This window comes from Actinomadura sp. 9N407, assembly GCF_044326315.1.
In the GTDB taxonomy this organism is placed as follows: Bacteria; Actinomycetota; Actinomycetes; order Streptosporangiales; family Streptosporangiaceae; genus Spirillospora.
The window spans coordinates 1-56549 of record NZ_JBIRAW010000018.1; the positions used below are offsets into that span (position 1 = coordinate 1).

At 70.0% G+C, this 56549-nt stretch carries 54 protein-coding genes and 3 pseudogenes (1 of these 57 running past the window's edge); 42 read left to right on the forward strand and 15 right to left on the reverse strand.

Features of this window, described 5'->3' with window-relative positions; genetic code table 11:
• Positions 1-125: pseudogene (locus ACH34Q_RS26190) on the forward strand (IS630 family transposase); the annotation flags it as partial.
• Between the two features lie 217 nt (positions 126-342).
• Here the strand turns inward: ACH34Q_RS26190 and ACH34Q_RS26195 are convergent.
• Complete coding sequence (locus ACH34Q_RS26195; RefSeq protein WP_395985711.1) at positions 343-945, reverse strand: DUF3515 domain-containing protein; 603 nt, start codon at positions 943-945, stop codon at positions 343-345.
• Here ACH34Q_RS26195 and ACH34Q_RS26200 point away from each other — a divergent pair.
• A pseudogene (locus ACH34Q_RS26200) lies at positions 905-1000 on the forward strand (hypothetical protein); the annotation flags it as partial. The gene ACH34Q_RS26195 and the pseudogene ACH34Q_RS26200 sit on opposite strands and share 41 nt — an antisense overlap.
• A 75-nt stretch (positions 1001-1075) precedes the next feature.
• Here ACH34Q_RS26200 and ACH34Q_RS26205 read toward each other — a convergent pair.
• Complete coding sequence (locus ACH34Q_RS26205; RefSeq protein ID WP_395985877.1) at positions 1076-1309, reverse strand: Lrp/AsnC family transcriptional regulator; 234 nt, start codon at positions 1307-1309, stop codon at positions 1076-1078.
• A gap of 195 nt (positions 1310-1504) precedes the next feature.
• Between ACH34Q_RS26205 and ACH34Q_RS26210 the strand changes: the two genes are divergently transcribed.
• The 3 genes from ACH34Q_RS26210 (at position 1505) to thiD (ending at position 4057) form a co-directional block, all read left to right on the forward strand.
• Positions 1505-2425, forward strand: a complete 921-nt coding sequence (locus ACH34Q_RS26210) for a thiamine-phosphate kinase (RefSeq protein ID WP_395985878.1) — start codon at positions 1505-1507, stop codon at positions 2423-2425.
• Between the two features lie 101 nt (positions 2426-2526).
• Positions 2527-3129: a cellulose binding domain-containing protein gene (locus tag ACH34Q_RS26215; RefSeq protein WP_395985712.1), complete on the forward strand. Its 603-nt coding sequence runs from the start codon at positions 2527-2529 to the stop codon at positions 3127-3129.
• 118 nt (positions 3130-3247) lie between these two features.
• Positions 3248-4057 carry a bifunctional hydroxymethylpyrimidine kinase/phosphomethylpyrimidine kinase gene (gene thiD, locus ACH34Q_RS26220; protein ID WP_395985713.1) on the forward strand — a complete coding sequence of 270 codons (810 nt, stop codon included), beginning with the start codon at positions 3248-3250 and terminating at the stop codon, positions 4055-4057.
• A gap of 173 nt (positions 4058-4230) precedes the next feature.
• Here thiD and rpmB read toward each other — a convergent pair whose 3' ends face one another.
• Positions 4231-4425, reverse strand: a complete 195-nt coding sequence (gene rpmB, locus ACH34Q_RS26225; protein WP_395985714.1) for a 50S ribosomal protein L28 — start codon at positions 4423-4425, stop codon at positions 4231-4233.
• Positions 4426-4764: 339 nt separating this feature from the next.
• Here rpmB and ACH34Q_RS26230 point away from each other — a divergent pair, with 339 nt between their 5' ends.
• The 3 genes from ACH34Q_RS26230 to ACH34Q_RS26240 all read left to right on the forward strand — a co-directional run bounded on the left by ACH34Q_RS26230 (position 4765) and on the right by ACH34Q_RS26240 (position 10823).
• Entirely contained in the window at positions 4765-6393 is a 1629-nt protein-coding gene (locus tag ACH34Q_RS26230) for a DAK2 domain-containing protein (RefSeq protein ID WP_395985715.1), read from the forward strand.
• Between the two features lie 160 nt (positions 6394-6553).
• On the forward strand, positions 6554-8767 hold the full coding sequence (recG, locus tag ACH34Q_RS26235; protein WP_395985716.1) for an ATP-dependent DNA helicase RecG: 2214 nt from the start codon (positions 6554-6556) through the stop codon (positions 8765-8767).
• A 229-nt stretch (positions 8768-8996) separates the two neighbouring features.
• Positions 8997-10823 carry a protein kinase gene (locus ACH34Q_RS26240; RefSeq protein WP_395985717.1) on the forward strand — a complete coding sequence of 609 codons (1827 nt, stop codon included), beginning with the start codon at positions 8997-8999 and terminating at the stop codon, positions 10821-10823.
• Positions 10824-11096: 273 nt separating this feature from the next.
• Here the strand turns inward: ACH34Q_RS26240 and ACH34Q_RS26245 are convergent, their stop codons facing one another.
• Positions 11097-12089 carry a hypothetical protein gene (locus ACH34Q_RS26245; protein WP_395985718.1) on the reverse strand — a complete coding sequence of 331 codons (993 nt, stop codon included), beginning with the start codon at positions 12087-12089 and terminating at the stop codon, positions 11097-11099.
• 329 nt (positions 12090-12418) lie between these two features.
• On the opposite strand from ACH34Q_RS26245, the gene rsmD reads away from it, so the two are divergent.
• From rsmD to smc, 9 genes are all read left to right on the forward strand, one after another.
• Positions 12419-12985, forward strand: a complete 567-nt coding sequence (gene rsmD / locus ACH34Q_RS26250) for a 16S rRNA (guanine(966)-N(2))-methyltransferase RsmD (protein WP_395985719.1) — start codon at positions 12419-12421, stop codon at positions 12983-12985.
• A gap of 217 nt (positions 12986-13202) precedes the next feature.
• Entirely contained in the window at positions 13203-13682 is a 480-nt protein-coding gene (coaD, locus tag ACH34Q_RS26255; RefSeq protein ID WP_395985720.1) for a pantetheine-phosphate adenylyltransferase, read from the forward strand.
• 208 nt (positions 13683-13890) lie between these two features.
• On the forward strand, positions 13891-14505 hold the full coding sequence (locus tag ACH34Q_RS26260; RefSeq protein WP_395985721.1) for a YceD family protein: 615 nt from the start codon (positions 13891-13893) through the stop codon (positions 14503-14505).
• Between the two features lies 1 nt (position 14506).
• Positions 14507-14686, forward strand: coding sequence for a 50S ribosomal protein L32 (gene rpmF, locus ACH34Q_RS26265; RefSeq protein WP_395985722.1), 180 nt, complete (start codon positions 14507-14509; stop codon positions 14684-14686).
• 344 nt (positions 14687-15030) lie between these two features.
• Positions 15031-15801 carry a ribonuclease III gene (gene rnc, locus ACH34Q_RS26270; RefSeq protein WP_395985723.1) on the forward strand — a complete coding sequence of 257 codons (771 nt, stop codon included), beginning with the start codon at positions 15031-15033 and terminating at the stop codon, positions 15799-15801.
• Positions 15802-15804: 3 nt separating this feature from the next.
• Positions 15805-16680: a bifunctional DNA-formamidopyrimidine glycosylase/DNA-(apurinic or apyrimidinic site) lyase gene (gene mutM / locus ACH34Q_RS26275; RefSeq protein WP_395985724.1), complete on the forward strand. Its 876-nt coding sequence runs from the start codon at positions 15805-15807 to the stop codon at positions 16678-16680.
• A 77-nt stretch (positions 16681-16757) separates the two neighbouring features.
• Positions 16758-17072, forward strand: coding sequence for an acylphosphatase (locus tag ACH34Q_RS26280; protein ID WP_395985879.1), 315 nt, complete (start codon positions 16758-16760; stop codon positions 17070-17072).
• A gap of 177 nt (positions 17073-17249) precedes the next feature.
• Positions 17250-17447 (forward strand): hypothetical protein, encoded by a 198-nt coding sequence (locus ACH34Q_RS26285; protein WP_395985725.1) that lies wholly within the window; start codon positions 17250-17252, stop codon positions 17445-17447.
• Positions 17448-17915: 468 nt separating this feature from the next.
• A complete protein-coding gene (gene smc, locus ACH34Q_RS26290; RefSeq protein ID WP_395985726.1) occupies positions 17916-21623 on the forward strand; it encodes a chromosome segregation protein SMC in 3708 nt (1235 codons plus the stop codon).
• Between the two features lie 7 nt (positions 21624-21630).
• Here smc and ACH34Q_RS26295 read toward each other — a convergent pair whose 3' ends face one another.
• From ACH34Q_RS26295 to ACH34Q_RS26305, 3 genes are read right to left on the reverse strand one after another with little or no spacing between them, the layout of a single operon-like run.
• Positions 21631-22377, reverse strand: coding sequence for a DNA-binding response regulator (locus ACH34Q_RS26295; protein WP_395985727.1), 747 nt, complete (start codon positions 22375-22377; stop codon positions 21631-21633).
• A 14-nt stretch (positions 22378-22391) separates the two neighbouring features.
• The gene (locus ACH34Q_RS26300; protein WP_395985728.1) at positions 22392-23597 is read right to left on the reverse strand and encodes a hypothetical protein; all 1206 of its coding nucleotides are present in this window, start codon (positions 23595-23597) and stop codon (positions 22392-22394) included.
• Positions 23590-24681, reverse strand: a complete 1092-nt coding sequence (locus ACH34Q_RS26305) for a sensor histidine kinase (protein WP_395985729.1) — start codon at positions 24679-24681, stop codon at positions 23590-23592. Before ACH34Q_RS26305 ends, ACH34Q_RS26300 begins: the two co-directional genes overlap by 8 nt.
• A 497-nt stretch (positions 24682-25178) precedes the next feature.
• On the opposite strand from ACH34Q_RS26305, the gene ACH34Q_RS26310 reads away from it, so the two are divergent.
• The 5 genes from ACH34Q_RS26310 (at position 25179) to ACH34Q_RS26330 (ending at position 31819) form a co-directional block, all read left to right on the forward strand.
• The gene (locus ACH34Q_RS26310; protein WP_395985730.1) at positions 25179-25922 is read left to right on the forward strand and encodes a LuxR C-terminal-related transcriptional regulator; all 744 of its coding nucleotides are present in this window, start codon (positions 25179-25181) and stop codon (positions 25920-25922) included.
• 139 nt (positions 25923-26061) lie between these two features.
• Positions 26062-27222: a signal recognition particle-docking protein FtsY gene (ftsY, locus tag ACH34Q_RS26315; protein WP_395985731.1), complete on the forward strand. Its 1161-nt coding sequence runs from the start codon at positions 26062-26064 to the stop codon at positions 27220-27222.
• A gap of 369 nt (positions 27223-27591) precedes the next feature.
• Positions 27592-28971 (forward strand): ammonium transporter, encoded by a 1380-nt coding sequence (locus tag ACH34Q_RS26320; RefSeq protein WP_395985732.1) that lies wholly within the window; start codon positions 27592-27594, stop codon positions 28969-28971.
• Complete coding sequence (locus ACH34Q_RS26325; RefSeq protein WP_395985733.1) at positions 28968-29306, forward strand: P-II family nitrogen regulator; 339 nt, start codon at positions 28968-28970, stop codon at positions 29304-29306. The genes ACH34Q_RS26320 and ACH34Q_RS26325 overlap by 4 nt, the downstream gene beginning before the upstream one ends.
• A gap of 11 nt (positions 29307-29317) precedes the next feature.
• Positions 29318-31819, forward strand: a complete 2502-nt coding sequence (locus tag ACH34Q_RS26330; protein ID WP_395985734.1) for a [protein-PII] uridylyltransferase — start codon at positions 29318-29320, stop codon at positions 31817-31819.
• 50 nt (positions 31820-31869) lie between these two features.
• Here the strand turns inward: ACH34Q_RS26330 and ACH34Q_RS26335 are convergent, their stop codons facing one another.
• Both ACH34Q_RS26335 and ACH34Q_RS26340 read right to left on the reverse strand, forming a co-directional pair.
• Positions 31870-32757: a hypothetical protein gene (locus ACH34Q_RS26335; protein WP_395985735.1), complete on the reverse strand. Its 888-nt coding sequence runs from the start codon at positions 32755-32757 to the stop codon at positions 31870-31872.
• A gap of 62 nt (positions 32758-32819) precedes the next feature.
• Positions 32820-33542, reverse strand: coding sequence for an RNA polymerase sigma factor (locus ACH34Q_RS26340; protein WP_395985736.1), 723 nt, complete (start codon positions 33540-33542; stop codon positions 32820-32822).
• A 242-nt stretch (positions 33543-33784) separates the two neighbouring features.
• Here ACH34Q_RS26340 and ffh point away from each other — a divergent pair, with 242 nt between their 5' ends.
• The 10 genes from ffh to ACH34Q_RS26390 all read left to right on the forward strand — a co-directional run bounded on the left by ffh (position 33785) and on the right by ACH34Q_RS26390 (position 40906).
• Complete coding sequence (ffh, locus tag ACH34Q_RS26345) at positions 33785-35353, forward strand: signal recognition particle protein (protein ID WP_395985737.1); 1569 nt, start codon at positions 33785-33787, stop codon at positions 35351-35353.
• Positions 35354-35754: 401 nt separating this feature from the next.
• Entirely contained in the window at positions 35755-36291 is a 537-nt protein-coding gene (rpsP, locus tag ACH34Q_RS26350) for a 30S ribosomal protein S16 (protein ID WP_395985738.1), read from the forward strand.
• A gap of 1 nt (position 36292) precedes the next feature.
• Positions 36293-36535: an RNA-binding protein gene (locus ACH34Q_RS26355; RefSeq protein ID WP_151568089.1), complete on the forward strand. Its 243-nt coding sequence runs from the start codon at positions 36293-36295 to the stop codon at positions 36533-36535.
• Between the two features lie 2 nt (positions 36536-36537).
• On the forward strand, positions 36538-37062 hold the full coding sequence (gene rimM, locus ACH34Q_RS26360; protein WP_395985739.1) for a ribosome maturation factor RimM: 525 nt from the start codon (positions 36538-36540) through the stop codon (positions 37060-37062).
• On the forward strand, positions 37059-37211 hold the full coding sequence (locus ACH34Q_RS26365; protein WP_395985740.1) for a hypothetical protein: 153 nt from the start codon (positions 37059-37061) through the stop codon (positions 37209-37211). Before rimM ends, ACH34Q_RS26365 begins: the two co-directional genes overlap by 4 nt.
• A 10-nt stretch (positions 37212-37221) precedes the next feature.
• Positions 37222-38010, forward strand: coding sequence for a tRNA (guanosine(37)-N1)-methyltransferase TrmD (gene trmD, locus ACH34Q_RS26370; protein WP_395985741.1), 789 nt, complete (start codon positions 37222-37224; stop codon positions 38008-38010).
• A gap of 155 nt (positions 38011-38165) precedes the next feature.
• The gene (gene rplS / locus ACH34Q_RS26375; protein WP_395985742.1) at positions 38166-38516 is read left to right on the forward strand and encodes a 50S ribosomal protein L19; all 351 of its coding nucleotides are present in this window, start codon (positions 38166-38168) and stop codon (positions 38514-38516) included.
• A 167-nt stretch (positions 38517-38683) separates the two neighbouring features.
• Positions 38684-39583 (forward strand): signal peptidase I, encoded by a 900-nt coding sequence (lepB, locus tag ACH34Q_RS26380; RefSeq protein ID WP_395985743.1) that lies wholly within the window; start codon positions 38684-38686, stop codon positions 39581-39583.
• Positions 39584-39866: 283 nt separating this feature from the next.
• Entirely contained in the window at positions 39867-40598 is a 732-nt protein-coding gene (locus ACH34Q_RS26385; RefSeq protein WP_395985744.1) for a ribonuclease HII, read from the forward strand.
• Positions 40595-40906, forward strand: coding sequence for a DUF2469 domain-containing protein (locus ACH34Q_RS26390; RefSeq protein WP_395985745.1), 312 nt, complete (start codon positions 40595-40597; stop codon positions 40904-40906). The genes ACH34Q_RS26385 and ACH34Q_RS26390 overlap by 4 nt, the downstream gene beginning before the upstream one ends.
• Before the next feature lie 189 nt (positions 40907-41095).
• On the opposite strand, the gene dprA is transcribed toward ACH34Q_RS26390, so the two are convergent.
• Both dprA and ACH34Q_RS26400 read right to left on the reverse strand, forming a co-directional pair.
• Positions 41096-42367: a DNA-processing protein DprA gene (gene dprA / locus ACH34Q_RS26395; protein WP_395985746.1), complete on the reverse strand. Its 1272-nt coding sequence runs from the start codon at positions 42365-42367 to the stop codon at positions 41096-41098.
• The gene (locus tag ACH34Q_RS26400) at positions 42364-43032 is read right to left on the reverse strand and encodes an ATP-binding protein (RefSeq protein WP_395985747.1); all 669 of its coding nucleotides are present in this window, start codon (positions 43030-43032) and stop codon (positions 42364-42366) included. The genes dprA and ACH34Q_RS26400 overlap by 4 nt, the downstream gene beginning before the upstream one ends.
• A gap of 514 nt (positions 43033-43546) precedes the next feature.
• Between ACH34Q_RS26400 and ACH34Q_RS26405 the strand changes: the two genes are divergently transcribed.
• From ACH34Q_RS26405 to ACH34Q_RS26425, 5 genes are all read left to right on the forward strand, one after another.
• Positions 43547-44101, forward strand: a complete 555-nt coding sequence (locus ACH34Q_RS26405) for a DUF6879 family protein (protein ID WP_395985748.1) — start codon at positions 43547-43549, stop codon at positions 44099-44101.
• Positions 44101-44931: a helix-turn-helix domain-containing protein gene (locus tag ACH34Q_RS26410; RefSeq protein ID WP_395985749.1), complete on the forward strand. Its 831-nt coding sequence runs from the start codon at positions 44101-44103 to the stop codon at positions 44929-44931. The genes ACH34Q_RS26405 and ACH34Q_RS26410 overlap by 1 nt, the downstream gene beginning before the upstream one ends.
• A gap of 63 nt (positions 44932-44994) precedes the next feature.
• On the forward strand, positions 44995-45294 hold the full coding sequence (locus ACH34Q_RS26415; protein WP_395985750.1) for a hypothetical protein: 300 nt from the start codon (positions 44995-44997) through the stop codon (positions 45292-45294).
• 219 nt (positions 45295-45513) lie between these two features.
• A complete protein-coding gene (locus ACH34Q_RS26420; protein WP_395985751.1) occupies positions 45514-45756 on the forward strand; it encodes a DUF397 domain-containing protein in 243 nt (80 codons plus the stop codon).
• Between the two features lie 10 nt (positions 45757-45766).
• Positions 45767-46063 (forward strand): hypothetical protein, encoded by a 297-nt coding sequence (locus ACH34Q_RS26425; protein ID WP_395985752.1) that lies wholly within the window; start codon positions 45767-45769, stop codon positions 46061-46063.
• Positions 46064-47172: 1109 nt separating this feature from the next.
• On the opposite strand, the gene ACH34Q_RS26430 is transcribed toward ACH34Q_RS26425, so the two are convergent.
• From ACH34Q_RS26430 to ACH34Q_RS26440, 3 genes and pseudogenes are all read right to left on the reverse strand, one after another.
• Complete coding sequence (locus ACH34Q_RS26430; protein WP_395985753.1) at positions 47173-48975, reverse strand: recombinase family protein; 1803 nt, start codon at positions 48973-48975, stop codon at positions 47173-47175.
• Between the two features lie 68 nt (positions 48976-49043).
• Positions 49044-50012, reverse strand: a pseudogene (locus tag ACH34Q_RS26435) (ATP-binding protein); the annotation flags it as partial.
• Between the two features lie 132 nt (positions 50013-50144).
• The gene (locus ACH34Q_RS26440) at positions 50145-50498 is read right to left on the reverse strand and encodes a YraN family protein (RefSeq protein WP_395985754.1); all 354 of its coding nucleotides are present in this window, start codon (positions 50496-50498) and stop codon (positions 50145-50147) included.
• Positions 50499-50756: 258 nt separating this feature from the next.
• On the opposite strand from ACH34Q_RS26440, the gene ACH34Q_RS26445 reads away from it, so the two are divergent.
• Positions 50757-51674: a tyrosine recombinase XerC gene (locus ACH34Q_RS26445; protein ID WP_395985755.1), complete on the forward strand. Its 918-nt coding sequence runs from the start codon at positions 50757-50759 to the stop codon at positions 51672-51674.
• 39 nt (positions 51675-51713) lie between these two features.
• Here the strand turns inward: ACH34Q_RS26445 and ACH34Q_RS26450 are convergent, their stop codons facing one another.
• On the reverse strand, positions 51714-52445 hold the full coding sequence (locus tag ACH34Q_RS26450; protein ID WP_395985756.1) for a M23 family metallopeptidase: 732 nt from the start codon (positions 52443-52445) through the stop codon (positions 51714-51716).
• 400 nt (positions 52446-52845) lie between these two features.
• Between ACH34Q_RS26450 and rpsB the strand changes: the two genes are divergently transcribed.
• The 4 genes from rpsB to frr all read left to right on the forward strand — a co-directional run.
• Positions 52846-53907 (forward strand): 30S ribosomal protein S2, encoded by a 1062-nt coding sequence (gene rpsB / locus ACH34Q_RS26455; protein WP_395985757.1) that lies wholly within the window; start codon positions 52846-52848, stop codon positions 53905-53907.
• 97 nt (positions 53908-54004) lie between these two features.
• Complete coding sequence (tsf, locus tag ACH34Q_RS26460; protein ID WP_395985758.1) at positions 54005-54841, forward strand: translation elongation factor Ts; 837 nt, start codon at positions 54005-54007, stop codon at positions 54839-54841.
• Between the two features lie 349 nt (positions 54842-55190).
• Positions 55191-55958, forward strand: coding sequence for a UMP kinase (gene pyrH / locus ACH34Q_RS26465; protein WP_395985759.1), 768 nt, complete (start codon positions 55191-55193; stop codon positions 55956-55958).
• 64 nt (positions 55959-56022) lie between these two features.
• Positions 56023-56549: the 5' portion of a ribosome recycling factor gene (frr, locus tag ACH34Q_RS26470; RefSeq protein WP_395985880.1), read on the forward strand. 31 nt of this gene lie beyond the right edge of the window; only the first 527 of its 558 coding nucleotides appear in the window; its start codon is at positions 56023-56025; the stop codon falls past the right edge of the window.

The following is a 56549-nucleotide window of genomic DNA, read 5'->3' on the forward strand; positions in this document are numbered from 1 at the left end:
ACGTCCGTGTCTGGATCAACGAGTGGAACGCCGACCCCAAGCCGTTCGTGTGGACAAAACACGCCGACGACATCCTCGAAACCCTCGCCACATACTGCCAACTAATTAACGACTCGGGACACTAGGGACACCGCATCTCTAGGGACACCGCATCTCTAGGGACACCGCATCTCTAGGGACACCGCATCTCTAGGGACACCGCGCCTCTAGGGACACCGCGCCTCTAGGGACACCGCATCTCTAGGGACACCGCGCCTCTAGGGACACCGCGCCTCTAGGGACACTGCATCTCTAGGGACACCGCGCCTCTAGGGACACTGCCTGGACGCCCGGGGGCCGGACTCAGATCTGGCCCTCGGGCTTCTTGGGGATCGTGGCCGCGATGGCCTGGCCCAGCTCGATCAATACGTCACCGGGTGGGCTGTACTTGGCAGGGACCGTGACCTCGACGTACGCCTGCCGCGCCACGGCGGTCCACGTCACCGGGCGGTCGGCCGGATGCCCGAACCAGTCGACGCCGTTCACCGTCATCAGCTGCGACGTCGGCTGCAGTGCCGAGGGACGCGGTACGCCGCAGCGCAGCGCGATCGCGGGCGAGCCCCAGGCGGCGGTGAGCGGCGATTCGGGGGAGGTGTCACGGCGGGACTCGCCGTGCACCTTCTCCGGCAGCCGCAGCCCTGAGCACAGCCGCTGGCTCGCCGCGTCCACCGTGGGCACGGGCACCTGCACCGCGCCCACGCCGCACCCGGCCAGCACCACGGCGGCCGGGACGAGGAACGCCAGGCGTGCGGCCCGGCTCCATGATGGGGTACGGCTGCGTGGCGCTGTATGGCTGCGCGGCGCTGTACGGTCCCGCGCCCGCAACCGCGGCCGTGCCGCGTCGGATCCGGCGTGGCTTCGGTACTTGTGGAACGCGAGCGAGTGGAACGCTGGCGAGTCGAACACGGGCCAACTGAACACGGGCGAGTCGAACGCGGGCCTGCTGAACACGGGCCGACTGAACACGGGCCGACTGAACACGGGCCGACTGAACAGAGGCCTGCTGAACACGGGCGAGCTCGGTGGCCTGATGCCGTCAGATGTGGACGATCGGGCAGGTGAGCGTGCGGGTGATCCCTTCGACCGCCTGGATCTGCGCGACGACGAGCTTGCCGAGCTCGTCGACATTGCGCGCCTCCGCTCGGACGATCACGTCGTAGGGACCCGTCACGTCCTCCGCCAGGGCGACACCGGGGATGCCGGCGATCTCGCCGGCGACCTCGGCCGCCTTGCCCACTTCTGTCTGGATGAGGATGTAGGCCTGCACCATCACGTCCTCCCCGGGCGGAGAAAATGCCGTCGGACGGTCACCGTATCGTGTTACGGGCCGCGGCGGGCGCCCGGGGCGGCCGGGAACGTTCCGGCCGGGACCGGAACGCTGAGGCCCGGCGGCGATGCCGGCGGAGATGTCGGAGATGCCGGAGATGGCGGCGGCGATGGGCGGCGGGGACGAGATCGGGGGCCGATGAGCACCATCGGGGAGCTGGGCGAGTTCGGGCTGATCACGAGGCTGACCGACCGGTTGCCGCAAGGGCCGGCGGTGGAGCTCGGCCCGGGTGACGACGCCGCGGTGGTGCGCGGGCCCGACGGCCGGACGGTGGCCACCACCGACCTGCTGGTGGAGGGCCGGCACTTCCGCCGCGACTGGTCCGGGCCGTACGAGATCGGCTGCAAGGCCGCCGCGCAGAACCTCGCCGACGTCATCGCGATGGGGGCCCGGCCCACCGCGCTGCTGGTCGGGCTGGCCGTCCCGGCCGCGACATCGGTGGAGTGGGCCGAGCAACTGTACGCGGGGCTGGCCGAGGAGTGCGCGCTGGCGGGCGCCTCGGTCGCCGGCGGCGATGTCGTGGCGGCACCGCAGATCACGCTGGCGGTCACCGCGCTCGGCGACCTCGGCGGGCTGCCGCCGCTGACCCGCTCGGGCGCCAGGCCCGGCGACCTGGTGGTGGTACGGGGCACGCTCGGCCTCGCCTCGGCCGGCCTGGAGTTGCTGAAGGCCGGCCGGCGGGGTCCTGCCGAGCTGATCGAGGCGCATCGCCGCCCGCGCCCTCCGTACACCGCCGGCGACGAGGCCCGCGCGATGGGCGCCACCGCCCTGCTGGACGTGAGTGACGGGCTGCTGCAGGACCTCGGCCACATCGCCAAGGCGAGCGGGGTGCGGATCGAGGTCGATTCGGCGTGGGTCCCCATCCCGCCCGTGCTCGGCGCGGGTGGGCTTCGCCACGTGCTCACCGGCGGGGAAGACCACGCTTTCGCCGCGACGGTCGGTCCGGACACCCTCCTGTCCGCCTCCTGGAGGCGGGTCGGGACGGTTGCGGAGGGTGCCGGAGTGCTGGTCGACGGGGGTTCGTACGGCGGCGGTGGCTGGGACCACTTCCGCGACTGAGACCTCGTGAGAGCATGTGGAGCGGGGTACGCCCCTTTGCTCGTCTGGTAGGCATGTTTGGGACGGGTTTGGTATACATCCTGTGATCGAAGAGGAATGGGATGGGACGACACACCAGGCTCGGACAACCCGAAGACGAGGTCCCGCCGGACGAGGCGGAACCTCCCTCCGGCCGCCCTCGGCCCAAGATGCTCTCGATGGTCCCGGTACCGCTGCTGCCGATCGTGGCGCTGGTGCTGGCCGTCGGCGTCGTCTCATACGCCATGAGCACTCAGCAGATCTCCCTCAACTTCGCGGGCGGCGCCCCGCAGCAGCCGCAGACCAGCGCCAAGGAGAACCAGGTCTCCCAGCGAGGCCCGGGTGACCGCGCCAGCCGGGACGCGCGGCGCGCGGACGGCCTGGTCGTCGGCTTCCGCATGGTGAAGCGCTCCTCCACCGGCTTCCGCTTCACCGCCACGGTCGCCAACCGGGGCCAGCGCGCGGTGCCCGAGTGGGCCCTCGCGTTCAAGATCCCCAACGCGTCGATCGTGTCGGTCAGCGGCGCCACCGTCGTCCGTACCGGCGAGGTCGGCTGGGTGCGCAGCCCGGCCGGTGCCCCCGCGCTCACCCCGGGCCAGTCGGTCAAGATCGTTTTCGCCGCCACGGGCGCCGCCGGCGGCCCCACCACCTGCAAGATGAACAGCCTGCCCTGCGCCCGCGTGTAGCGCTCACCAGTGGTGGCCATACAGCGGCCCAAACGGCGGATGGCCGAACAGCGGGCGGCCCTGCGGCGGCGGCCTTGCAGTGGGCGGCCATGAGGCGGGCGGCCTTACAGTGGGCGGCATGACGCAGAACCCCGTTCAGGCCCCGCCCCTCGTGCTCACCGTCGCCGGCTCCGACTCCGGCGGTGGTGCCGGCATCCAGGCCGACCTGAAGACGATGCTCGCGCTCGGCGTGCACGGGATGAGCGTCATCGCGGCGGTGACCGCGCAGAACTCCCTCGGCGTCCAGGGGTACTGGGAACTGCCGCCCGAGGCGGTACGGGCCCAGCTCGACTCGGTCCTGTCCGACATCGGCGTCCACGCGATCAAGACCGGGATGCTCGCGTCCACAGCCCTGGTGGAGACCGTCGCGGCCGTCCTGGCCGAGGCCACCGCGCCCGTCGTGGTCGACCCCGTGGGCGTCTCCAAGCACGGTGACGCGCTGCTCGCCACCGACGCCGTCGACGCGGTCCGTACGGTGCTGCTCCCGGTCGCGACCGTGGTCACCCCCAACCTGTGGGAGGTCGAGCAGCTCACCGGCGTGAAGGTGGTCGACGAGTCAGGGCTGCGCGAGGCCGCCGAGGCGGTCAAGGAGCTCGGCCCGGAATGGGTCCTGATCAAGGGCGGCCATCTGCCCGGCGAGCCGTCCGACCTGCTCTTCGACGGTGAGCACGAGTACCGCTTCACCGCGTCCCGCCATGACAACCGGCACACCCACGGCACCGGCTGCACGCTCGCGTCCGCGATCGCCTCGTACCTCGCCCTGGGCGAGACCGTGCCCGCGGCGGTGGAGCAGGCCAAGGAGTACGTCACCGGCGCCATCGCCGCCGGCTTCCCGCTCGGGTCGGGCATCGGCCCGGTCGACCACGGCTGGCGCCACCGCACCGCCTGAGCCGGGGGACGTCCGCCAGTTCAACGCCCGCCTTGTTCGACGACAGGGCCGGGGCGGCGAACACCTTCAGGCGGCGAACACCTTCGAGCAGTGAACACCTTCGAGCGGCGCAAGTTCGGCAACGAAAAAGCCGGCCCACCGGGATCCGGTGAGCCGACTGAAGATCGGGCGGATCAGACCGTCGGCTTGACGATCTTGCCGGCCTTGATGCAGGACGTGCAGGCGTTGACCCGCTTGGTGCTGCCGTTCACGACGGCGCGCACACGCTGGATGTTGGGGTTCCAGCGGCGCGGGGTGCGGCGGTGCGAGTGGGAGACGCGCATGCCGAAACCGGGTCCCTTGCCGCAGACGTCGCAAACGGAAGCCACGGGAAACTCCAAGTTGGTGTCGGTGCTTGAAAAGAATTTCGCACACAGTGTTTCTCACACAGAGCGCGACCCGCGGTGCCGTGCCGGACGATGCCGTGCCGGACACTGTGGGGGCGCTCAGGAAGCGCCCCGGACGAGGCGCACGAATCAGATTAGCTCACCGCCGGACCCCTAAGCGAATCGGCCCGGCCGCGCAACCCTTGATCGTGCCTGCTCGCGGCCCCAGGGGGTTGCCGGGGCCGGTTCCGGCGGATTCCCTTAGGAGCGGATTCCCTTGGGAACGGTCCGCACGATATGAGGTAACCCACGATGTGGGGTAACCGTGGTGGTGGTCGGCAGGTGACCGTGGCGGTCGGCGAAGGGGAGCTGAGGGTGGGCGAAGTCCTCGACGGGACGGCGGTACGGCAGTGGAGCAGGCTCGCGGCGGAGGCGCTCGGCCGGACCCGGGGGGAGATCGACGCGCTCAACGTGTTCCCCGTACCCGACGGGGACACCGGGACGAACCTGCACCTCACCGTGCTGGCTGCGGCGGACGCGGTGGCCGAGCTGCCGGACGGCGCCGGGATCGCCGAGGCCTGGCGGGCGCTGTCGCGCGGCGCGCTGCTGGGCGCGCGGGGCAACTCCGGGGTGATCCTCAGCCAGGTGTTCCGGGGACTGGCCGAGATCGTCGGGCGGCCGGAGACGGCCGGGGACGGCGCGGCGTTCGCCGAGGCGCTGGGGTACGCGTCGGTGCTGGCGCGTGGCGCGGTCGAGCATCCCGTCGACGGCACGATCCTCAGCGTCCTGGAGTCGGCGGCGGCGGCGACGCTGGAGATCCGGCGGCCGGGGCTGGCCGGGGTCGCGCGGGCGGCGGCGTCCGGGGCACGGCACGCGCTGCGCCGTACGACGGGGCAGTTGGACGTGCTGGCGCGCAGCGGCGTGGTGGACGCGGGCGGCGCGGGGCTGTGCGTGGTGCTGGACGCGCTGGCGGCCGTGATCACCGAGGAGTACCCGGAGCGGTACGAGGTGCCCGCCAGGACGGCCGGGACGGCCACCGTACGGGAGGCGCGCACGGAGCCCGCCGGGCCCGGTTACGAGGTCATGTACCTGCTGGACGCCCCGGACGAGTCGGTGTCCGGCCTCCGCGAGGACCTCGACGGCCTGGGTGACTCGCTCGTCGTGGTCGGCGGGGATGGGCTGTGGAACGTCCATGTGCATGTGGACGACGCCGGCGCGGCCATCGAGGCAGGACTGTCGGCGGGCCGCCCGTACCGGATCCGGGTGACGTACCTGCACACCGGCGACGAGGGGCAGCAGCAGGCACCCTGCGTCGGGCGGGCCGTTGTCGCGGTCACGGCCGCCGACGGCTTGGCCGCTCTGTTCGAGAGCACGGGTGCCCAAGTCGTACGGCGCGAGCCCGGCGCGATGCCGGCGCTGGCGGTGCTGGCCGAGGCGATCCTGGCCGCCGGCGACGAGGTGGCGGTGCTGCCGAACGAGCCCGAGGTGCTGGCGCTGGCCGAGGCCGCCGCCGAGCGAGCCCGTGAAAGCGGCGCTCGGATCGCCGTCGTACCGACGAAGGCCTCGGTGCAGGGACTGGCCGCGCTGGCCGTCCACGACCCGCTGCGCCGGTTCGGCGAGGACGTGATCGCCATGACGCGGGCCGCCGGGGCGACCCGGTTCGGGAACCTGGAGGTCGCCGAGGAGGAGGCGTTCACCAGCGTGGGGCTCTGCCAGCCCGGCGACGTCCTCGGCCTGATCGAGGGTGACGTGGCCATGATCGGCGACGGCCTCGACGAGGTGGCGCGCCAGGTCCTGGACCGGATGCTGTCGGGCGGTGGCGAGTTGGTGACGCTCATCGCGGGCACGTACGCGCCGGAGGGCCTGACCGACGGGCTCGAGGAACATCTGCGCGACCTCCATCCCGACGTGGAGGTCGGCGTCTACGCCGGTGGCCAGGTGCGCCACCCCCTGCTCATAGGCGTGGAGTAGATCGGCGTGGAGTAGACAGCGTGGAGTAAGCCGGTGTGGAGTAAGTCGGCGTGGAGTAGATCGGCGTGGAGTGGACGGCGTGGAGTAGATCGCTGTGGAGTGGACGGCGTGCCGGGCGACTCGGACGTGAGCGTCAGCGGGGCGCGGTAGAAAGGGCATCGTGGCGAAACTCGACGAGCCGTTGCACAAGGTCCTTGGGGACAAGACCGCCAAGGTGCTGGCCAAGGGGCTCGACCTGCACTCGGTCGGCGACCTGCTGCATCACTACCCGCGCCGGTACGCGCACCGCGGCGAGCTGACACCGCTGAACGAGCTGGCCGACGGCGAGCACGTCACGGTGATGGCCGAGGTGGTGAAGGTGCAGGGCCGCAGCCTCACCCGCAGTCCCGGCTACGTCCTGGAGATCACCGTCACCGACGGCACCGGCGAGCTCAAGCTGAGCTTCTTCGGCCGCCGTGGCTCGTACAAGCCGGAGCGGGAGCTGTCGCCGGGCACCCGGGGCCTGTTCGCGGGCAAGATCAGTACGTACCGGCCGCGGTCGGGACGCGACCAGCGGCAGCTGTCCCACCCGCAGTACAAGGTGATCGCCGCGCGGGCGGGCGAGCAGGCGGCCCAGGAGTGGGCGGACGAGATCATCCCGATTTACCCGTCCACCAAGGGCCTGGACATCGAGACGATCGGGATGTCGATCGGGATGGTCCTGGACAATCTCGACCTCGGTTCCGACCCGATGCCTGAGCTGACCCTGAAGCGGCATCACTACGTGGGTCTGAAGGCGGCGTACGAGGGCATCCACCGTCCCAAGGACTGGAAGGAGCTCGGCCGCGCCAAGAACCGCCTCAAGTGGGACGAGGCGTTCGTCCTGCAGATCGCGCTGGCGCAGCGCCGGATGGCCGCGAGCGCGCTGCCCGCCAAGGCCCGGCCCGCGATCGAGGGCGGGCTGCTCGACGCGTTCGATGCCCGCCTTCCGTTCGAGCTGACCGAGGGCCAGCAAGAGGTGGGCCGGGAGATCGCCGAAGACCTGTCCCTGGAGCACCCGATGCACCGCCTCCTCCAGGGCGACGTCGGTTCCGGGAAAACGGTGGTCGCGTTGCGGGCGATGTTGCAGGCGGTGGACGGGGGCGGGCAGGCGGCGCTGCTGGCACCGACCGAGGTGCTCGCACAGCAGCACTACCGCTCGATCAGCGCGATGCTCGGCGACCTGGGGCAGGCGGGGCAGATCGGCGGGGCCGAGACCGCGACGCGGGTGGCGCTGCTGACCGGATCGATGGGGGCCAAGGCGCGCAAGGCGACGCTGCTCGACATCGCTTCGGGCGCGGCCGGGATCGTGGTCGGCACGCACGCGCTGCTGGAGGAGCACGTGCAGTTCGCCGATCTCGGGCTGGTCGTGGTGGACGAGCAGCACCGGTTCGGGGTCGAGCAGCGCGACGCGCTCCGCGAGAAGGTGGCGGGCGGGCGGCCGCACGTCCTGGTCATGACGGCCACGCCCATTCCCCGTACGGTCGCGATGACGGTGTTCGGCGACCTGGAGACCTCGGTGCTGGGGCAGTTGCCGGCCGGCCGCGCGCAGATCCAGACGCATGTGGTGCCGCCGGAGAAGCCGGCCTTCCTCGCCCGTACCTGGGAACGGATCAGGGAAGAGGCGTCGGGCGGCCGGCAGGTCTACATCGTCTGCCCGCGGATCGGCGAGAAGGAGGGGGACGAGGGCGACGCCCGTCCCGTCCCGCCGCCGGACGAGGATAGCGCTGAGGGCACCGAACGGCGGTCTCCGCTCGGCATCATGGAGATCCTGCCGCGCCTCGAGGAGCTGCTGTCGGGGGTACGGATCGGTGTCCTGCACGGCAAGCTGCACCCGGACGAGAAGGACGCGGTGATGCGCCGCTTCAACGCCGGGGAGCTGGACGTGCTGCTGGCCACGACGGTGATCGAGGTCGGGGTGGACGTCCCCAACGCGACCCTGATGATCATCATGGACGCGGACCGGTTCGGGGTGTCCCAGCTGCACCAGCTGCGCGGCCGGGTCGGCCGCGGCACGCTGCCGGGCCTGTGCCTGCTGGTCACCGACGCCGAGGCGGGCGGCAAGGCACGGGAGCGGCTGGACGCGGTGGCCTCGACGACCGACGGCTTCCGGCTGTCGCGGCTCGACCTGGAGCAGCGCCGGGAGGGCGACGTGCTCGGCGCCGCGCAGGCCGGACGTGCCTCCAGCCTGCGCCTGCTCACGCTGCAGAAGGACGAGGACGTGATCCTCAAGGCCCGGGACGAGGCCACGCTGCTGGTCGAGGCCGATCCGGACCTGGCCGAGCATCCCGCCCTGGCGGCGGAGCTGGCCGCGCTGCTGGACGAGGACCGTACCGACTACCTCGAGAAAGCCTGACCGTACGGAACGCCCGACCGTACGGAACGTCTGGCTGCACGGAACGCCGCCCCGTAGGGAACGTCTGGCTGCACGGAACGCCGCCGTCACCTCATGGTGATCATCTATCGTCGGTCACGGAGAACGTTCGATCGGTCACGGACGTCTAACGAGATCGAGGAGGATGGGCCATCCGGCTCGCCCGGGGGTAAAGGTTCCGTGGCGGGTCCGTACCTGACGGAGGAGTTCGATGACGGCCGTTCGCCCCCTGCTGCCCGGCGACCCCGCGCGGCTCGGCCCCTACGAGGTGCGCGGACGCCTGGGGGAGGGCGGCCAGAGCGTCGTCTTCCTGGGCCGCCGCGAGGACGGGCCCGAGGTGGCGATCAAGCTGCTGCGCGCCCAGCTCAGCCAGAACCCCGAATGGCGGGCCCGGTTCCAGCGCGAGCTCGAGCTGATCGGCCGGGTGGCCGGGTTCTGTACCGCGCAGGTCCTGGACTCCGACGTCGCCGGCGAGCTTCCGTACGTGGTCAGCGAGTACGTCCCGGGTCCCTCGCTCACCGAGGCGGTCACCGGCGCCGGGCCGCGGATCGGCACCGAGCTCGACCGGCTGGCGATCGGTACGGTCACCGCGCTGGCGGCGATCCACCGCGCCGGGATCCTGCACCGCGACTTCAAGCCGGCGAACGTGCTGATGGGTCCGGACGGCCCGCGCGTGATCGACTTCGGGATCGCGCGGGTGCTGGGAAGCGCGGCGGCCAAGGGCAGCGGGGTGGTGGGCACCCCCTCGTACATGGCTCCCGAGCAGGTCACCGACACCGAGCTCGGTACGCCCGTGGACATGTTCGCGTGGGCCGCGACGATCCTGTTCGCGGCGACCGGGCGGCATCCGTTCGGCAATGACACCATCTCGGCGGTCTTCCACCGGATCCTCAACTACCAGCCCGACCTGTCGCCGCTGCCCGACTCGCTGCGCCCGACCGTCACCGCGTGCCTGGACAAGGACCCCGCCCGCCGGCCGGAGGCACAGCAGGTGCTGCTCGACCTGCTCGGCCGGGAGGAGACGGTTCCGGACGGTACGGAGGGGGCCCTGACGACCGGCGCGTCGTTCGCGGGTATGGCCGTCCCGCCGACGGCCCCGCAGCCGGTCCCCGCCCCGCCCACCTCGTCACAACCGGGCCCGTCACAGCCGGCCTCGTCACAGCCCACTCCGGCGGGTCTGCCCGTACCGGCGCATCCGTCCACGCACCCGCCCGGGGCCACACTTCCGCCGCCCAAGCGCCGCCGCTACTGGCGGATCGCCGCGATCGTGGCGCCCGTGCTTCTGCTGGTCGGCGGCGGTACGGCGTGGGCCCTGATGGGGGACGGCGAACCGCCGCCGCCGCAGCCCCAGCCCGCCGCCGACACCGTGAGCCCGCCCGCCGAGGCGGTGGCGGTCCTGGGCGTCGCGTCGGAGTCGGTCAAGGCCGTCCTCAGCTACGACTACCGCCGGATCGACCAGGACGTGGCCACCGCGCACGCCCGTTCGACGCAGCGCTACCGGGCCGAGTACGACCGGCAGCTGACCGCCGAGAACTGGCGCGTCCGGCTGCGCGAGAACCAGAGCACGATCGCCACCGAGGTCGCGGAGACGGCCGTCGTGGCGTCCGCGCCGGGGACGGTGACCGTGCTGTCCCACGTCAAGCGGACGATCGGCTCCGCGAACGCCGAGCCGCAGCTGCGCCAGGAGCCGATGCGGGCGACGCTGGTCCGGCAGGGCGGCTCCTGGCTGCTGGACACCCTCTACGTCCTCAACGCCGTCTCCGTACCGGCCGCGACCCCGGCGGCCGGCGGCTGGCCGGGCGCCAAGGCGCGTGCCGTGACCGACGCGGTACGCGGCGCCAAGGAGGTGGCCGCGGGGACGCTGGTGGAGGCCGCGCTGCGCGCCGGTGGCTCGGCGCAGCAGATGAACGCGCTGGTCACCGTGGGCGAATGTACGAAGGGTGCCTGCAAGGCCGGCGACAAGGTCGCCGTCTACCGGATGGTCGTCCAGCAGCAGTCGGACGGCGCGTGGAAGGTGGGCAGGACCGAGCGCCTCTGAAGCGGAGCGCGGGAAGCACGGAGCGCGGGAAGCACGGAGCGCGGGAAGCACGGAGCGCGGGAAGCACGGAGCGCGGGAAGCTCAGAGCGCGGGAAGCTCAGAGCGCGGGAAGCTCAGAGCGCGGGAAGCGCAGGAGCGCGGGAAGCACACGGGAACGGGGCGCCCCTTTGAGGGAGCGCCCCGTTTCCGGTGGGTCGTTTCTGGTGGGCCGTTCCAGTGGGCCGTTCCAATGGGGGTTGTTTCCAGTAGGGGCTGTTTCCCGAGAGCGCTGCGTCAGCTCTCTTCGGGCGTGCGCCGACGGGTCGCCGCGACGGCGACTCCACCCACCACCATGGCGGTCAGTCCGAGGGCCGCGAGTGAGACGCTGTCGGCTCCCGTGAACGGCAGGTCGCCCTGCGGCGCCATCGAGGCCGCCGTCACGTCCGGGCCCGTGCCGGCCGCGGGGAGGTCGGGCAGCAGGGGCGAGGACGGCGGCAGATCGGGCAGGCCGGGCGAGGGGCTCGGCGATCCCGGCGGCGTCGGCCCCGGCGGGGACGGCGGCGTCGGGGCGGGCGGGCTCGGCGGCGTGGGAGCGTCCGCGCAGCCCGCGCCCGAGCACACGTTCAGCGAGCCGGAGGCGCTGACGCCCGCGGTGGTCGCCGACACGGCGCCACGCGTGGTGACGCCCAGCCCGGCGTCGCCGAGGCGGGTACCGAGCTTGAGACCGCCGTCGGCCTCCGGATCACCGATGGAGATGTCCTCCGCCGAGAGCCGGCCGTCGGCCTCCAGCTTGAGCCCGGCCGGGCCGAGCAGGGTGTTGAGCCCGGCGTCGACGACCAGGCTGCCCGCGACCGTCTTCTTCTTCAGGTCGAGCTCGGGTGAGAGGCCGATGCGCAGATGGCCGGGCTTCTGGTTTTTCTGCGCCCCGGCCTTGGCGGCCTTTGTACGGGCCTTGCCCTTAGTGCCGTTCGATTCGGTACTGGAGGCGGGATCAGAGGCAGGTTTCGTCGAGGTCGCCTTTTTGACGACCTTCGGTTTGGTGGGGGTACGTGAGGTCGAAGGAGCCTTTCTGGTCGGGGTCTGTTTCGTCCCGGCCGGGGCCTGGGTGCCGCCTCCCGTGAGGGAGCCGGTCAGGCCGTTGATCGTGTCGGTCAGGGAGGAGGTGAGGTCGGCCAGCGAAGGGCCGGTCCTGGGAGCTCCGGAGTCGGCGTGGCCCACGCCGCTCATCGCCACCAGGCCCAGCACCGTCGCGCCCGCCGTCACCGCCAGTCTTCCGCCGTGCTGCACGAGGTACTCCTGGGGGGTTTCGTGATTGCGACAACCTGCGTTCACACTGGCACGCCCGGTAGCGGTTGTGAACAGTGATCGACGATTTTGGACACAGATCCACAAGGCCCCCGGGCGACATTCGTGTATCCCCTGCCCGAGCACCGGGATGATCTTCCGAAACGGCGAGGCGGCGACCATCGCGGTCGGCGCGGGCCCGATAATCGACGGATGAGCAGGGTCGAAGGATGAGCAGGGACAACGGATGAGCAGGGACAACGGATGAGCAGGGACAACGGATGAGCAGGATCAACGGATGAGCAGGATCAACGGATGAGCAGGATCAACGGATGAGCAGGGTCATCGCGGGAATCGCAGGTGGGCGGCGGCTGGCCGTTCCGCCAGGCCGGGACACCCGCCCGACCAGCGACCGGGCGCGGGAGGGGTTGTTCTCCACGGTGCAGGCGCTGCTCGGCCCGCTGGACGGGCTGCGGGTCGCCGATCTGTACGCGGGGTCGGGGGCGGTCGGGCTGGAGGCGCTCTCGCGCGGGGCCGCGCACGCGCTGCTGGTCGAGTCGCACCCCCGCGCGCTCAAGATCGTCCGGCAGAACGCCGCGACCCTCGGCCTGCCCGGCGCCGTGCCGCGCGGCGACAAGGTGGAACGCCTCGTACGGCAGGACCCCGGCGAGCCGTACGACCTGGTCTTCGCCGACCCCCCGTACGCGCTGGACGACGCCGCTGTGACCGGGGTCCTGGAGTCCCTGCGCGACCACGGCTGGACCGCGCCCGACGCGCTGGTGGTGGTCGAGCGCGCCTCGCGCGGGCCGGCGCTGCGCTGGCCGGAGGGCTACGAGGCCGAACGCGACCGGCGCTACGGCGAGGCCGTGTTCTGGTACGGCCGCGCCCTGCCTTCCTGAAACCGCCGCCTTCCGGAAACCGCTGCCTTCCTGAAAGCCGGGCCTCCTTGAAACCCCCGCCTCCGTGAAAGCCGGGCCTCCCTGAAACCCTTGCATTCCTGAAACCCGGTGCCAAGTCCGTCTGGACCGATTTGGTACGGTCGCGCCGCAGGGCCCCACCTGCACGGGCAGGGCCCCACCTGCACGGAGAGTTCAGACGCAAGGATGGAGCCATCTCGTGCGACGTGTCGTTTGTCCCGGCTCGTTCGATCCCGTCACCAACGGCCACCTCGACATCATCAGCCGGGCCTCCCGCCTCTTCGACGAGGTCGTCGTCGCCGTGCTGATCAACAAGACCAAGCAGGGGCTCTTCAGCATCGAGGAGCGGATCGAGATGCTGGAGGAGGTCACCAAGGAGTACGGCAACGTCAAGATCGACAAGTGGCACGGGCTGCTGGTCGACTTCTGCCGGCAGAACGACATCCCGATGATCGTCAAGGGCCTGCGGGCGGTCAGCGACTACGAGTACGAGCTGCAGATGGCCCAGATGAACCACCGGATGGCCGGGGTCGAGACGATGTTCATGTCGACCAATCCCGAGTACTCCTACCTGTCCTCCAGCCTGATGAAGGAAGTCGTGAAGTACGGAGGCGACGTGACCGGCCTCATCCCGGACCTCGTGCACGGACGGCTCACCGAGCGCTTCAAGGAACTCTGACCCGACTTCTGGCCCCAGGCTGGTCCGGCCTGGCCCGGGTTCTGAACCGGGCTTTGAGTGAGCTCTGACCCCTTCGCGGGCGGTGCGAGTTGGGGCCGCGCCCTCGCGTTGGGTACGCTGGGACACCGGCCTGGACCGACGGCCGCGATTCCCCATGCCTCACGAAAGCAGGATTCCTCTGTCTGGCCTCGACCCCAATGCCCCGCTCGTGCTCGACACCCGAGCCCTCAGCCGGCAGCCCGGGTCGTCGCGCGAAGAGTCGTCCAGCGTTCCGGCACCGGAGAATCTCGGCGGCGAGATGGTGGGCGTACCCGAAGGCGCGAGCGTCGAGCTGGATCTGCGGCTCGAGTCCGTGCTGGAGGGTGTGCTGGTGACGGGCACGGCGCGGGTCCCCCTGGAGGGGGAGTGCTCGCGCTGCCTGGACCCGATCGCCTCGACCTTCGAGGCGGACTTCCAGGAGCTCTTCGTCTATCCTGACACCCGCTCCGGCGGGAACGCGGACGACGACGAGCTCCGTCTCGAGGACGATCTGATCGACCTCGAGCCGGTGCTCAGGGACGCGGTGGTGCTCGCGCTGCCGCTGTCCCCGCTCTGCCGGGACGACTGTCCCGGCCTGTGCCCGGAATGCGGCGTCCGCCTGGCGGACGCCGAGCCCGACCACGGCCATGCCGTGGCCGACCCCCGGTGGGCGGCACTGCAGGACCTGGCCGGTGACACCGCCGTTCACAACGGCGGCGCGTCGCAGGCCTCCCCCGACGGGGGAGATGAGGGGGACTCCCCTCATCGGGCATTCGACCAACGAGATGGAAAGCAGGAGGGCTGACGTGGCCGTCCCGAAGCGGAAGAAGTCGCGCAGCAACACGCGGCACCGGCGCTCGCAGTGGAAGGCCACCGCGCCGACCCTGGTCGAGTGCCCCACGTGCCGCGACAAGAAGCTGCCGCACACCGCGTGCGCGACATGCGGTACGTACGACCGGCGGCAGGTCACCACTCCGTCGGCTTGATCCCAGGCATTCCGGGGGGCGGTACCGCGTAGCCGCGGCCGCCCCTCGATGTGCTCTGGTCTCCTGACCACGGGGGACTCCTGACCACGGGGCTCCTGACCACAGGGGCACCTGACCACCCCGGCGGGTGACGCCGGCGTGGTGAACGGCGGAGGGGCTCGCGCCCGAGGCCGTGGTGCGTGCCGGGGATGATGATCGACCGGCCCGCACCTCGTCTTCGTGGACCCTTCCCTGCGCCGTGCGTCCGCGCCGTTGCGGGACCGTCCGGCCATCCGGCCGCGGCCCGAGGTCACGCGCCGCCTGCGGCACCGCCGGTGGCGGTGCCAGGCCTCCAAGGAGGGCCTGTGAGCGGCAAGAAGAGCGAATCCGGCCCCGACCGCGCGGAACTGTCCGCCGCGCTCGGCGTCGAGGTCACCCACGATCTGCTCGAACGTGCGCTGACGCACCGTTCGTACGCGTACGAGAACGGCGGCCTGCCCACCAACGAGCGCCTGGAGTTCCTGGGCGACTCGGTGCTGGGCCTGGTCGTCACCGACACCCTGTACCGCGGCCATCCCGACCTGCCCGAGGGACAGCTGGCCAAGCTGCGCGCCGCGGTCGTCAACATGCGCGCCCTGGCGGGCGTGGCCCGCGCGATGCGGGTGGGCGACCACATCCGGCTCGGCCGCGGCGAGGAGGGCACCGGCGGGCGCGACAAGGCCTCGATCCTCGCCGACACCCTGGAGGCGCTGATCGGCGCGGTCTACCTCGACCGCGGCCTGGACGAGGCCTCCGCGCTGGTGCACCGGCTCTTCGACGGCCTGATCGCCCGGTCCGCCGGGCTCGGCGCCGGGCTGGACTGGAAGACCTCGCTGCAGGAGCTCACCGCGGTCGAGGAGCTCGGCGTCCCCGAGTACCACGTCGCCGAGAGCGGCCCCGACCACCAGAAGACGTTCCGCGCGGCGGTACGGGTCGGCGGGACCACCTACGGGTCCGGCGAGGGCCGCAGCAAGAAGGAGGCCGAGCAGCACGCCGCCGAGGCCGCCTGGACCAGCATCCGCGAGCTGGTCGTCCAGCGGGAGGACGAGGCGGACGCCGGCTCCGGTGACGCCGCCCGGCACGGCCGGCGGTCCTGACCCGTGCCCGAGCTGCCCGAGGTCGAGGTCGTACGGCGCGGCCTCGACCGCTGGGTGACCGGCCGTACGGTCGCGTCCGCCGAGGTGCTGCATCCGCGCGCGGTGCGGCGGCACGCCGAGGGGCCCGGCGACTTCGCCGGGCGCCTGGCCGGACGCGTCATGGCCGCGCCGCAGCGGCGCGGCAAGTACATGTGGATCCCGCTCGACTCGGGCGAGGCCCTGCTGGCCCACCTGGGGATGAGCGGGCAGCTGCTGGTGGGGGAGCCTGCCAGGGAACGGGAGAAGCACCTTCGCGTGCGCGTCTCGTTCACCGACTTCGCCGAGGGTGGCGTGGACCTGCGGTTCGTCGACCAGCGCACGTTCGGGCACCTGCTGGTGGCGGAGATGACCGCCGCGCCGGGGATGCCCGTACCCGCGCCGATCGCCCACATCGCGGCCGACCCGCTGGAAGACGCCTTCGACGACGAGGCGTTCTTCGCCTCGCTCCGCCGCCGCCGTACGGGCGTCAAGCGCGCGCTGCTCGACCAGTCCCTCATCAGCGGCGTGGGCAACATCTACGCGGACGAGGCCCTCTGGCGCGCCAAGCTGCACTGGGCGCGCCCCACAGAGACGCTGACGCGTGCGGAGGCGACACGTGTCCTCGCGGGTGTCCGGGACGTGATGGAGGCCGCTCTGGCCGTTGGAGGGACGTCCTTCGACAGCCTCTACGTGAACGTCGACGGCGAGAGCGGCTACTTCGACCGTTCGCTGGACGCCTACGGGCGCCGGGACGAGCCGTGCGGCCGCTGCGGGACGCCCATCCGGCGCGACGTCTTCATGAACCGGTCGTCCTTCAGCTGCCCCACCTGCCAGCCCAAACCCCGCCGGGCGCGATACTGATCATGATGAACGGCACGGGGATGGATGCCATGGGGAAGGACGCCACGGGGAAGGACGCCACGGGGAAGGACGACGGCCTGGGCGACGGCGGCGACGGCGCGGGTGCCGGCGGCGGCGAGAAGGTCGTACGGCTGACCGCGTGGGCGCGAGGGCGCGTGCAGGGTGTGGGATTCCGCTGGTGGGTCCGGTCGCGCGCGCTGGAGCTCGGGCTGACGGGCAGTGCGACCAACCTGAACGACGGCCGTGTCGAGATCGTCGCCGAGGGCCCGCGCGCTTCCTGCGAGCGGCTGCTGGAGCTGCTGCGCGAGGGTGCGACCCCCGGCCGGCTCGCGGGCGTCGCCGAGCGCTGGAGCGAGCCCCGCGGGGAGGGCCCCGGTTTCCTGGAACGGTAGCCGGGTAGGGGATTCCGGTTGGTACCTGCTAAACTGGGGACGACAGGTTGTTACCGGCCTGTGATGTGTGTCTTGACCAGGAGACCGGCCGGTGCGACTCTAGACGATACGCGCACTTCCTGATTCGAATCTTGTGCGCGATCCCTGCTGGTTACTCAGCGTGGAGGACCCTTAGTCATGGCGAAGGCTCTACTCGGCCACGTCGGCGGTCCCGACCCCCGGATGGTCGCGGAGATGCGGCGCCTTCAGCAGCGCGTACGTGATCTGGAAGCCGAGCTTGTCCGGCTTCAGGCGGAGAACGACGAGCTCGCGACGGCGACCGACGACGACGTAATGTTGCTCGGAGTGAAGGACCGCGAACCGGCGCTGACCTGATCGGCGCCTTTATTTCGGGGAAACACACTAGGGACGCCGACCAAGGCGTCCCTTATGTTTTGCCCGCTCATGTGATCGGCCGGCGGCACCCTGCGTGATCGGGCCGCGTCGATCTTCGGCCTACCCGTTTCCAGGATCCCGTGTTTCCAGGACCCGACGCGGGCATCCGCTTTTTCCGGGTTGTACCGGCATGCCCACTCTGCCCACAGTCCACTCTGCGCGCAGCCCGCTCTGCCTGCAGCCCGCTCTGCCCACAGGCCACACTGCCCATAGCCCGCAGCCCACGCTGCCTGTTTCGGCCACCCGGCGGACTTGCGGGTCCCCCGTCGGCGGCGTATCGCGCGGCGCCGGGCGGGTGCCGGTATCGTTTCGACGCGTTCCCGGGTGGTGCCGGGTAGCCGTGGACGGTGTGGCCGTGCCCGGGGGAGGCGCTCCCCCGAGGGATCCCCGGAGGAGGACAGCGAGCGCGTGTATCTGAAGAGCCTGACGCTCCGCGGCTTCAAGTCCTTCGCGTCCTCCACCACCCTGAAGTTCGAGCCGGGCATCACCTGTGTCGTGGGCCCCAACGGGTCGGGCAAGTCCAACGTCGTCGACGCGCTCGCCTGGGTGATGGGGGAGCAGGGCGCCAAGTCGCTGCGCGGCGGCAAGATGGAGGACGTCATCTTCGCCGGCACCGCGAGCCGGCCGCCGCTGGGCCGGGCCGAGGTCGTGCTGACCATCGACAACGCCGACGGCGCCCTGCCGATCGACTACACCGAGGTGACGATCAGCCGGCTGATGTTCCGGTCCGGGCAGAGCGAGTATGCGATCAACGGCGACTCGGCCCGGCTGCTGGACATCCAGGAACTGCTGTCGGACTCGGGCATCGGCCGCGAGATGCACGTGATCATCGGCCAGGGCCAGCTCGACCGGGTGCTGCACTCGGGCGCCGAGGGCAGGCGGGCGGTGATCGAGGAGGCGGCCGGCGTCCTCAAGCACCGCAAGCGCAAGGAGAAGGCGCTGCGCAAGCTGGACGCGATGCAGGCCAACCTCACCCGCGTCCAGGACCTCACCGGCGAGCTGCGCCGCCAGCTCAAGCCGCTGGGCCGGCAGGCCGAGCTCGCGCGGCGGGCGGCGGTGATCCAGGCCGACCTGCGGGACGCGCGGCTGCGGCTGCTGGCCGACGACCTGCTCACCCTGCGGACCAGGCTCGACCAGGAGGCCGCCGACGAGGCCGCCGTACGCGAGCGCCGCACCGAGACCGAGCGCGCCCTCGCCGAGGCACAGGAGCGCGAGGCAGTCCTGGAGGCGGAGGAGGCCGAGCAGGCGCCGCGGCTGGCGCAGGTCCAGGACACCTGGTTCAAGCTCTCGGCGCTGAAGGAGCGGCTGCGCGGCGTCGCCGACCTGGCCGCCGAGCGGCACCGCAACGCGGCCGAGGCGCGCGACGACGACCGGCGCGGCCGCGATCCCGAGGACATGGAGCGCGAGGCCGCCGGGATCCGCGAGCAGGAGGAGATGCTGCGCGCCGCGCTGGAGGAGGCCCAGTACGGGCTGGCCACGGCGGTCGAGGAACGTTCCGCCGCCGAGGACGCCCTGGCCGGCGAGGAGCGCCGGCTGCAGGCCGCCGCCCGCGCCGCCGCCGATCGCCGCGAGGAGCTGGCCCGGCTGCGCGGCCGGGTCGAGGCGCTCCGCAGCAAGGTCCAGGCCGGAGGGTCGGAGATCGGCCGGCTCGGCGAGGCACGGACCGAGGCCGAGCAGCGGGTGCACGCGGCGCGCGCCGAGTACGAGGCGTTCGAGGCCGAGGTCGTCGAGGACCCGGAGCTGGTGGCCGAGCACGAGCTGGCCCAGGAGACCCTGGCCACCGCCAAGGAGGCCGTCGAGGCGGCCCGTACCGCCGTGGACGGCCCCAAGCAGCGGCTCAAGGACGCGCGGGCGGCGGTGGGCGCGGCGCGTTCGGCCGACCAGGCCGCGCAGAAGCGGGTCGCCGCGCTCCAGGCCCGTATCGAGGCGCTCAACCTGACCCTGGGCAGCGCTGCCGAGGGCGGGGAGGCGCTGCTGGCGGCGGGCGGCGACGGCGACCTGGACGGCGTGCTCGGTACGGTCGCCTCGCTGCTGACCGTACGGCCCGGGTACGAGACGGCGGTCGCGGCGGCGCTCGCCAGTGCCACCGAGGCCATCGCGGTCGGTTCGCTGGACGCCGCCGAGGCGGCCTTGGAACTGCTGCACACGCGGGACGCGGGCCGGGCGGGCATGCTGATCGGTTCCACCGGCACCGGCACCGGCACCGGCACCTCCACCGGCACAGGCACCGGGCCGGGCCGGGGCGACCGGCTCGCCGGGGTCGATTACGCCATCGACGCGGTCACCGTTCCCGATTCGCTGCGTCCGGCCATGACGCACCTTCTGCACGATGTGGCGGTCGTGGACGATGTGGCCGCGGCGGCCGCGCTCGTACGGCGGGAGCCGAGCCTCCGGGCCGTCACTCGCGAGGGCGACCTCGTCGGAGCGCACTGGGCCCAGGGCGGTGCGTCCGGTGGCGCGCAGGGCCTGCTGCAGATGCGCGCCACCCTCGACCAGGCCACCGAAGACCTCGCCACCGCCGAGGCCGAGGCCGAACGGAACGCGGAGGCGCTGACCGAGGCCACGGAGGCCGAGCAGGCCGGGCAGACCGCTCTCGACGCCGCCCAGGCCGCCGTCAACCAGGCGCAGGGCGGCGTCAACCAGGCGCAGTCCGACCTCGACCGGGTCCGGGCGAGGCTGCGCGAGCACGACGCGCACGCCGCCAAGGAGGCCCAGCGCGCCGCCCGCCTCGAAGCCGACGTCCGGGCCGCGCGCGGCGAGGTGGAGCGGCTCACCAAGGCCCTCGACGCCGCGAACGAGTCGCTGGAACGCGACGCGCTGGCCGCCGAGGAGCTGGCCGAACGGCTCGCCGAGTCGGAGGAGGCCGCCGAGGTGGCCGACGACGCCGGGCACGCCACCGAGGCCCGCGACGAGCTGAGCACCCGCTGCCAGGAGCTGCGCTCGGCCGAGATGGAGTCGCGGCTGACCGTCCGTACCGCCGAGGAGCGCGTCCAGGCCATCTCGGGCCGCGCCGACGCGCTGGAGCGCGGCGCGCAACGCGAGCGCGAGGAACGCGCCCGCGCCGCCCACCGCCGCGCCCGCCGCGAGCAGCAGGCCAGGGTCGCGGAAGCCGTGCACAAGGGCGCGCGCACGGCGCTGCGTTTTATCGAGGCGTCGCTGTCGACGGCGGTCGCCCAGCGCGAGGAGGCCGAGCGCGCCCGCGCCGCCCGCGAGGCCGAGCTGAAGGTCGTCCGATCCCAGGTACGGGAGCTGTCCGGCACCCTGGAGCGGCTGGTCAACGTGGTGCACGGCAGCGAGGTCGCCCGTGCCGAGCAGCGGCTGCGCCTGGAGCAGTACGAGGAGCGCGCCCTGGAGGAGTTCGGGCTCGAGGTCGAGGCGCTGGTGTCGGAGTACGGCCCCGAGCAGCTCATCCCGCCCGGCCCCGAAGCGGCCGAGGACGCCCAGCCCGCCCCGTATCAGCGCGCGGAGCAGGAGAAGCGCGCCAAGGCCGCCGAGCGCCAGCTCAACCAGCTCGGCAAGGTCAACCCGCTGGCCCTGGAGGAGTTCGCCGCGCTGGAGGAACGGCACGCGTTCCTCACCTCGCAGCTGGAGGACCTGAAGAAGACCCGCCGCGACCTGCTGACCGTCGTCAAGGAGGTCGACGACCGGGTCCAGCAGGTGTTCGCCGCCGCGTACGAGGACACCGCCCGCGAGTTCGAGCGGATCTTCGCCCGGCTGTTCCCCGGCGGCGAGGGCAGCCTGTCGCTCACCGAGCCCGACGACCTGCTCGTCACCGGCGTCGAGGTCGCCGCCCGCCCGCCGGGCAAGAAGGTCAAGCGGCTGTCGCTGCTGTCGGGCGGCGAGCGCTCGCTGGTCGCGATCGCGTTCCTGGTCGCGGTCTTCAAGGCCCGGCCCTCGCCGTTCTACGTCCTGGACGAGGTCGAGGCGGCCCTGGACGACACCAACACCCAGCGGCTGCTGCGCGTCTTCGAGGAACTGCGCGAGTCGTCCCAGCTCATCATCATCACCCACCAGAAGCGGACGATGGAGGGCGCCGACGCCCTCTACGGCGTCAGCATGCGCGGCGACGGCGTCACCCAAGTCGTCAGCCAACGCCTCGAACGCGAGCCCGTCTAGCGGGGTGTCAGTCGTCGACGATGCCGTCGCGGCGGGCCTCGCGGTAGAGGTCGACCCGGGTGGAGGCTTCGCGTCCCGCCTTGGCGTACTTCTCGCGGGCGCGCCCGAGGTACTGCTTCACGGTGTGCTCGCTGATGCCCAGCTGCCGCGCCACCCCCGCGCGTGTGAGGCCGCCCAGCCACAGCCGCATCGTGCGCAGTTCCTGCTCGGAGAAGCGCGGCCGGTGCTGTCCGGTGGCCGCGAGCATCGCGCCCGCCTGCGAGGGCGTCGTGTACGTCTCGCCGCCCGCGACCGTGAGCACGGCCTCGATCAGGTGCCGCCGCCCCTCGCCGGTCTCTTTGGTGATGTACGCGAGCGCGCCCGCCTGCTCGGCCCGCTGGACGATCTCGGGCTCGGCGTGCTGGGAGAACACCACGACCCGGCGGCCCGCGGCGGCCATCTCGGCGATCCGGTCGAACACCAGCTCGCCGGCGATGCGCAGATCGACGACCAGCACGTCGGCGGTCGCGGCGGGTCCCTCGGCCGGCCCGTCCAGATCGGTGGCGGTGTAGACGATCTCGACCCGCCGGCCCTCGCCCGCCTGGTCCTCGGCGATCCACGTCCGTACCCCGGACAGCACGACGTCCTGGTCGTCGATGACCGCGATCCGTACGGGCCGCGCGTCGCCGGTCGCGTCGCTTTCCGTCAGGGGCAGGGGCGTGGACTCGCTTGCGGTCATAGGCTCGCTCGTGGTCATGGGCTCGCTCGTCGTCATGGGCTTGACTGTGGTCATGGGCTCGTCCATCGGGCCTCCACCCAGAGCAGGTCGCCGTCCCGGTCGGCGGTCACGGTGACGCCGTCCGGCCCGGCGCGTCCGGTGTACGCTCCCGCGGCCTCTTCGCCAGCCAGTACCGAGGCGCCGGCCAGCACCGAGACGCTGGCCAGCACCGAGACGCCGGCCAATTCCGAGACGCCGGCCAGTTCAGAGGCGCCGGCCAGCACCGAGACGCTGACCTGGCCGGGCCCGGTCGAGACCACGGTGACGCGGGCGCGGGTCCGGGTGGCCGCCAGCACGGCGAGCGGGACGCCGGCCAGCGCGGCCCCGGCCTCCTCCGGCATCACCGGGATCCCGCCCACCCGGGCCACCTCGACGACCGCGCCGCGCCGTACCGCGTCGTCGATGCCCGGCTGCAGCGCCCGCAGCAGCGGATGCGGGACGTCCTCGCGCTCGGCCAGCAGCCGCCGCAGCATGGCCTCCGCCGAGGCGCACCGGTGCCGGACGGCCGGATCGGCGGGATCGACGGTCCCGTCGGCCAGGCCGCGCAGGATCGGCGCGACCAGCGTCCTGGCCTCCTGGTAGCGGGCCTGCCGGGCCGCGGCGACCTCGGCGATCACCGCCTCCCGGCTCGCGATCTCGCACTGCTCGGCCGCCGCCCCCGCGGCCATGCCGCCGTTGAACCGGAACACCCGGGCCGCGGTCATCATGGCCAGCTGGATGCTGGCCGAGGCGTACAGCAGTGTCACCAGGCCCGCCGCCCGATGCCGGTCGATCATGCTGGTGGCGACCAGCGCGAGCAGTACGATCCCCGCGTTCACCAGCAGCAGCGCCACCAGTTCGCGCATCGGCCGGTGCAATAGGAGCAGCACCCCGATCAGGCCGGCCGTGGTCCAGGTCCAATTGATCATCAGCTGCTCGTCGCCGGGGCAGTTGACCGCCATCGCCGCCCCGGTGCCGATGACGGCCGCGATCAGCGCCCAGGTGGTGGCCGTGCTGGTGATCCCGCGCAGCAGCAGGACCGAGCCGACCGCGATGATCAGCAGCTGGACGGCCCAGACCGCCAACGCCGCCGCGGCCGAGTGGTAGCGATCGAGGAAGACCAGCAGCGCCGGGCCCGCCGCGGCCACCTGCCAGCCGGTGACCGTGATGACCGTCGCCAGGTCGAACGCCCGGGTGAAGCGCGCGGCGAACAGGTCCGCCTCCGTCGCCTCAGCCACCGGGCCACCGCAGCACGACCCGCGTCCCCTCGCGTGGCCGGGACGCCACCGTCGCGGTACCGCCGGCCGCCGCCATCCGCTGCGTGATCGAACGGGCGATGCCGTGCCGCCCCGCCGGGACGTCGCCGGGATCGAAGCCGCGTCCCCGGTCGGCGATCTCGACGGTCACCGTCCCGCCGCCCGCCCCGGCCCGATGCGAGGCCCGGAGCGTGGCCCGGCCGGTGCCGGCATGGCGCGCCACGTTCCGCAGGGCCTCACCCGCTGCCCCGGTGATCGCCTCCGCCACCGGCTCCGGCACCATGATCGCCGCACGTACCCCCGACCGGGCCGGCCAGGACACCGCGATCTGCGCGGCCGTCTCCGTGACCAGCGTCAGCAGCCGTCCGGTGAGATCCACTTCGGGACCGTCCGGTGCCGGGGCGGCGAACGCCTCCATGACCTCCAGCGCCCGCCGCGCGCCCGGCCCGAGCCCCGGCGACCCGGGCCGCATGGCGCCCGAAGCCACCATCGTCAGCGTGGCGAGTACCGAGTCGTGCACCTGCGCCCGGTGATGGCGCTCGTCGGCCCGGCGGGCCGCCTCCACCCGCGCCCGGCGCCGCTCCCGGTCCCGTTCGGCCACGATCGCGTCGGCCCGGCGGCCGCCCCGGCGCAGCAACTCCATGATCGCGCTGACCGCCACCGTCTGCACGATCAGTACCCGGACCTGGCTGGTCACGACCGGGGCACCGATGACGTACGCGGTGATCACGGTCACCACCGGGAGCAGCGCGGCGAGCGGCCGCAGCGCGAGCAGCGCCACGTACACGGCGGTGCTGGCCAGCATGATCGCCCAGGTGGTCTCGTCGACGGCGGCCGCTGCCGGGATGAAGCGGGGCTGCGCCAGCAGGACCAGGGAGACCACCGCCGCGTCGCCCGCCACCAGCGGGAACGACAGCCCGCGCCGGAGCGCCGTCACGGTGAAGAACGCGGCCCAGACCGCCAGCGCGCCCAGCACCGACGCCTGCCAGCCACGCGAGACCCCCTCGTCCCCGGCGATCGCGGCGGCGATGGCCGCCGCCGCGACGCCCCCGCAGCGCAGCGCCACCGTGAAGCGCTGGACCGTACGGGCGAGAGCGTGATCGGAGGGACCCTGCCTATTGCGCGGAGGATTGCGCGGAGGAGCGGCGCCGCGTGCCTGAGCGGTGCTGTGTATACGAGCAGTGCTGTGTACGTGAGCGGTGCTGTGTTCATTGCGTGCGCGAGCGGCGTTCCTCGCCTGGCGGCTCGTCGCTTGTCGCGCTCGCGGCGAGCGCCGGCATCGCTTCGCGATCAGCAAGATCTCGCCTCCGGCATCGATCTTGGCTGGCCTTCGGAGGCGCTCGCAACGCCTGGGGCCGACACCGTCATGTACCGGCCGTATCCGGCCATCGCCTCCCTCCGACGGCCCTGCAGGCGGGCCCGCGTTTCCCCGGTCATGACCCCCGGACGGCGGTCATGACAGGCCTGACCCGGCACCGCAGACTGGAGGGCCACTCACCGATCATGGCTGCGGGAGCCGCACGGCTCCCCGGGGGGATCCGGCCTGCTGGAAACGGAGGCTCGATGTCCGAGACGGAGCGGTACCGGGTCATGGTGGTGGCGGCCGCTCCGATCCTGCGGACGGGACTCGCCCGTCTCCTGGCGGAGTGCCCCGATCTTGAGGTGGTCGCGAAGATCGGCGACGCCCGCCGCGCGCTGGAACCGGCCTGGACGCTCATGCCCGACGTGGTCCTGCTGGACGCCGAGCCCCCAGGTCTCGCGGGCGTCGCCGAGCTCAGCCGGATCAGCCGGGTGATCGTGCTGGCGCCCCGCGTCGATCCGGGCCTGGTCCTGGCGGCGATCCGGGACGGCGCCGTCGGCTATTTGCTGCATGGCACGCTCACCGCGGACGAACTGGCCACCGCCATCCGGGACACCCTGCGCCACAACGCTCACCCGCTGGCCCCTGCCGCCACCGCCGCCCTGGTCGCCGCAGCCCGCGCGTCCCGTCCCGAAGCCGGAACGGCGCAACCCCAGCAGGCACAGCTTCAGCAAGTACAGCCCCAGCAAGCACAGTTCCAGCAGGCGCGGGCCCGCGAACGGTTCGGGCTTTCGGGGCGCGAGACCGATGTCATGGACCTCATCGCCCAGGGCTGCACCAATTCCGATATCGCGGCCGAGCTCGTTCTCGCCGAGAAGAGCGTCAAGAACTACATCAACCGCATCTACGCGAAACTCGGTGCCCGCAATCGCGCCACGGCCATCATCACCTGGCTGGGCGCGCGCCCCGTACCGCCGGACTCCCGGGCGCGTGTCGGCGGCCGTTGAGGCTCCATCGCCCTGACCTTCTGCCCTGACCTTCGCCCGCGTGGGGCACTGGTCTCGTACGGTCTCGGGCGGCGGGCGGCTCGCCCGCCGAGGTACGGGGTTCGGCGCATCGGCGCCCGTCTGGAAAACTGGTCTCGCTATGGACTATCTGATCCTCATCGTAGGACTGGCCGTCGTCGCTCTGGTCGTGGGCGGCGCGTTGCTCCTGCGGCCCGGCCGCCGCAAGCCCCGACCGCCCGTCGAGCCCGCGGAGCGGCCCGCCGATCTCGCGCCCGGCGGTGCCACCACCGTCGAGGAGGCCGAGCGGGAATCCGCGACGGTCGAGCGGGCGCCGCCGGCCGAGGTCGTCCCGCCCAAGCCCGAGATCGAGGTGCCGCCGCCGTCCGCCGGGCGGCTGGTACGGCTGCGGGCCCGGCTGGCGCGCTCGCAGAGCGCGTTCGGCCAGACCCTGCTGGGCCTGCTGTCGCGCGAGACCCTTGACGACGACGCCTGGGAGGAGATCGAGGACACCCTGATCGGCGCCGACATCGGCGTCTCGGTGGCCCGGCAGATCACCGAGGACCTGCGGACCCGCGTCCAGGTGCTCGGCACCCGTTCCCCCGAGGAGGTACGGGCGCTGCTGAAGGAGGAGCTGGTCAAGCAGATCGGCGCCGACCTCGACCGGTCGCTGCACACCGAGCCGCACGGCACCAGGCCCGCGGTGCTGATGGTCGTGGGCGTGAACGGCACCGGCAAGACCACCACCTGCGGCAAGCTCGGCCGCGTCCTGGTCGGCGACGGCCGTACCGTGCTGCTCGGCGCGGCCGACACGTTCCGAGCCGCGGCGGCCGACCAGCTGGAGACCTGGGGCACCCGGGTCGGCGCGCAGGTCGTGCGCAAGGACGAGGGCACCGACCCTGCCAGCGTCGCGTTCGACGCCGTCAAGCAGGGCATCGCGGCCAAGGTCGACACCGTCATCATCGACACCGCCGGCCGGCTGCACACCAAGACCGGGTTGATGGACGAGCTCGGCAAGGTCAAGCGGGTGATCGAGAAGCAGGCCACGGTGGACGAGGTGCTGCTGGTCCTGGACGCCACCACCGGCCAGAACGGCCTGCAGCAGGCGCGCGTGTTCGCCGAGGTCGTCAACGTCACCGGCATCGCGCTGACCAAGCTGGACGGCACCGCCAAGGGCGGCATCGTCGTCCAGGTCCAGCGTGAGCTGGGCGTTCCGGTCAAGCTGGTCGGGCTGGGCGAGGGCCCGGACGACTTGGCCCCGTTCGAGCCCGAGGCGTTCGTGGACGCGATCCTCGGGGACTAGTCGGTGGGTCTGGGGGCGTCCCCCCAGAAGAGACAGGAAATTAGGCGGGGGTCTGCGGGGCGTCCCCCGGAAAAGACAGGGGATCAGGTCCGAGGTCCGGCCACTCTTTTCCCAGGGGCCCCTCGTGCATCGGTGAGATGCACGAGGGGCCCTCTGCATTTCTCGTCCCGGACGTCCCGGCGGAAGCGAAATGGCCGTGAACGGCGCCGTTCCGGCCCGATGGGACGGGCGGTGAGGTTTTCGAAACACCATCGAAACACTTGGCGAAGGGGTTTCACACCGTAGAAACACAAGGGCCCCTCAGGTGAAACGGCCGCGCAAGAGTCTCTGAGCAGTCCACGTTCCTGTCGAGGAGGGGCTCTCCCTGAGATGAACATCGATAGCGGTAATACCGCATGGATGCTGACGAGCACGGCGCTCGTCCTGCTCATGACCCCGGGCCTGGCCTTCTTCTACGGAGGGATGAGCCGGGCCAAGAGCGTGCTCAACATGATGATGATGAGTTTCGTCAGCATCGCCGTGGTGGGCATGGTCTGGGTCGTCTACGGCTACTCCCTGGCCTTCACCGATGCCGGCGGGCTCAGCTCGTTCATCGGCGGGTTCGGCGACTGGGGGCTGGTCGGCCTGGAGAAGGTCGCCACGGCCGACGACGGCTCGGGCATCCCGCAGCTGGTCTTCGTGGCCTTCCAGGCGACGTTCGCGATCATCACGGTCGCGCTCATCAGCGGCGCGGTCGCGGACCGTGCCAAGTTCGGGGCCTGGGTGCTCTTCACCCTGGTCTGGGTCACGCTGGTGTACCTGCCGATCGCGCACTGGGTGTGGTGGTCCGACGGCGAGGAGGGCGGCAAGGCCGGCTGGATCTTCGAGCTGGGCGCACTCGACTTCGCCGGCGGCACGGTCGTGCACATCAACGCCGGTGTCGCCGCGCTGGCGCTGGCCCTGGTCCTGGGCCGGCGCAAGGGCTGGCCGAAGGACCCGATGCGCCCGCACAACCTGCCGTTCGTCCTGCTCGGCGCCGCGCTGCTGTGGTTCGGCTGGTTCGGCTTCAACGCCGGCTCGGCGCTGGCGGCCGGCGAGACCGCGGCGGTGGCCTTCATCAACACGCTGGTCGCCACCTGCGCGGCGGCGTTCGCCTGGATCATCGTGGAGAAGCTGCGTGACGGCAGCTCCACGACCCTGGGCCTGGCCTCCGGCATCGTGGCCGGTCTGGTCGCGGTCACTCCGGCGGCCGCGTTCATCACCCCGCTCGGTGCCATCGCGCTCGGCCTGGTCGCCGGTGTGGTCTGCGCCTACGCGGTCGGCCTCAAGTACAAGCTCGGCTACGACGACTCGCTCGACGTGGTCGGCGTGCACATGGTCGGCGGCATCGTCGGCGCCCTGTCCATCGGCTTCATCGCCACCACCGCGGTCAACGACGCCGGCGCGGACGGCCTGCTGGCCGGCGGCGGGCTCGGGCTGCTCGGCAAGCAGGCGGTCGCGGTCGGGGCCACGATGGTCTACTCGTTCGTGGTCACGTTCATCATCGCCAAGCTCATCGACCTGGTGATGGGCTTCCGGATCGGTGAGGAGGCCGAGGTCTCCGGGATCGACAGCGGCGCCCACGCCGAGACCGCGTACGACTTCGGTAGCGTGCACGCCGGTGTCGGCGCGTCGCTACCCTCACCTGCCACCGCCACCGGCGGCACCCACAAGACCGGCGGCACCCACAAGAAAGTGGAGGCTGACAAGAAGGTGGAGGCTGAGGCATGAAGCTGATCACGGCGGTCATCAAGCCGTTCAAGCTGGACGAGGTCAAGGCGGCCCTGGAGGCCTTCGGGGTCAAGGGGCTCACCGTCAGCGAGGCCAGCGGGTACGGCCGGCAGAAGGGCCACACGGAGGTCTACCGGGGCGCCGAGTACAAGGTCGACCTGGTGCCCAAGCTGCGGGTCGAGGTCCTGGTCGAGAGCGAGGACGCCGACGACATCATCGACGTCATCGTCAAGGCGGCCCGGACCGACAAGATCGGTGACGGCAAGGTCTGGGCCGTTCCGGTCGAGACCGTGATCCGCGTCCGTACCGGCGAGACCGGTGCGGAGGCCCTGTAAGGACGCGCCCGGTGACGCTGGCTGAAGGCCACGGCACGGTCGGCGACGAGGCCCGCGCGGCCCGCTCCGCCCTCGCGGCGGCGCGGGCCGCGCGCGCCGACGAGATCGATCGCTGGCTCGCCGGCCTCCTCGGCGCCTCGCGCCCCGGCTCCGCCCCGCGCCCCGGCCCCGCCGCCTGCAACGGCCTGGCCGGGACCGGGGACGCGGGGACGAGAGACGCCGGGACGAGAGACGCCGGGACGAGGGACGCGGGGACGAGGGACGCCGGAGGGCACGACGCCGGGGGGCGCGACGCCGGCGGGGTCGCGCTGGCCGCGGTGGGCAGTCACGCACGCCGGGAGCTGACCCCTGGCGGCGATCTCGACCTCGTCCTCCTGCACCGTGGCGGGCCGGACGTGGCGGGGATCGCCGACCGGGTCTGGTACCCGATCTGGGATTCGAGCATCCGGCTCGACCACTCGGTCCGTACGGTGGCCGAGGCCCGGGAGGTGGCGCGTACCGACATGAAGGCGGCCCTGGGCCTGCTCTCGGCGCGCCGCATCGCCGGCGACCACGCGCTGGTGGACGAGTTGTGCGCCGCCGTGCTGGCCGACTGGCGCGCCGACGCCCGGCGGCGGCTGGCGGAGTTGAGCGAGATGTGCCGCCGGCGCTGGGAGTCCAAGGGGGAACTGGCGTTTCTCCTGGAGCCCGACCTCAAGGAGGCCCATGGCGGCCTGCGCGACGTCAACGCCATGAGGGCCGTCGCCGCCTCCTGGGTGGCCTCGGCCCCGGACGCCCGCGTCGGTGCCGCCCACGACCTTCTCCTGGATGTACGGCACGTACTGCACGAGGTCACCGGACGCTCCACCGACCGCCTCGTCCTGCAAGAGCACGAGGCCGTGGCAAGCGCGCTGGGCATGCTGGACGGGAACGTCCTGCTGCGTACGACCGCCGAGGCCGCCCGTACGGTGACGTACGCCGGTGACCACCTCTGGCGCCGTGTCGAGCGTTTCTGTGCTCCGCGCCGTACAACCGTGGCCCGTCCCGTAGGGCGCTCCACCGGTTCCCGTGGAGTCGAGCGCACGCCGGTCGGTGACGGTGCCGTGGAACAAGAGGGCGAAGTCGTCCTCGCACGGGACGCCGACCTGAACGACCCCGCACTCGTGCTTCGGGTCGCCGCCGCTGCGGCCCAGGCAGGCCTTCCCTTGGCGACCGCCACGGTCGACAGGCTGGCCGAGCATGCCGCGCTGCCGCCTGTACCGTGGCCTGCCGAGGCCAGGGACGCACTGGTGTCGCTCCTAGGCGCGGGTACGGCGGCCATCGGTGTGTGGGAGGCCCTGGACCAGGCCGGGCTGATCGTACGGCTGCTGCCCGACTGGGAACGCGTCCGTAACCGCCCCCAGCGCAACCCCGTCCATCGCTTCACCGTGGACCGTCACCTGGTGGAGGCCGCTGCCGGTGCCGCCGCCCTCACCCGCGACGTGTCACGCCCTGACCTGCTGCTCGTCGGCGCGCTCCTGCACGACATCGGCAAGGGCTGGCCGGGCGACCACTCCGTCGGCGGCGCCGTGGTGGCCCGCGACCTGGGCGTACGGCTGGGCTTCGACGCCGAGGACGTTCAGGTCCTGGAGACCCTCGTCCGGCACCATCTGCTGCTCCCGGAGACGGCGACCAGGCGCGACATCGACGATCCGAGGACGGTGCAGGCCGTCACCTCCGCCGTCGCCGCGGTCCCCGGCCGGGAACGCGAGATCATCGAACTGCTGGCCGCGGTGGCGATCGCCGACGGCCAGGCCACCGGCCCGGCCGCCTGGGGCACCTGGAAGGCCGGACTGATCGCCGAACTCGCCCGCAGGGCCGCCGCCGCCCTGGCCGGCGGTACCCCGCCCCCGCCGCCCTCCCTGGATGGGGCCCAGCTGGCCCTGGCTCGCCATGACGGCGGCGCGGTGCGCATCTCCGGGTCCCGCGTCACCATCGCCGCTCCGGACCGCCCAGGGCTGCTCTGGAAGGCCGCAGGAGTCCTGGCCTTGCACCGCCTCGTGGTCCGTTCGGCCCGTACGTCATCCCCGGCGTCGTCGGGGAACAGCCACCCGGTGACGGCCGTACTGGACTTCATCGCCGTTCCCGAATACGGAAACCCGCCCGATCCTGCCGCCTTGGAGGCCGACCTGCGGCGCATGCTGGCCGACCGCCTCGACGTCGCCGCACGGCTGGAACGCCGTGCCCGGAGCGTTCGCGTACGGCCCGCCATAGCCGTACCCCCGCCGCGGGTCACGATCGTCGACGACGCGTCCAGCACGGCCACCGTCGTAGAGGTACGGGCCCATGACCGCCCGGGACTGCTGTGGCGGATAGGGCAGGCCTTGGGCGAGTGCGGGTTGCAGGTACGCGCCGCCCAAGTGGACACGCTGGGCGCCGACGCCGTGGACGTCTTCTACGCCGTGGACGCCTCAGGAAAGGCCGTGACGGACTCGGCGAGGCTGTCCGACGTACGCCGGCACGTGCTGGACACCCTGCGCCAAGAACGCAGCTAGGGCGGGAGGCGGAGAGACGGCCACGGGGGCACGACCGCCTCCCCGCCGGTTCAAGGGGTGGTCCGTTGCTCGGGGCCGCTCATGCCGTGGCCCTCGTCCGGTGCCATGCCGCCGCTGGGCGGCCCGCCCTTGTCGTCGGGAACGGCGTCGTCGGGGGCGCCACCGCCGCCGTTGCCGGGCTTGGGGCTGTTGGGCGTCTGTGGCTTCCCCTTGTCCGGCCTCTGGCCGTTCCGGCCGTTCTGGCTGTCCGGGGGCCTCTTGACCACAGGTGGCTTCGTGGCGTTATCGCTCGTCTCGGGAGTGGCCCCTTCGGTGGGCTGCTGCGGCGGCATCAGGCGGGCGCAGTACGAGGGAACGTTCGACGTCCCTCCCGCGGCCCGGACCAGGCCGCGCAGGGCGGGCTTGCTGAGCTCGTTCGCGCGCTGGCCGGGCTCGACGGCCGTGTAGGTCTGGCACTGGCCCAGCAGGACCGCACGCGACGGCGAGGCGGAGGGGCCCTCCTCCTGTCCTGGCACCGCGTTCGGGCGGGCGGACGCGTGCGGGCTCCGGGGCGAGGCCTCGGGGGTGGGCGCGGGCGACAGCGGCCCGAGCGGAAGCCTGTCGAAATGGGCCGCGAGGGCGAGCCCGCCGGCCGCCGTGGCCGTCACCAGCGTCATTGCCGCGATCTTCAGGGGCAACAGCCGGACGAGGGGGAACCAGGCCCTCGCGGCCTTCTGAGGTGACTCGCCCTGAAGTGACTCAGCGCCCGGTGAGAGCGCGGCGGCGTGGAAGGCGGCCACGGCGGCCTCCTCACCGGCCAGCTCGGCCTCCGTGCCACGGGCGGAGGCGGCGGTGAGCAGGTCGGCGAGGGGCTGGGGGACGGCCCCGGGATCGCCCCGAACGCCGTCGAGCAGGCGCTCGGCGGCGGCGTGGTCCCATCCATGGCCGTCGGTGTTCATCTCACCCTTTTCAGCGCCGGGGCCCGCGAACGTGTCACACCCGTTCTCGCCACCCGTTTCCTTCATGCCGTGCCTCGCTGTGCCGCGTCCGGCGGAGTGCCATGCGCCCCGGTCGGCTGCCGGTCGCCGGCCTCCTGCTCGCTCCGCGGCCCGCCGCTCTCGCCACTCTCACTGTCTGCGCTATCCGCGCTGTCTGCGCCGCGCTCGCTTTCGTCCGGCCGGGCGGCCGGCGGCCCGTCCAGCCGTTCGGCCAGGCGCCGCAACCCGCGGTACGCGGCGGTCCGTACCGCGCCGGAACGCTTGCCCAGCACCCGGCCGGCCTCCTTGGCGTCCAGGCCCACCACCACCCGCAGCAGCACGGCCTCCGCCTGGTCGCGCGGGAGACCGCAGATCAGGGCGATGGCCGAGCCGGTGGACAGCCGTTCCAAGGCGTCCCGCTCGGTGTCGTCCGCGGCCACCAGGTCGGTGAGCTCGTCGATGTGCACGCTGGCGTCCGGCCGCCGGCCGGCCCGGCGCAGATGGTCCAGTGCCCGGTGCCGCGCGACGGTCGACGCCCAGCCGCGGAACCGGTCGTAGTCGCCGCTGAACGAGCCGAGGTCGCGGGCGATCTGCAGCCACGCGTCCGCGGCCACGTCCTCCGCCTCGGTGCCCACCAGGGCACGCAGGTAGCGCAGCAGGCGCGGCTGGAGATCCCGGTAGAGCGTCCTGAAGGCACCCTCGTCCCCGGCCTGGGCGTCAAGGAGGGCCGATTCGAGTTCCTCGTCGGAAGCGGCGCGATCCGTCATGCGCCGCCGTCGCGCGGCCACTTGTTCACGTGATGGTCCTTGGTGGGGTGGGGGGTTTCGTATCACTTCAGGGCCATGGCGTTCCGCCGCAAGGAACCCCTGGAGCGTTCAGCGTACGTACCGGCCCGGATGTCACACCCCGAAACGGCACAACTGCTCACCGTCGGACCGGGCGGGAGCCTCCCGGCGACCCGATACCCTGGGGCTGATCCCAGAAGCTTTCCAAGGACGGGTCCAGACACGTGTTCGAGACGCTCTCCGACCGGTTGACGACGGTCTTCTCGTCGCTCCGCAGCAAGGGCCGGCTCTCCGAGGCCGACATCAACGCGACGGCCCGCGAGATCCGTGTCGCGCTGCTCGAGGCCGACGTGGCACTGCCCGTCGTCAAGGACTTCATCGCGCAGATCAAGGAACGGGCGCGCAGCTCGGAGGTCTCGCAGGCGCTGAATCCGGCGCAGCAGGTCGTCAAGATCGTCAACGAGGAGCTCGTCAACATCCTCGGCGGCGAGACGCGCCGGATCCGGTTCGCCAAGAACCCGCCCACCGTGATCATGCTGGCGGGCCTGCAGGGCGCCGGTAAGACCACGCTGGCCGGCAAGCTGGCCCGCTGGCTGAAGTCCGACGGCCACGCCCCGCTCCTGGTGGCGGCCGACCTGCAGCGTCCCAACGCCGTACAGCAGCTCCAGGTGGTCGGCGAGCGCGCCACCGTGCCCGTCTTCGCCCCCGAGCCCGGCAGCGGTGTCGGCGACCCGATCGACGTGGCCCGCCGCTCCATCGACCAGGCCAAGCACGCCCAGCACGACGTCGTGATCATCGACACCGCGGGCCGGCTCGGCGTGGACGCCGAGATGATGCGGCAGGCCGCCGACATCCGCGACGCCGTCCAGCCGGACGAGATCCTGTTCGTGGTCGACGCCATGATCGGCCAGGACGCCGTCACCACCGCGCAGGCCTTCCTCGACGGCGTCGGCTTCGACGGGGTCGTGCTGACCAAGCTCGACGGCGACGCCCGCGGCGGCGCCGCGCTGTCGGTACGGCACATCACCGGCCGGCCGATCATGTTCGCCTCCACCGGCGAGAAGCTCGAGGACTTCAGCGTCTTCCATCCGGACCGGATGGCCGGCCGGATCCTCGACATGGGCGACATCCTCACCCTGATCGAGCAGGCCGAGCAGGCGTTCGACACGGCGCAGGCCGAGCGGATGACCACGAAGTTCGCCTCCGGTGAGGACTTCACCCTCGAGGACTTCCTCGAGCAGATGATGATGATCCGCAAGCTCGGCCCGATCGGCAACCTGCTCGGCATGATGCCCGGCATGGGGCAGGTCCGCGACCAGGTCAGCCAGGTCGACGACAAGGACCTCGACCGCGTCGCGGCCATCATCCGCTCGATGACCCCGCAGGAGCGCGGCAACCCCAAGATGATCAACGGCTCCCGGCGGGCCCGGATCGCCAAGGGCTCCGGGGTCAGCGTCGGCGAGGTCAACAGCCTGGTCACCCGGTTCTTCGACGCCCAGAAGATGGTCCGCCAGATGGCCGGCGGCATGGGCCTTCCCGGTACGCCGGGCCGGCGCAAGGCCAAGGCGATCAAGGCCAAGGCCAAGAAGGGCAAGCAGCGCAGCGGCGACCCGCGCAAGCGCGCCGGGCAGCCCGCCGGCGACCAGGAGCAGCAGCCCGCCGCCGACGCCACGCCCCAGGGCCTCCCGCCGGGCCTCGGCGGGCAGCTCCCTCCGGGCCTGGGCGGCGGCCAGCTGCCTCCCGGTTTCCAGATGCCCGACCTGAACAAGCTCCAGGGCCGCAAGAAGAAGTAGCCGCGAGGCCGCTTCGACAGGAAGCGGCCTCGCGGCCGCTTCAGGAAGAAGCGTCACGAGGTCGCTTCGAGCGTCCCTGGTAGGGGGCGGCCGTACCCAGCGAGCCGTCCCCGCCTGCGTGCCCGTGCGGCCGCACCGAACGAGAGCCGTTCAGCCGAGCGAGAAATCGCGCCGGTGATGTCGGGGTTTATGGGGAACGGCGGCGGGCGAGTGGCCGCGTGTCCTCGCGCGATTGCGCTTTTCGCGCGTTCGTCTGGCAGAATGGCAGGCTGGAAACCCCGGAGTCGCCAGGCGCCCTCTCTCGTTCTGCGCGGCCGGAGTCCATCGAGCGGCCCGACACCGGTGTCCCCACCTGGTAAGGCCCGCTCACCCTGTTAATCAGTCTGGAGAACACCACACCCGTGGCAGTCAAGATCAAGCTTAAGCGTCTGGGGAAGATCCGGAACCCGCAGTACCGGATCGTCGTCGCCGATGCCCGCACCAAGCGGGACGGCCGTGCCATCGAGGAGATCGGGCTCTACCACCCCAAGGAGGAGCCCTCCCTCATCCAGATCAACTCCGAGCGCGCCCTGTACTGGCTGGGCGTCGGCGCGCAGCCGACCCCGCCGGTGCTGAACCTGCTCAAGATCACCGGTGACTGGCAGAAGCACAAGGGCGAGCCCGGTGCCGAGGGCACGCTCAGGGTGGCCGAGCCGAAGACCGACAAGAAGGCCGTCTTCGAGTCCGCCGTCAAGGAGTCGATGGGCGACACCGAGGCCGCCGCCGCGGCGACCAAGGCCAAGAAGAAGGCCGAGCCGAAGAAGGCCGAGCCGAAGAAGGCCGAGCCGAAGCAGGCCAAGGGCGAGGACGACAGCGCCAAGGCCGAGCCGAAGAAGGCCAAGGGCGAGGACGAGGGCGCCAAGGCCGACGAGACGACCGAAGTCAAGAGCGAGGGCTGACGTGCTCGAAGAAGCGCTCGAGCACCTGGTACGCGGAATCGTCGAGCACCCGGACGACGTCCGGGTGCGGGCGCGCCGTATCAGGGGCGGCCGGGTTCTCGAGGTGCGCGTGCACCCCGAGGATCTCGGCAAGGTCATCGGCCGTAGCGGGCGTACCGCGAAGGCCCTGCGCACGGTCATCAGCGCCCTTTCCGGGGGCCGGTACGTGCGCGTCGACCTGCTCGACGTCAACGAGGTCCGCTGACCATGCGGCCCGGCGGGCCGGTCGATCGGCTGGTGATCGGCCGGGTCGGCCGGCCGCACGGGATTCGCGGTGAGCTCACCATCGATGTCCGTACCGACGATCCGGATCTCCGGTTCGCGGCGGGCACCGAGCTCGCCACCGATCCCGCGGCCACCGGACCGCTGATGGTCGAGCAGACCCGTTGGCATTCGGGTCGCCTGCTCGTGCGCTTCGCCGGGGTCGGCGACCGGGACGCCGCGGAGGAACTCCGCGGCGTCTGGCTGGTCGTCGACCCTGAGGACGTCCCCGTCCTCGACGATCCCGATGAGTTCCATGATCAGCAGCTGATCGGGCTCACCGTGGTCACCGTCGAGGGGGACGAGGTCGGCGCGGTCGCCGAGATCCGCCATCACGGCCAGGATCTACTGGTGATCCGCCGCGCCGACGGGGGCGAGACGCTGGTGCCGTTCGTCGCCGCGCTGGTCCCCGAGGTCGATGTCCCCGGCGGCCGGCTGGTGATCGACCCCCCGCCCGGTCTCGAGCTGTGAAGCCCGATCCGATCAAGCCCGATCTGACCATGCCCGGTCTGACCAAGCCGGGTTTGATCAAGCCAAGCCTGGCCAAGCCCGGTCTGGCTAAGCACGGCCTGACCAAGCCTGACCCCGGCACGCCCGGTCCCAGCAAGCCCACCCCATGAAGTTCGGCCTATGAAGCTCGACATCGTCACGATCTTCCCCGACTACTTCGCCCCGCTCGACGTCTCGCTGCTCGGCAAGGCGCGTCGTACGGGGCTGCTCGACGTACAGGTGCACGACCTGCGGGAATGGACGCACGACCGGCACCGCACGGTCGACGACACGCCGTACGGCGGCGGGCCCGGCATGGTCATGAAGCCGGAGCCGTGGGGTGAGGTCCTGGACACCATCGCGCCACCCGACGCCGGCCGTGCGCCGCGCCTGGTGGTGCCCACGCCGAGCGGCCGCCCGTTCACCCAGGCGCTGGCCGCCGAGCTGGCCGCCGAGGAGTGGCTGGTGTTCGCCTGCGGGCGGTACGAGGGGATCGACTCCCGGGTGGTCGAGGAGGCCAGGACCCGGATGCCGGTGGACGAGGTCAGCCTCGGCGACTTCGTGCTCGCCGGCGGGGAGGTCGCCGTCCTGGTCATCGTGGAGGCCGTCGGCCGGCTGCTGCCGGGCGTGCTGGGCAACGCCGACTCGGTGACCGACGACTCGTTCGCGCCCGGGGCGATGGAGTCCCTGCTCGAAGGGCCCGTCTACACCAAGCCCCCGGTCTGGCGTGAACGCTCCGTACCGGACATCCTGCTGTCGGGGAACCACGGCGCGATCGCCCGCTGGCGGCGGGACGAGGCACTGCGGCGTACCGCCGGGAACCGGCCCGAACTGCTGGCCAGGATGGACCCGGAGAAGCTCGACAAGCATGATCACCAGGTGCTGCGGGAGGCCGGTTTTCCGGTTGACGGCGAACCTATGGCACACTAGAGCGTCACCCGTTGTGCGTGGACGCATGCCGTCCCACGGCACGGTGTCCAGACTTTCGAAGAAGATCCACCAACTCGCGCGGCGCGATGCCCCCCTTTGCACGATGTCCTCGGGGCCTCTCGATGTCCGCGTTCGACCTGCGAGGAACCGCTGTCATGCACACCCTGATCCAGGAGATCGAGAAGGCCGCGATGCGCGCCGACGTTCCGGACTTCCGTCCGGGCGACACGCTCAAGGTGCACGTCCGCGTCACTGAGGGCACCCGGAGCCGGATCCAGGTGTTCCAGGGTGTGGTGATCCGGCGGCAGGGCGGCGCCTCCCGCGAGACCTTCACCGTCCGCAAGGTCAGCTACAGCGTCGGCGTCGAGCGCACCTTCCCGCTCAACAGCCCCTCGATCGAGAAGATCGAGGTCGTCACCCGCGGTGACGTCCGCCGCGCCAAGCTCTACTACCTGCGCAACCTGCGCGGCAAGGCCGCGCGCATCAAGGAGAAGCGCGACTTCTGAGCCGTGCTCGCCGACGCCCCGGGAACCCATCGCGGTGACCGGGGCGTTGCCCGTTTCAGGGGCTCGCCAGAGGGCTCGCCTCGGGCGACACGGCCAGGTACGCGGTGCCGTGGGCCCCGCGCCGATAGGCTTTCGGTCTGATGGATGACGAGGACGATCGGAGAGACGTGCGATCCGAAGCCGAGGGCGCGGTGCCCGAAGAGGAAGAGGCCGTGTCCTCAGATCAGGATTCTCCCGGCAAGGACGATTCTTCCGGCAAGCAGCCTCCCGGCAAGGACGAGCGCAAGAAGAAGCAGGGATCGTTCTGGAAGGAACTCCCGATCCTCGTCGGCGTCGCCCTGGTCCTCGCCCTGGTGATCAAGGCCTTCGCGGTGCAGGCGTTCTACATCCCCTCCGGGTCGATGGAGAACACCCTGCAGATCGGCGACCGGGTCCTGGTCAACAAGATCGTCTACCACACCCGCGACATCAAGCGCGGTGACATCGTCGTCTTCAACGGCCTCGACTCCTGGGACCCCGAGGTCCAGGTCGAGGAGCCGGGCAACCCCGTCTCCAAGGTCCTGCGCGCCATCGGCGGGGCGTTCGGCGTCGCCCCCAACGAGAAGGACTACATCAAGCGGGTCATCGGCATCCCCGGCGACAAGGTGAAGTGCTGCGACGCCAAGGGCCGCGTCACCGTCAACGGAACGCCCCTGGACGAGAAGTCCTACCTGTTCACCGACCCGGCGACCGGCGAGCCCAACAAGCCGTCCAACGACCCCTTCGAGGTCACGGTCAAGCCCGGCCAGCTCTGGGTGATGGGCGACCACCGCGAACTGTCGTACGACTCCCGCTCCCACCGCGGCGACCCGGGCGGCGGCGCCGTCCCGGTCAGCCGCGTGATCGGCCGTGCCTTCTTCGTCGTCTGGCCGCTGAACCGGATCGACAACCTCCCCATCCCCGACACCTACGAGCAGCCCGCCCTGAACGCTGCGGCCGCCGTACTGCCGGCCACTCCGATCGCCCTGGGCCTCGTGGGCGCCGTCCCGATCATTTACCTCCGCCGCCGTCTGCGCCGCCGCCCCTGACCGGCAGGACCGGCCGGCAGGACCTACCGGCGGGCAGGACCTACCGGCAGATGGGTGTGGCGCTGGTTACGCCAGAGTGTGGCTCCCGGGCGATGACACTGGGCAGGATGCGATTCCGGGCAATGCGGCTCTGGGCGATGCGGCTCCGGGCAATGCGGCTCTGGGTAAAAGGCATGGTCGGAAGCCCCTTCGGACGACGCGGTCGTGCGGCAGGGGAGTCAGGGCGGCGTTAACGGGGTATTCGCGGCACCTTGACGGCCGTCGGCGACGTACCCTGCGGAGCATGAAGGGACGTCCACTCCGCTACACGCCGCGACGCGACGCAGGGCTCTACGCCTACGAACGCGTCCTGGAGCACGCCGGACTCACGCCGGTGGCCGGCGTCGACGAGGCGGGGCGGGGAGCCTGCGCGGGACCGCTCGTGGTCGGAGCGGCGATCCTGCCGGACGGGCGGCGGGGACGGATCGCCGGGCTGGCCGACTCCAAGCTCCTCACGCCCGCGCGGCGGGAGGACCTGTACGCGGAGATCGTCGAGCGGGCGGAGGCCTGGAGCGCCATCGTCATCCCCTGCCACGACATCGACCGGATCGGCGTCCACCGGTGCAACATCGCCGGAATGCGGCGCGCGCTGGCGGCCCTGGAGCGGCGGCCCGCGTACGTGCTCACCGACGGGTTCAAGGTGCCGGGACTGGGCGTGCCGGCGCTGGCCATGATCAAGGGCGACCAGGTCGCCGCCTGCGTGGCGGCCGCGTCCATCGTGGCCAAGGTGACCCGGGACCGGATCATGGTGGGGCTGCACGAGCGGTACCCCGACTACGGGTTCGACGTGCACAAGGGCTACGTGACGCGCGATCACTCGGCGGCGCTGGCCGAGCACGGTCCCTGTCCCGAACATCGGTTCTCCTTCGTCAATGTGGGGCGGGCCTTGCGTAAGAATGGAGCGATGGCCTTGGGGGAGGCCGGAGACGATCTTCTGCTCCCCGGCGACGGCCGGACGGAAGGGGCACCAGCGTGAGCGCCGAGGATCTCGAGAAGTACGAGACCGAGATGGAGCTTCAGCTCTATCGCGAGTACCGGGATGTCGTCGGGCTGTTCACCTACGTGGTCGAGACCGAGCGGAGGTTCTACCTCACCAACTCGGTGGACCTGCAGGTGCGCGGCACCGACAACGGCGAGGTCTACTTCGAGGTCACCATGCAGGACGCCTGGGTCTGGGACATGTACCGCCCGGCGAGATTCGTGAAGAACGTCCGTGTCGTCACCTTCAAGGACGTCAACGTCGAAGAACTCGCCAAGAGCGACTTCGAACTCCCCGACCAGTGACTCCCTGACCAGTGACGCCCTGACCGGTGACTCCCCGCCCGGCAGGCCCGCCCGGCGCGGCGGGCCGCGATGACCGGCCCAGGATCGTGTCGGTCGGATCGATCCTTCCGCGCTCGCACCCGGACTCGCCGATCGTGCCGGCGGGTCCGGCCGGTTTGTGATCTGGACGTTGGACCGGTGAGCCGGGCGTCAGTGGGATCGTGATCTTGCTGCTCGGGTGAGGCGCCAGCCGCCCGCGTCTCGTTCGATGAAGCCCGCCGCGGACAGCAGGCCGAGCTTGCCGTTCACTGTGGGCAGGTCCATGCCTGCGGTCGCGGCGAGTTGTGCCGGGCCGGCCGTGCCACGGGACGGGAACGCCTCCAGTACGGCGCGGGTCGCCGGGTCGAGGCGGTCTCGGGGGAGCACCGGGCCGGAGGGCCTCGGGGCCAGGTCGGCGCCGATCTGGCCGACCATCTCGATCACCTCGTCGCAGCAGGTGATCAAGGTCGCGGCCGGGTCCTCGCGGAGCAGGCGCAGGCAGCCCTCGGACGTACGGGAGTGGACCGAGCCGGGTACCGCCATCAGGGCGCGGCCCAGCTTGCGGGCCCAGGCGGCGGTGTTGAGGGCTCCGCTGCGGCGCTCCGCCTCGACGATCAGCGTGCCTCGGGAGAGGGCGGCGATGACCCGGTTGCGGACGAGGAAGCGGAGCCGGTTGGGCGGGGCGCCCGGCGGGGACTCGCTGACCAGCAGGGAGCGCCGGGCCATCTCGGCGAAGAGCCCGTCGTTGGCGGCCGGGTAAGGGACGTCCACGCCGTTGGCGAACGCCGCCACGGTCGGGCCATCGGCGGCCAGGGCACCCCTGTGGGCGGCCGCGTCGATGCCCAGAGCACCTCCCGAGACCACCGTCCAGCCACGTTCGGCCAGCTGCGAGCTCAGGTCGGAGGCGACCCGCAGGCCGTAGGGGGAGGCGGCGCGGGAGCCGACCACGGCGACGGAGCGCAGGCAGCCATGGCGTAGGTCGTTCGGACCGCGCAGCCACAGCGCGTACGGGCGTGCCGGGCCGAGGTCGTCGAGAGTGGTGGGCCACTCCGGATCGCCCGGGCAGACCAGGCGGATGCCCATCTCGTCGCAGACGGCCAGGTCCTCGTCGGGAGATGCCGTACGGAGCCGGATCCGCCAGTGTTCGAGGCGCCGTACCTCGCCCTCGGTGGGGGCCAGTTCGGCGGGGAGCCGGCCGGACCGGATCGCGTCGAGGGCACCGGGCGCGCCGGTGTGGTCGATCATCCTGTTGATCAGGGTGTCGCCCGGCTCGGCGATCGCGCAGAGGGCTGCGCGGGCCGTCCTCTCGCCCGTGGTCATGTCGCCGATGGTCATGTTGCCGGTGGTCGTGCTGCCTTTGGACGTGTTGCCTGTGGTCGTGCTGCCGGTGCTGGTCATGTCGCCGGTGGTCGTGCCGTCAGGGGTCATATCGCCGGTGGTCATGATCTCCTCCCGGTCCAGAGGGCGAGGGCGCCGCCGATGTCGTCCTCGCCGGGGCGGTCATGGCCGGCCAGGTCGGCGATCGTCCAGGCCACCCGCAGGATCCGGTCGAGGCCGCGGGCGCTGAGCGAGCCGTTCTGCAGGGCCTCGTCGGCGGCCGGCATCGCCTCGGCCGGGGGCGCGAACCGGCGGCGGAGCTCGGGGCCGGGGATCTCGGAGTTGCACCGCCAGGGGGTGTCCGCGAGGCGCTTGAGCGTGCGGTCGCGTGCCGTCTGCACGCGTTCGGCGACGATCTGGCTGGCCTCGGCGAACTCCAGGTCGTAGCGGAGCTCGGCGCGGCTGGCGGGGGTGAGTTCGAGCTTGAGGTCGATCCGGTCGAGGAGCGGGCCGGAGATCCGGCTGAGATACCGGCGGCGGACGTTCGGGGCGCAGGAGCAGTTGATCTGCTTGGCGGCGGCGCAGGGGCAGGGGTTGGCCGCCAGGACGAGGGTGAACCGTGCCCGGAAGCTGGCCGTGCCCTCGGACCGCGAGATCCGTACCTCGCCCTCTTCCAGGGGCTGGCGCAGCGCGTCCAGGACGCCCCCTTGGAACTCGGGGGCCTCACCCAGGGAACCAAAGTTACACCGTGTCGGAACCCTACAAACGATCTGAGGGCCTACAGGCCCCATGCATAGCTATGCAGGCAGGCGTGAGAGCGCCTGAGAGAGCCTGAGAAGGCCCAGCGTGGAGCAGGTGTGAGCCTGCCAGGAGGGCAGGCGGCTAGAGCCTGACAGTCGTCCTAGAGAGCCAGCGGCACGCCTGGCCACAGCCGCAGGAGGACCGACCGCCTAGCGCCTGCCTCGCACACCCACCCTGGGGTAATGCCCCCCTCGCTTGCTCTGTGCCCCGCTCGGGGCAGGGCATTTTGACCGAGTACGGGTCCGGGGTTTTTGGTAGATCGGGACTCCCTCCCAGTTATTCCGAAGCGGGAATATTCCTGCAAGGTGTTGACGGCTTCGCATAGCCGTCATACTTTCTGATCGAAAGAGACGAGAGGAGAGGGTCTTATGGAGCTTGGCCGGATCATCGCAGGGGGCGACTGTGGAGAGAATGACTGCCCTACCATCGCCCTTGCTCAAGACGGGATGGTAGACGTTCAAGGCTACCTACAGAATGCCATTGCAACACCGGATGGAGAGGTTATTGCCCGCATTCCTGCTGCGCTTATCTTGGAGGCTGCCCGTGCGCTTGGGGAATGACGTATGGCAAGAGTTCTTCGATGATTTCAATGCCTCTGTTTGGAGGCTGGAACTTCACCCTGTCTACACAATGCCACAGGAGGACACCAACCTAACTCGTTACCGTTCTGGGGAACGACTCCCTGACGATCATTGGTCGCCATGGATGGAGCGAGTTAAGGGCTATGTGGATAGCGGCCGGAGTATTGGCCGCGTGCATGTTGTGCGTAAGCCTCTGAGTGAGTATCTGCGATTCGAGTTCGATTGGTACTACCGGCATCACGTGAAGGCCGGTGAAGATATCCGCATTCTCGATCTCACAGGAAAGCCCGATCCTGGATTGCCGGATCACGACTTCTGGCTATTCGATGAAAAGCGTGTAGTGAAGATGCTCTATCGTCCGGACGGTACTCAAATCGGCCGTGAACTAGTCGATAGTCCGGACATTGAAGAGTACAAGCGATATCGAGATATCGCGCTCATGGATGCAGTCCCATTCTTGGAGTACTGGCCAGGGTAGTGCTTGAACCCGAAAAGCTAGGTCGCCACCAGGATGACCTGGCAACGACTCTGCGGACGCTGCGAAAGCAAGCCGGTTATACAGGGCAACGGCTTGCCTCTCAGTGTGCAATGAGTCAGAGCAAGATATCTAAGATTGAAACGGGCAAGCTTCTTCCTACTGTCGTTGATGTCGAACGGATCCTTGAGGCTGTTAATGCGCCAGCAGAGCTAAGGAGCGAGATTATTGCTCTGGCTAGGCTTGCCAATACTGAGTTTCAAGATGTTCGCTCTCTGCTTCGTAAGGGCTTGGAGAAGAAGCAAAACGAGCTAGCTAGTCTTGAGGCTAGCTCTACTGATCTACGGTACTTTCTGCCATCAATGATTACGGCATTGCTTAGTACGCCTGAATACATACGGGCAAGCCTGGCGCATTCGCCAGGTGATGTATCTAAGGCAGTTGCGAGCAAGCTAGACAGGCAGGCCGTTCTATATGACGAGAGTAAACGCTTCACGTTCGTTCTAACAGAGTCTGCCGTGCGATGGACCCTTTGCCCTCCCACACTTATGGCGATGCAAGTTGACCGGCTTATATCGCTGTCACACTTGCCTAATGTTGGGATAGGTGTGGTGCCTCTCGGCTCACACCTGCCTAGAGGGCCAATGAATACGTTCACTGTCTATGACAGCCGTCTTGTGACGGCTGAGACTTTCAGTGGTGCAATCATGATGCGAGACCCTAGAGATGTCACCTTTCATCTCGATCTGTTTGCGACCTTTGAAGGGTTCGCAGTCTTTGACGATGAAGCCAGAGGCCGCCTGTCAGAGTGGGCAACGATCTTTAGGCGTTGAGATTATTATGCGACTACGGGAATAATTCTGGCTTTGCTCGACTGTCCTTCGTAGCGTTGCGGCATGAGTACAACGGCAGCGGAGCAACAGGAAGCCATCTCGCACCTTGAGGCGCTTGCTCAGATCGTCAGTGATCGGGGATTCACTGCAAAGGTTGTTCAGGTCCGGACAAGCGTCACATTTCTCCGTGTCGTCAACATGGATGCCGGGCAGCTCTCGGAAGACGTGACCATCGGCTCCTACGATGGTGAACCGGTCTACGTGTATTCATGGGGCGACGTGATTTGCCCTGTGAGGCATCTTGAGGCGGCAGGCGAACGCCTGTCCCATGTGCTCACTCCTGATGTGACAGCGGCCAAATGAGGGCCTTCCCAGGAGATGCAGACCATTGGCATACCGGGTCAAACCGAACGGGCCGGTTTGAGACCTCAGCCGAACGAGTCGATAGAGCCACTGCCAGAAGCAGGGTTCGAGAACTTTTGGTCAATGATGCTCATTGGACTGGGAATCATGACGCCTATAGGGATGCCATTGCCACAATGGCATTCGGCTGGGATTCAGTAAAGGTCAACGGAATTCAATATGTGGCATTCGCATGCGCTTGCCCACAGCTTCCCGGAAAGGAGACAGGCAGTGGAGCCGCTGAGGTATCGGAAGTCGTCAAGGTGTGAGGAGTTGAACCAAGACGGCTGTGTGGAGATAGCCAACGGACCGGACTTCATAGCGGTCCGTGACTCGACTGCCAAGGATGGTCCCGTGATCCTTGTAGGCCGGAATGTGTGGCGACGCTTTGTCGCAACGCTCGGAAACGTAGACGGCCGGTAAGGCCGTTCGGATGTCACAGCTAGATCAGGCCGTTGCAGAGGCCAGAGAAGCGTTTGCGACGCTCACAAACCTGATGGCGACACATGGTGTCGGCTTCTCGGGGATTGAGGCATTCGTTCAGAGCCCGGTAGGGCTTGGAGGCGTGTCCGTTGCCATGGCCTATGAGCAGTGGGCACGGAAGATGAACGCTGTTGCCTGCATCCTGGCTCACCAGGAGGGCAAGGGAGACTCATCACGCTTGACCACAGCCGACAGGCAGCGGTTCACGGTCGGAGCGTTCACGCTTGTTCAGGAGGCAGCCAAGTAGGGTCTATGCCCCTTCATGGCTCTGAGAAGGCCGTAGACGGCCTAACAGATGGAAAAGCTCTCCCTGTATGGATTATATGCCCTCAAGGGCTCTCAGGGCTTCTCAGGCCCTCTCAGGGCCTGTTGTGGCTTGTTCTCGTCCCGCATTGGCGGAAGTGTTGTTGTTCGGAAGTTCTAGTGTTCGGTCGGAAGTTCATAGGGATCGGAGGTTGTTATTTAGGACAAGACGGAGCGATAGCGACTCCTCTACTGCGGCGACCGAAGGAGTTTGCCGCAGTGACTAGGAACGAAGGACGTAGTCCGTAGTGACGTACTAGTCTCGATAGAGACTGAAAAGGGAGTCCCGTACTTGGGACTCCCTTATTAGTAGTTACTATATTAAGTTATATATGTAATGTAACTCCTGTAAAGGAGTTACTGGTAAGGACCTCCTGAGAGACCCACCCTGGTTTTCCAGGGATACCCGGTCATCTGGCTCAGTCTGGCCAGGGTTCAAGGATGCTGTCTCCCCAGGGATCCATGAGAGGGCAACTGTGATTGATCCCGCGCGTTGTGTTCCCCTTCTCGCACTCCGGGCACGGAGGAGGCGGAGGCGGCTGCCAAGCGTCCCTTGGCCGCTCTGACTTGGTGGACTGAGGGCTAGTGGCCTTTGAGGGCTTAGCGGCCTCCTGAGAGGCTTGCTGCGGTACTTGGGCCGTGGGTGCCTCTGCCTCCTGAGCCTTGAACCTCTGCCAGTCAGCTTGCCAGCGTTCGGCCGGTAGGGAGATGCGGTAGACGTGAGACTCTCCGTTGGGTCCCTTCTGCTTGTGAGAGAGAACTAGCCATCCGGTAGTAACCAGGATGCTGCGAGCTGTCCGGACAGTATTTCGGCCGATTGCTAGCGCCTTCGCCATTAGGCGCTCACCTGGGAATGACTCTGTCCCGTTCTTTCCCCATGCCGCCATGAAGGCGGCTACAGCATAGACTTTGGCCGTGCTTTCCTCTAGCTGGCTATGGATCTCTTTCCGTAGTGGGCTCTCGGGATCACTCATCTCTCTAGCCAACTCGCCGTGCCAGAGTTGGCAGGCTTGGGCAGATGCAGCGAGAAGGACGCTCGCGGGGGGATTGTTCTCAGTCACGTACTTCTCTTTCGGATTCTTCGATCTCTCGCCACATAGCTTCCCTAGCGGCTTCTGTATCCCGCTCCTGCTGCGCCATTGCCTCGCTGATGAACTGCTGACGTTCCGCTTGGGTCGGGCCTTCGTGCTTTCGCTTGGCCCATGCCTGTACCTCAGGACTGTCGGAGGCTAGCCCTGTCGCCTGTGCGTACAACTCAGCCAAGTCGCCTAGTTGGATGTGGATGATTGGTGTTGAGGATGCGTAGCGCTTGTTCTCCGGAGTGATTGGAGCAAGGTGGTATGTCTGCCCCCCAATCGTTGCCGTTGGTGCGTCAGGGTAGATACTGGCGTCTGCCACGATTGGTGCTGGCCAGTGAAGCGGCTCTAGCTTCACCTTTGCGTCTAGGAGGAATTGCCTCCTGTCGTCTGTGGGTAGTTTGGCCCAGTGGTTACGGAAGGTCTCACCTGTCTTTTCCCACTCAATACGAGTAGGGACGTTGGGGAGTGAGGCTAGGTGGTTGCGCTTGGCCACAAGCTTGGCCATGCGCTCTTCATACTCTGTCTCGCCTCCTGGGTAGTCGTAATACCCCTTGTCCTTCTCGGCTCTGGCTTCAGCCATGACGCGCTTGACTTGCTCAAGCTCTTGAGTGTGGTCCTCACCAGGGATGGTGATCTTTTCGAGCTTCTCGACATCTCCCAGAAGCTCTAGAACGCTCTCCTCTAGGACAGTCTCTAGGTGGGTTGCCGATACGGAGCGGTTGCCACAGGCGATGCTTGTGACGGAGACGGAAGAGCATCGGTAGTACTGCTGCCCTCTGCCCGACACGCGATACATGGGCCTCTCGCACACAGGGCAGAACAGGAGGCGTAGGAGTGGTGCGGCATCCTGTCGGTTCCCGCTGCGCTTGGTTGAGTTCTCCTCTAGCCGTGCCTGAAGTTCTTCCCACTCCGTGAGAGTGATCAGAGGCTCAGCCCTCTGAAGAGGGAGACCATCATCACCCGCGATTACCTTCTTCGTGCCCTCTCGCCGTTCTGATCCCTCTGCTTCGTACTGGCCAATCAGTGTCTTGGAGCGGAGCATCTTGAGAAGGTTGGCTACCCGCCATTGGGTGCCCCTGGGCTCCTTGCCCTTGCTGATTCGCTGTACGTCTAGGGACGTAGGCACCTTGCGTGCGTTGAGGTCTCGGACCACTTGGTTGGCTGCCTTGCCAGTGATGATGTCCCGGACGATCCCTCTGAGGATCTCCGATGTCACTGGGTCCGGCTCCAGTGTCCAGCCGTCTGCCTGCTTCACGGGACGGTATCCATAGGGAAGGAAACCACCACGCCACTTACCGGCACGGATGTTGTGTTCATACGCGTCTTTGGCACGGTGCTTCATCGTCTTACCCTCAAACTCTCCGAACACGGCGAGGATGGTGGCAACCATGCGACCGATGTCCGTAGACAGGTCGATACCGTCATCTACGGCGACGATCTGAACAGAGTGCTTGTCTGCCCACTCCAGAAGCTCTAGGAAGTCCTTGGTCTTCCTGGCGAGACGATCGAGCTTCCAAGCAACGATCACGTCGTACTCGTCTGGCCTGTCGAGCCACTCTTTGAGGTCAGGCCGTTCCCAGGGAGAGGCGCTGATAGCGGACACGTCTAGGTCCTCAGCGATGCCCACGATCCGAGCGTCATGGAGCTTGGCCCAGTAGTGGACCTTCTCTCGTTGCCGCTCAGGGCTGGATGTGTCGTCCTTGAGGTTGGACAGACGCACCACGCCTAGGACTCGCTTGGGCTCTCGGTTGTTCAACTCGCCTCCTGTGATCGTCATCCTGCCTGAGCAGGCTGGATGCTCTTGACCTGTGGCGAGTGAGGTCAGGGGTAGCGGTGTATGTCTGCTTCCCTAGCCTCGTCGAGGAAGAGGATCCCGCGATGGGCGAGGGAGACGGCACCGGGCTGGAGCAGCCGGCCGGAGCCGCCGCCGACCATCGCCGCCCGGGACGCGGTGTGGTGGGGCGCGAAGAAGGGTGCGCGGGTGATCAGCGGTTGCCCGTACGGCAGCGTTCCGGCGACCGAGTGGATGGCGGAGACCTCCAGGGCCGCGTCCGGTTCGAGGGGCGGGAGGAGGGTCGGCAGGCGTTCGGCCAGCATGGTCTTGCCGCAACCCGGTGGCCCGGAGAAGAACAGGTGGTGCCCGCCGGCCGCGCTGATCTCGAGGGCGTGGCGGGCCTCCGCCTGCCCGCGGACGTCCGCCAGATCCAGCTCGCAGCGGTGGTTCTGGCCGCGCAGGGTCAGCCCGTCGGTCGGGCGTGGGGTCGGTGGCGGGGGCTCGTCGGGCTCCTCGATGGGCGGCGGCTCGTCGCGCAGGAGGCAGAGCAGGCCGCGCAGGGTGCCGGCGGTGATCACCTCCATGCCGGGGACCAGCTCCGCCTCCGCGCTGTTGGCGCGCGGGACGACGACCGTGCGGCAGCCGGCGTTCGCGGCGGCGAGCACGGCGGGCAGGACTCCCTGGACGGCGCGGATCCGGCCGTCCAGGCCGAGCTCGCCGACCAGGACGAGCCCGGCGCAGGACGCAGGCGGCACGGCCTCCGTGGCGGCCATCAGCGCCACCGCGATGGAGAGGTCGAAGATCGAGCCGCGCTTGGGCAGGCTCGCGGGGAACAGGGACACGGTGACGTGGCGATTCGGCCAGTCCTCACCGCTGTTGTAGACCGCGGCCCTGACCCGGTCGCGTGCCTCGTTCAGCGCGGCGTCGGGCAGGCCGACCAGATGTAACCCGGGTACCCCGCTGGTGATGGCGGCCTCCACGTCCACGACGTAGCCGTCCACGCCCACGAGCGAGACCGAGCGGGTCTTGGCCAGTGCCATTCAGCTCACCTCCTGTGAAGGTCGTGCTGTGGGAAAGGTCGTGCTGTGGGGAAGTCGCGCTGCGGGGAAGTCGCGCTGTGGGGAACTCGTGCCATGAGGAAGGTCGTGCTGTGAGGGGCATGCGGAGTGCGGTCAGCAGATTTCGCGGACGTGCTCGATGGCGAAGCCGTCGCGGTCGGTCACCAGGCCGATCACGTCGACGCCGATGCCGGCGCCCGAGACGCCGTGCGCCCTGGCCCAGCGCCAGGCCAGCCGCCGCAGGCGGAGCGCCTTCTGCTGGGTGATCGCTTCGAGGGGATCGCCGAAGTCGGTGGAGCTGCGGGTCTTCACCTCGCAGACGACATGGCGCAGGCCGTCGTGGGCGACGATGTCGAGCTCGCCCTCGTCGCAGCTCCAGATGCGGTCGAGGACGGTCCAGCCCAGCTCGGTGAGGTAGCTGGCGGCGGCGTTCTCGCCGCGTGTTCCGAGGCTCTTGTTCCTGTTCATGGGGGCTCCCTCCGCCTACGAAGCTGCCGGAGCGTGGGAAGGGGCGTAAGTGGAACGAGGTTCTGTGGATAACTCTGCGCAGCCGTGATGACGCAGAGCCGTGATGGCACAGAGCCGTGATGGCACAGGGCCGTGATGGCAGGGCCGTGATGGCAGGGCCGTGATGACGCGCACAGTGATCTTTTGATGGGGTGTGGCACGGCGGGCTGGTGGCGCCGTGGGGTTGGCGGTTTAGTGGTCGGCTGGAGGTGGATCGCCGTGAGCGAGACGGAGCGCGGGGCCTTGGCGGAGGCGCTGGGGGAGTTCGAGCGGCACCTGCGGGCCGAGCGTGGTGTGTCGCCTCACACGTTGCGTGCCTATGTCGGTGACCTGCTCGACCTGTGCCGGTACGCGGCGGACGTCGGCGTGGACGAGCCGGAGGGGCTCGACGTCAACGTGTTGCGGGCCTGGCTGGCACAACAGCATGCGAGCGGGCGCGCGCGGGCGACGCTGGCCCGGCGGACGGCGGCGGCCCGGGGGTTCACGGCCTACCTGCACCGGCGCGGGCTGATGGCGCGCGACCCAGGACAACTGCTGGGCACGCCCAAGCGGCACCGGGATCTGCCTACCGTGCTCGCCCAGGACGAGGCCGCGCGGCTGCTGGACGAGATGGAGATCGATGGGCCTCTCGGGCTACGGGACCTGGCCGTACTGGAGGTTCTCTACGGTACGGGTGTACGGGTCAGCGAGCTGTGCGGGCTGGACATCGACGACATGGACTCCGGTCGAGGGACCGTGCGCGTTCTCGGCAAGGGCGACAAGGAACGCACGGTGCCCATAGGGGAGCCGGCGACGCGTGCGGTAGGGGACTGGCTGCGGGCTGGACGCCCTGCCCTGGCGAACGAGCACAGCGGCCCAGCGCTCTTCCTGGGCGCGCGTGGCGGGCGCCTGCACCCGACGAGTGCCCGCAGGATCGTGCATGCCCGCATCGCCGAGGTGGGAGAGGTGCCTGATCTCGGCCCTCACGGGTTGAGGCACAGTGCGGCCACGCACCTGCTGGAGGGCGGTGCGGATCTGCGGAGCGTGCAGGAGATCCTCGGGCACGCCTCGTTGCAGACCACGCAGATCTACACCCATGTGTCCCCGGAAAGGCTCAGGCAGGTGCACCGCCAGGCCCACCCGCGCGGAGCGCAGTGACCAGGCCCATGCAGTGACCGCGCCTGCAGAGAAACGTGGTCAGCGGGCACGGCGTAGGCGGCGTTCCCGGGAGAGGTCGACGACCCCGGGTGGCGGAGGCCGGCGGGCACGGCCGTACCGCAGCAGGGAGATCAGGGTGAACGTGAGCAGCATCCCCGCCAGCGCTCCTCCACTGGCCGTTGTGGCGTCGCGCAGGCCCATCTGCGGTGTGTTCTCGGCGGGTGGTGCGTGCTCGTCAGGTGGCAGGTGCTCGGCGGGTGGCGGGTGCTGGTCAGGTGGCGGGGACGGTGAGGGCGTTGGAGCGGGGGCGCTCCAGTAGGGGAGCAGGCGTACCTGCGGGCGTACGAGGTTGAGCGGGTCCAGGTAGGTGCGGCCCTTCAGGAGGCCCCAGTGCAGGCATGGTGCGGTGCAGTGGGAGGACGGCTCCACCGTGCCGATACGGGCGCCTGCGGCGACGTCGTGGCCCTTCTTGACGGCGGGACGTACAGGCAGATATGTCGTACGGAGCGGGCCGTGGGTGATGGCGACGATGCCGCGACCGGCGAGGCGGCCGGCGTACGAGACGCGGCCGGAGGCGGTGGCGTAGACCGCCTGCCCGGCCTGCGCGGCCAGATCGACCCCGCGATGGCCCGGCCCCCAGGGACTGGACGGTGGCGAGAAGGCGCGCACGACCACGGGCGCGGGCGGCCCCAGAGGCCAGCGCCACGGGTCGGGCTGGACCGGTGATCCGGCCGGCAGCGTGCAGGCCAGAAGCAGCGTGAGCAGCGTCATAGCGGCAGTTTCCCGGGCCGGTCAGGCGCGGCACAGGGGTTCCGGCAACTGTGGATAACCGGCCGATCCGTCGATTCCCGGGCGCTGCCGGGCCCTGATAACCTAGTGGGGTGCCCGAATGGACACCGGTCAGGGCTTGGCCGTCACTCGACCGGCCTTCCCGGCCGGGCGAGCGAGAAGCCGCTCGATCATCGAGCGGACAGGTCACGGGCCCGGGTGACATTCCCGGGCCGGCGGTCGCGTCCAGCGCGGCCGAACTCATGCGCCCGCCAGCCATCTGCTTCGCAGGGTGGGGCGCAACCCCTCGGTCCGTCATATCCATGACGGCGGGGTTGTGTCCGGGTGCAGGCAACCAACCAAACGTGGCCCGACAGCGGGCCAGAGAAGGAGAACACGGGCCATGGCTCCCGTCGTCACCATGCGGCAACTGCTCGAGAGCGGCGTTCACTTCGGCCACCAGACCCGTCGGTGGAACCCGAAGATGAAGCGCTTCATCTTCACCGAGCGCAACGGCATCTACATCATCGACCTGCAGCAGTCGCTGTCCTACATCGACCGCGCCTTCGAGTTCGTCAAGGCGACGGTCGCGCACGGCGGCACGATCCTGTTCGTCGGCACCAAGAAGCAGGCCCAGGAGGCCATCTCCGAGCAGGCCACCCGGGTCGGCATGCCGTACGTCAACCAGCGCTGGCTGGGCGGCATGCTCACCAACTTCTCGACCGTGCACAAGCGGCTCACCCGGCTCAAGGAGCTGGAGGAGATCGACTACGACGACGTCGCCGGCTCCGGGATGACCAAGAAGGAGCTGCTCGGGCTGCGCCGCGAGAAGGACAAGCTCGAGCGCACCCTCGGCGGTATCCGCGACATGGCCAAGGTGCCCAGCGCCATCTGGATCGTGGACACCAAGAAGGAGCACATCGCCGTCAACGAGGCGAAGAAGCTCGGTATCCCGGTCGTGGCGATCCTGGACACCAACTGCGACCCGGACGAGGTCGACTTCCCGATCCCGGGCAACGACGACGCCATCCGCAGCGTCAGCCTGCTGACCCGCGTGGTGGCCGACTCGGTCGCCGACGGCCTCATCGCCCGCGCGGGCGCCACCGGCGGCGACGAGAAGCCCGCCGAGGGCGGAGCCAAGGCCGCCGAGCCGCTGGCCGAGTGGGAGCGCGAGCTGCTGGAGAACAAGGAGCAGCCGGCCGCCGAGGCCGCCAAGCCGGCCGAGGCCGAGGGCGAGCAGCCCGCCGCCGAGGCCGCTGAGGCCGCTGAGGTCACGCCGGCCGAGGACGAGGCCGCCGCCGAGGCGCCCGCCGAAGCCGCCGCCGAGACCGAGGCTCCTGCCGCCGAGGCCCCCGCGGCCGAGGCTGAGGCTCCCGCCGCCGAGGCGCCGGCCGAGGCCGAGGCCGCGCCGGCCGACGCCGAGGCCGCCGAGGCCAAGGAAGACCAGAGCGCCGGCCAGAGCTGACGACGCGGGCCCGGGGCGGCGACCACGCCCCGGGGCCCCGTCCGGCCCTCCCTCCCCCTCCAACAGACGTCCCACCACGACAGAGACGAAGAGAGCGATGGCGAACTTCACCGCCGCTGACGTCAAGCGGCTTCGCGAGATGACCGGCTCCGGCATGATGGCCTGCAAGAACGCCCTCACCGAGGCCGATGGCGAGTTCGACAAGGCGGTCGAGATCCTGCGCCTCAAGGGCGCCAAGGACGTCGGCAAGCGCGCCGAGCGCACCGCCGGCAACGGCCTGGTCGCCGAGCGCTTCCTCGGCCAGGGCGACGGCGCGATCCTCGAGCTCAACTGCGAGACCGACTTCGTCGCCAAGAACGAGCAGTTCATCGCGCTGGCCGACCGGCTGGTCGAGTTCGCGATCACCAGCGGCGCCACCGACGCGCCGGCGCTGCTGGCCGCCGAGATCGAGCCGGGCACGACCGTGCAGGCGCTGATCGAGGAGAACAGCGCCAAGATCGGTGAGAAGCTGGAGCTGCGCCGCTTCGCCCACTTCACCGGCGAGTACGTGGCCAGCTACCTGCACAAGTCCGACCCCCAGCTGCCGCCGACGACCGGCGTGCTGGTGCAGCTGGACGGTGTCAACGCCGAGGTCGCCAAGGACATCGCGCAGCAGATCGCGGCGATGGCCCCCAAGTACCTCACCCGCGACGAGATCCCCGCCGAGGCGGTCGAGAAGGAGCGGGCGCTCGCCGAGCAGATCACCCGCGACGAGGGCAAGCCCGAGAAGGCCATCCCGAAGATCGTCGAGGGCCGGGTCAACGGCTACTTCCGCGACCTGGTGCTGCTGGAGCAGGCGTTCGTCAAGGACAACAAGAAGACCATCACCAAGGTGCTCGACGAGGCCGGCGTCAAGGTCGTCCGCTTCGCGCGCTTCAAGGTCGGCCAGGCCTGATCCAGGCCTGATCCAGATCTGGTGATCCAGGCCCGGTGATTCAGGTCCGGTGATCCGGGTCCTCGGGCCCGGATCGCCGGCTCCGGTCCCGGCCGGCGACCACGTCGTTCGTACGTCACGGAACGGCCCCGTTCCTCACGGACGGGGCCGTTTTCAGGACGGTCCGGGCCGGGTCGACGATTCCCGCGTCCGACCGCCGCGGCAGGGCGTAATGTCTCGGCCGGGGGTCGCGGAACGGAAAGCGCCCGCCAGGGGGCATCCTGGAGACAGCGAACGAGACAGCGAACGAGACAGCGAACGACGATTTCACCAGACGCCGAACGAGGAGGCCGCCGACGTGCCGGAGCCAATGACCAGTGATCCGACGGCGGACTCGTCGCCGGACCGGCACGCGCCCCGGACGGGCTGGAAGCGGGTGCTGCTGAAGCTCTCGGGCGAGGCGTTCGCCGGCCGCGACCCGCTGGGCATCGACCCGGAGATCGTCCAGCATGTCGCCGAGGCGATCGCCGAGGCCGTCCAGGACGGTGTGCAGGTCGCGGTCGTGTGCGGCGGCGGCAACATGTTCCGCGGCGCCGCGCTGGCCGAGCGCGGCATGGACCGCGGCCGCGGCGACTACATGGGCATGATCGGCACGGTGATCAACTGCCTGGCGCTGCAGGACTTCCTGGAGAAGCTGGGGCTGGACACCCGGGTGCAGACCGCGATCACGATGAGCCAGGTCGCCGAGCCGTACATCCCCCGGCGCGCCATCCGGCACCTGGAGAAGGGCCGCGTGGTGATCTTCGGCGCGGGTCTCGGCCAGCCGTTCTTCTCCACCGACACCACCGCGGCGCAGCGCGCGCTGGAGATCGGCGCGGAGGCGGTGCTGAAGGCGACTCAGGTGGACGGCGTGTACGACGCCGATCCGCGTAAGAATTCCGACGCGGTGAAGTTCGACCGTTTGGATTACGGTGAAGTCCTACAACGAGGTTTGAAGGTCATGGACGCCACGGCCATCAGCCTCTGCATGGACAACGCGCTTCCCATCGTGGTCTTCGACCTGATGGGACAGGGCAACATCGTCCGGGCCGTCCGGGGTGAGAAGATCGGCACGCTGGTCAGTCCGGCGAACGGCTGATCCGCCCCGTTCGCGGTACGGACCGGCAGGGACATAGGGCCGCTCTGATGACATGGGAGTCGAAGTGATCGACGAGACCCTCCTCGAGGCCGAGGAGAAAATGGAGAAGGCGGTCGCGGTCGCCAAGGAGGACTTCCAGACCATCCGCACCGGCCGGGTCACCCCCGCCATGTTCAACAAGATCACCGCGGAGTACTACGGGACGCCGACGCCGGTCAACCAGCTGGCGTCGTTCACCCTGCCCGAGCCGCGGATGGTCATCGTGCAGGTCTTCGACAAGTCCTCCATGGGGGCGGTGGAGCGGGCCATCCGCGACAGCGACCTCGGCGTCAATCCCAGCAACGACGGCAACGTCATCCGGGTCGTGTTCCCGGAGCTGTCGGAGGAGCGCCGCAAGGAGTTCATCAAGGTCGCGGGCACCAAGGCGGAGGACAGCAAGATCGCCATCCGCAACGTCCGGCGGCGGGCCAAGGAGACGCTCGACAAGCTGGCCAAGGACGGCGAGGCCGGCGAGGACGACGTACGGCGTGCCGAGAAGGAACTCGACGACACGACGCACCGCTATGTGGCGCAGATCGACGAGCTTCTCGA

What these genes read in the sequence shown, in the direction of transcription:
- ftsY (WP_395985731.1), top strand. Translation starts at nt 26,062, where the DNA reads ATGGACTATCTGATCCTCATCGTAGGACTGGCCGTCGTCGCTCTGGTC.
- ACH34Q_RS26320 (WP_395985732.1), top strand. Translation starts at nt 27,592, where the DNA reads ATGAACATCGATAGCGGTAATACCGCATGGATGCTGACGAGCACGGCG.
- ACH34Q_RS26205 (WP_395985877.1), bottom strand. Translation starts at nt 1,309, where the DNA reads ATGGTGCAGGCCTACATCCTCATCCAGACAGAAGTGGGCAAGGCGGCC.
- dprA (WP_395985746.1), bottom strand. Translation starts at nt 42,367, where the DNA reads ATGACCACCGGCGATATGACCCCTGACGGCACGACCACCGGCGACATG.
- ACH34Q_RS26285 (WP_395985725.1), top strand. Translation starts at nt 17,250, where the DNA reads ATGGCGAAGGCTCTACTCGGCCACGTCGGCGGTCCCGACCCCCGGATG.
- ACH34Q_RS26340 (WP_395985736.1), bottom strand. Translation starts at nt 33,542, where the DNA reads ATGACGGATCGCGCCGCTTCCGACGAGGAACTCGAATCGGCCCTCCTT.
- ACH34Q_RS26415 (WP_395985750.1), top strand. Translation starts at nt 44,995, where the DNA reads ATGAGTACAACGGCAGCGGAGCAACAGGAAGCCATCTCGCACCTTGAG.
- rplS (WP_395985742.1), top strand. Translation starts at nt 38,166, where the DNA reads ATGCACACCCTGATCCAGGAGATCGAGAAGGCCGCGATGCGCGCCGAC.
- rsmD (WP_395985719.1), top strand. Translation starts at nt 12,419, where the DNA reads ATGAGCAGGGTCATCGCGGGAATCGCAGGTGGGCGGCGGCTGGCCGTT.
- ACH34Q_RS26440 (WP_395985754.1), bottom strand. Translation starts at nt 50,498, where the DNA reads ATGAACAGGAACAAGAGCCTCGGAACACGCGGCGAGAACGCCGCCGCC.
- thiD (WP_395985713.1), top strand. Translation starts at nt 3,248, where the DNA reads ATGACGCAGAACCCCGTTCAGGCCCCGCCCCTCGTGCTCACCGTCGCC.
- trmD (WP_395985741.1), top strand. Translation starts at nt 37,222, where the DNA reads ATGAAGCTCGACATCGTCACGATCTTCCCCGACTACTTCGCCCCGCTC.
- ACH34Q_RS26430 (WP_395985753.1), bottom strand. Translation starts at nt 48,975, where the DNA reads ATGACGATCACAGGAGGCGAGTTGAACAACCGAGAGCCCAAGCGAGTC.
- ACH34Q_RS26335 (WP_395985735.1), bottom strand. Translation starts at nt 32,757, where the DNA reads ATGAACACCGACGGCCATGGATGGGACCACGCCGCCGCCGAGCGCCTG.
- ACH34Q_RS26240 (WP_395985717.1), top strand. Translation starts at nt 8,997, where the DNA reads ATGACGGCCGTTCGCCCCCTGCTGCCCGGCGACCCCGCGCGGCTCGGC.
- ACH34Q_RS26210 (WP_395985878.1), top strand. Translation starts at nt 1,505, where the DNA reads ATGAGCACCATCGGGGAGCTGGGCGAGTTCGGGCTGATCACGAGGCTG.
- ACH34Q_RS26295 (WP_395985727.1), bottom strand. Translation starts at nt 22,377, where the DNA reads ATGACGACGAGCGAGCCCATGACCACGAGCGAGCCTATGACCGCAAGC.
- ACH34Q_RS26420 (WP_395985751.1), top strand. Translation starts at nt 45,514, where the DNA reads ATGTGGCATTCGCATGCGCTTGCCCACAGCTTCCCGGAAAGGAGACAG.
- pyrH (WP_395985759.1), top strand. Translation starts at nt 55,191, where the DNA reads ATGACCAGTGATCCGACGGCGGACTCGTCGCCGGACCGGCACGCGCCC.
- ACH34Q_RS26400 (WP_395985747.1), bottom strand. Translation starts at nt 43,032, where the DNA reads ATGGGGCCTGTAGGCCCTCAGATCGTTTGTAGGGTTCCGACACGGTGT.
- tsf (WP_395985758.1), top strand. Translation starts at nt 54,005, where the DNA reads ATGGCGAACTTCACCGCCGCTGACGTCAAGCGGCTTCGCGAGATGACC.
- ACH34Q_RS26385 (WP_395985744.1), top strand. Translation starts at nt 39,867, where the DNA reads ATGAAGGGACGTCCACTCCGCTACACGCCGCGACGCGACGCAGGGCTC.
- ACH34Q_RS26450 (WP_395985756.1), bottom strand. Translation starts at nt 52,445, where the DNA reads ATGACGCTGCTCACGCTGCTTCTGGCCTGCACGCTGCCGGCCGGATCA.
- rimM (WP_395985739.1), top strand. Translation starts at nt 36,538, where the DNA reads ATGCGGCCCGGCGGGCCGGTCGATCGGCTGGTGATCGGCCGGGTCGGC.
- ACH34Q_RS26310 (WP_395985730.1), top strand. Translation starts at nt 25,179, where the DNA reads ATGTCCGAGACGGAGCGGTACCGGGTCATGGTGGTGGCGGCCGCTCCG.
- ACH34Q_RS26325 (WP_395985733.1), top strand. Translation starts at nt 28,968, where the DNA reads ATGAAGCTGATCACGGCGGTCATCAAGCCGTTCAAGCTGGACGAGGTC.
- rpsB (WP_395985757.1), top strand. Translation starts at nt 52,846, where the DNA reads ATGGCTCCCGTCGTCACCATGCGGCAACTGCTCGAGAGCGGCGTTCAC.
- ACH34Q_RS26425 (WP_395985752.1), top strand. Translation starts at nt 45,767, where the DNA reads ATGTCACAGCTAGATCAGGCCGTTGCAGAGGCCAGAGAAGCGTTTGCG.
- ACH34Q_RS26215 (WP_395985712.1), top strand. Translation starts at nt 2,527, where the DNA reads ATGGGACGACACACCAGGCTCGGACAACCCGAAGACGAGGTCCCGCCG.